Annotated in this window: 43 protein-coding genes (1 of these 43 only partly in view); 19 read left to right on the forward strand and 24 right to left on the reverse strand. The window is 52.4% G+C overall.

The genetic code is table 11. The annotated features are described in order from the left end of the window. The 7 genes from ACFOSD_RS15485 to ACFOSD_RS15515 form a co-directional block, all read right to left on the reverse strand. A protein-coding gene (locus ACFOSD_RS15485; protein ID WP_380698169.1) for a sensor histidine kinase crosses the window boundary here: on the reverse strand, window positions 1–376 show its start. 1,400 nt of this gene lie to the left of the window's left edge; the window shows 376 of its 1,776 coding nt (coding positions 1–376); it begins with the start codon at window positions 374–376; its stop codon lies off the left edge, out of view. After that, on the reverse strand, window positions 346–858 hold the full coding sequence (locus ACFOSD_RS15490; RefSeq protein ID WP_380698171.1) for a hypothetical protein: 513 nt from the start codon (window positions 856–858) through the stop codon (window positions 346–348). The genes ACFOSD_RS15485 and ACFOSD_RS15490 overlap by 31 nt, the downstream gene beginning before the upstream one ends. 26 nt (window positions 859–884) lie before the next feature. Beyond that, on the reverse strand, window positions 885–2,072 hold the full coding sequence (locus ACFOSD_RS15495) for an EAL and HDOD domain-containing protein (protein ID WP_380698173.1): 1,188 nt from the start codon (window positions 2,070–2,072) through the stop codon (window positions 885–887). Then, on the reverse strand, window positions 2,069–3,985 hold the full coding sequence (locus ACFOSD_RS15500; RefSeq protein WP_380698175.1) for a hybrid sensor histidine kinase/response regulator: 1,917 nt from the start codon (window positions 3,983–3,985) through the stop codon (window positions 2,069–2,071). Before ACFOSD_RS15500 ends, ACFOSD_RS15495 begins: the two co-directional genes overlap by 4 nt. Next, window positions 3,978–6,038: a putative bifunctional diguanylate cyclase/phosphodiesterase gene (locus ACFOSD_RS15505; RefSeq protein ID WP_380698177.1), complete on the reverse strand. Its 2,061-nt coding sequence runs from the start codon at window positions 6,036–6,038 to the stop codon at window positions 3,978–3,980. Before ACFOSD_RS15505 ends, ACFOSD_RS15500 begins: the two co-directional genes overlap by 8 nt. A 103-nt stretch (window positions 6,039–6,141) precedes the next feature. Further along, entirely contained in the window at window positions 6,142–7,695 is a 1,554-nt protein-coding gene (locus tag ACFOSD_RS15510) for a methyl-accepting chemotaxis protein (RefSeq protein ID WP_380698179.1), read from the reverse strand. Between the two features lie 38 nt (window positions 7,696–7,733). Continuing rightward, complete coding sequence (locus ACFOSD_RS15515) at window positions 7,734–9,755, reverse strand: putative bifunctional diguanylate cyclase/phosphodiesterase (RefSeq protein WP_380698181.1); 2,022 nt, start codon at window positions 9,753–9,755, stop codon at window positions 7,734–7,736. Window positions 9,756–9,968: 213 nt separating this feature from the next. On the opposite strand from ACFOSD_RS15515, the gene ACFOSD_RS15520 reads away from it, so the two are divergent. Then, the gene (locus ACFOSD_RS15520) at window positions 9,969–10,514 is read left to right on the forward strand and encodes a DUF2058 domain-containing protein (protein ID WP_380698183.1); all 546 of its coding nucleotides are present in this window, start codon (window positions 9,969–9,971) and stop codon (window positions 10,512–10,514) included. Window positions 10,515–10,535: 21 nt separating this feature from the next. After that, on the forward strand, window positions 10,536–10,823 hold the full coding sequence (locus ACFOSD_RS15525) for a YkgJ family cysteine cluster protein (RefSeq protein WP_380698248.1): 288 nt from the start codon (window positions 10,536–10,538) through the stop codon (window positions 10,821–10,823). Here ACFOSD_RS15525 and ACFOSD_RS15530 read toward each other — a convergent pair. Next, complete coding sequence (locus tag ACFOSD_RS15530; protein ID WP_380698185.1) at window positions 10,806–11,636, reverse strand: HDOD domain-containing protein; 831 nt, start codon at window positions 11,634–11,636, stop codon at window positions 10,806–10,808. The two genes, ACFOSD_RS15525 and ACFOSD_RS15530, sit on opposite strands and share 18 nt — an antisense overlap. A gap of 12 nt (window positions 11,637–11,648) precedes the next feature. Next, window positions 11,649–12,533 carry a CAF17-like 4Fe-4S cluster assembly/insertion protein YgfZ gene (ygfZ, locus tag ACFOSD_RS15535; RefSeq protein ID WP_380698187.1) on the reverse strand — a complete coding sequence of 295 codons (885 nt, stop codon included), beginning with the start codon at window positions 12,531–12,533 and terminating at the stop codon, window positions 11,649–11,651. A gap of 85 nt (window positions 12,534–12,618) precedes the next feature. On the opposite strand from ygfZ, the gene ACFOSD_RS15540 reads away from it, so the two are divergent. Together ACFOSD_RS15540 and ACFOSD_RS15545 are read left to right on the forward strand one after the other, a co-directional pair. Beyond that, a complete protein-coding gene (locus ACFOSD_RS15540; protein WP_380698188.1) occupies window positions 12,619–12,885 on the forward strand; it encodes an FAD assembly factor SdhE in 267 nt (88 codons plus the stop codon). Between the two features lie 30 nt (window positions 12,886–12,915). Beyond that, window positions 12,916–13,344, forward strand: a complete 429-nt coding sequence (locus tag ACFOSD_RS15545; protein ID WP_380698250.1) for a protein YgfX — start codon at window positions 12,916–12,918, stop codon at window positions 13,342–13,344. Here ACFOSD_RS15545 and nadB read toward each other — a convergent pair. Next, window positions 13,331–14,938, reverse strand: a complete 1,608-nt coding sequence (gene nadB, locus ACFOSD_RS15550; RefSeq protein ID WP_380698190.1) for an L-aspartate oxidase — start codon at window positions 14,936–14,938, stop codon at window positions 13,331–13,333. The genes ACFOSD_RS15545 and nadB overlap by 14 nt on opposite strands. A gap of 123 nt (window positions 14,939–15,061) precedes the next feature. Between nadB and ACFOSD_RS15555 the strand changes: the two genes are divergently transcribed. Further along, the gene (locus tag ACFOSD_RS15555) at window positions 15,062–15,502 is read left to right on the forward strand and encodes a SoxR reducing system RseC family protein (protein WP_380698192.1); all 441 of its coding nucleotides are present in this window, start codon (window positions 15,062–15,064) and stop codon (window positions 15,500–15,502) included. 17 nt (window positions 15,503–15,519) lie between these two features. Here the strand turns inward: ACFOSD_RS15555 and bamD are convergent, their stop codons facing one another. Then, window positions 15,520–16,335, reverse strand: a complete 816-nt coding sequence (bamD, locus tag ACFOSD_RS15560) for an outer membrane protein assembly factor BamD (protein WP_380698194.1) — start codon at window positions 16,333–16,335, stop codon at window positions 15,520–15,522. 68 nt (window positions 16,336–16,403) lie between these two features. On the opposite strand from bamD, the gene rluD reads away from it, so the two are divergent. Further along, window positions 16,404–17,366, forward strand: coding sequence for a 23S rRNA pseudouridine(1911/1915/1917) synthase RluD (gene rluD / locus ACFOSD_RS15565; RefSeq protein ID WP_380698196.1), 963 nt, complete (start codon window positions 16,404–16,406; stop codon window positions 17,364–17,366). Continuing rightward, on the forward strand, window positions 17,353–18,096 hold the full coding sequence (gene pgeF, locus ACFOSD_RS15570) for a peptidoglycan editing factor PgeF (protein WP_380698198.1): 744 nt from the start codon (window positions 17,353–17,355) through the stop codon (window positions 18,094–18,096). The genes rluD and pgeF overlap by 14 nt, the downstream gene beginning before the upstream one ends. A 114-nt stretch (window positions 18,097–18,210) precedes the next feature. Here pgeF and ACFOSD_RS15575 read toward each other — a convergent pair whose 3' ends face one another. Continuing rightward, entirely contained in the window at window positions 18,211–18,639 is a 429-nt protein-coding gene (locus ACFOSD_RS15575; RefSeq protein WP_380698200.1) for a DUF6326 family protein, read from the reverse strand. Window positions 18,640–18,665: 26 nt separating this feature from the next. Next, the gene (locus ACFOSD_RS15580) at window positions 18,666–19,283 is read right to left on the reverse strand and encodes an START domain-containing protein (RefSeq protein WP_380698202.1); all 618 of its coding nucleotides are present in this window, start codon (window positions 19,281–19,283) and stop codon (window positions 18,666–18,668) included. A gap of 234 nt (window positions 19,284–19,517) precedes the next feature. Here ACFOSD_RS15580 and ACFOSD_RS15585 point away from each other — a divergent pair, with 234 nt between their 5' ends. Next, the gene (locus ACFOSD_RS15585) at window positions 19,518–21,389 is read left to right on the forward strand and encodes a choice-of-anchor I family protein (protein WP_380698204.1); all 1,872 of its coding nucleotides are present in this window, start codon (window positions 19,518–19,520) and stop codon (window positions 21,387–21,389) included. Window positions 21,390–21,397: 8 nt separating this feature from the next. Here ACFOSD_RS15585 and ACFOSD_RS15590 read toward each other — a convergent pair whose 3' ends face one another. Together ACFOSD_RS15590 and ACFOSD_RS15595 are read right to left on the reverse strand one after the other, a co-directional pair. Then, on the reverse strand, window positions 21,398–22,609 hold the full coding sequence (locus ACFOSD_RS15590) for a CaiB/BaiF CoA transferase family protein (protein ID WP_380698206.1): 1,212 nt from the start codon (window positions 22,607–22,609) through the stop codon (window positions 21,398–21,400). Between the two features lie 391 nt (window positions 22,610–23,000). Continuing rightward, complete coding sequence (locus ACFOSD_RS15595) at window positions 23,001–24,179, reverse strand: acyl-CoA dehydrogenase (protein WP_380698208.1); 1,179 nt, start codon at window positions 24,177–24,179, stop codon at window positions 23,001–23,003. Window positions 24,180–24,423: 244 nt separating this feature from the next. On the opposite strand from ACFOSD_RS15595, the gene ACFOSD_RS15600 reads away from it, so the two are divergent. Beyond that, window positions 24,424–25,191 carry a FadR/GntR family transcriptional regulator gene (locus tag ACFOSD_RS15600; RefSeq protein WP_380698210.1) on the forward strand — a complete coding sequence of 256 codons (768 nt, stop codon included), beginning with the start codon at window positions 24,424–24,426 and terminating at the stop codon, window positions 25,189–25,191. 20 nt (window positions 25,192–25,211) lie between these two features. Here the strand turns inward: ACFOSD_RS15600 and modC are convergent, their stop codons facing one another. From modC to clpB, 4 genes are all read right to left on the reverse strand, one after another. Further along, on the reverse strand, window positions 25,212–26,312 hold the full coding sequence (gene modC, locus ACFOSD_RS15605) for a molybdenum ABC transporter ATP-binding protein (protein WP_380698212.1): 1,101 nt from the start codon (window positions 26,310–26,312) through the stop codon (window positions 25,212–25,214). After that, the gene (modB, locus tag ACFOSD_RS15610) at window positions 26,309–26,995 is read right to left on the reverse strand and encodes a molybdate ABC transporter permease subunit (RefSeq protein WP_380698214.1); all 687 of its coding nucleotides are present in this window, start codon (window positions 26,993–26,995) and stop codon (window positions 26,309–26,311) included. The genes modC and modB overlap by 4 nt, the downstream gene beginning before the upstream one ends. A gap of 34 nt (window positions 26,996–27,029) precedes the next feature. Further along, window positions 27,030–27,776 carry a molybdate ABC transporter substrate-binding protein gene (gene modA, locus ACFOSD_RS15615; RefSeq protein WP_380698216.1) on the reverse strand — a complete coding sequence of 249 codons (747 nt, stop codon included), beginning with the start codon at window positions 27,774–27,776 and terminating at the stop codon, window positions 27,030–27,032. Between the two features lie 102 nt (window positions 27,777–27,878). Continuing rightward, window positions 27,879–30,455 (reverse strand): ATP-dependent chaperone ClpB, encoded by a 2,577-nt coding sequence (clpB, locus tag ACFOSD_RS15620; protein ID WP_380698218.1) that lies wholly within the window; start codon window positions 30,453–30,455, stop codon window positions 27,879–27,881. A gap of 247 nt (window positions 30,456–30,702) precedes the next feature. Here clpB and ACFOSD_RS15625 point away from each other — a divergent pair, with 247 nt between their 5' ends. Continuing rightward, the gene (locus ACFOSD_RS15625; protein WP_380698220.1) at window positions 30,703–31,998 is read left to right on the forward strand and encodes an NAD(P)/FAD-dependent oxidoreductase; all 1,296 of its coding nucleotides are present in this window, start codon (window positions 30,703–30,705) and stop codon (window positions 31,996–31,998) included. Here the strand turns inward: ACFOSD_RS15625 and ACFOSD_RS15630 are convergent. Continuing rightward, entirely contained in the window at window positions 31,961–32,467 is a 507-nt protein-coding gene (locus ACFOSD_RS15630; RefSeq protein WP_380698222.1) for a TetR/AcrR family transcriptional regulator, read from the reverse strand. The two genes, ACFOSD_RS15625 and ACFOSD_RS15630, sit on opposite strands and share 38 nt — an antisense overlap. A gap of 596 nt (window positions 32,468–33,063) precedes the next feature. Between ACFOSD_RS15630 and ACFOSD_RS15635 the strand changes: the two genes are divergently transcribed. The 3 genes from ACFOSD_RS15635 to ACFOSD_RS15645 all read left to right on the forward strand — a co-directional run bounded on the left by ACFOSD_RS15635 (window position 33,064) and on the right by ACFOSD_RS15645 (window position 36,660). Then, window positions 33,064–34,779: an acetolactate synthase 3 large subunit gene (locus tag ACFOSD_RS15635; RefSeq protein WP_380698252.1), complete on the forward strand. Its 1,716-nt coding sequence runs from the start codon at window positions 33,064–33,066 to the stop codon at window positions 34,777–34,779. 5 nt (window positions 34,780–34,784) lie between these two features. Beyond that, entirely contained in the window at window positions 34,785–35,276 is a 492-nt protein-coding gene (gene ilvN / locus ACFOSD_RS15640; RefSeq protein ID WP_380698224.1) for an acetolactate synthase small subunit, read from the forward strand. A gap of 136 nt (window positions 35,277–35,412) precedes the next feature. Beyond that, the gene (locus ACFOSD_RS15645) at window positions 35,413–36,660 is read left to right on the forward strand and encodes an EAL and HDOD domain-containing protein (RefSeq protein ID WP_380698226.1); all 1,248 of its coding nucleotides are present in this window, start codon (window positions 35,413–35,415) and stop codon (window positions 36,658–36,660) included. 81 nt (window positions 36,661–36,741) lie between these two features. Here ACFOSD_RS15645 and ilvC read toward each other — a convergent pair whose 3' ends face one another. Further along, window positions 36,742–38,223, reverse strand: a complete 1,482-nt coding sequence (gene ilvC / locus ACFOSD_RS15650) for a ketol-acid reductoisomerase (protein ID WP_380698228.1) — start codon at window positions 38,221–38,223, stop codon at window positions 36,742–36,744. Window positions 38,224–38,481: 258 nt separating this feature from the next. Here ilvC and ACFOSD_RS15655 point away from each other — a divergent pair, with 258 nt between their 5' ends. After that, on the forward strand, window positions 38,482–39,531 hold the full coding sequence (locus ACFOSD_RS15655; RefSeq protein ID WP_380698230.1) for a sensor histidine kinase: 1,050 nt from the start codon (window positions 38,482–38,484) through the stop codon (window positions 39,529–39,531). Further along, window positions 39,521–40,309: a LytR/AlgR family response regulator transcription factor gene (locus ACFOSD_RS15660; protein ID WP_380698232.1), complete on the forward strand. Its 789-nt coding sequence runs from the start codon at window positions 39,521–39,523 to the stop codon at window positions 40,307–40,309. Before ACFOSD_RS15655 ends, ACFOSD_RS15660 begins: the two co-directional genes overlap by 11 nt. Window positions 40,310–40,318: 9 nt before the next feature. On the opposite strand, the gene ACFOSD_RS15665 is transcribed toward ACFOSD_RS15660, so the two are convergent. Beyond that, window positions 40,319–40,948: a YitT family protein gene (locus ACFOSD_RS15665; protein WP_380698234.1), complete on the reverse strand. Its 630-nt coding sequence runs from the start codon at window positions 40,946–40,948 to the stop codon at window positions 40,319–40,321. A gap of 33 nt (window positions 40,949–40,981) precedes the next feature. Further along, window positions 40,982–41,614, reverse strand: a complete 633-nt coding sequence (locus ACFOSD_RS15670) for a DsbA family protein (RefSeq protein WP_380698236.1) — start codon at window positions 41,612–41,614, stop codon at window positions 40,982–40,984. A 125-nt stretch (window positions 41,615–41,739) separates the two neighbouring features. On the opposite strand from ACFOSD_RS15670, the gene ilvY reads away from it, so the two are divergent. From ilvY to ACFOSD_RS15690, 4 genes are all read left to right on the forward strand, one after another. Next, window positions 41,740–42,624: an HTH-type transcriptional activator IlvY gene (gene ilvY, locus ACFOSD_RS15675; protein ID WP_380698238.1), complete on the forward strand. Its 885-nt coding sequence runs from the start codon at window positions 41,740–41,742 to the stop codon at window positions 42,622–42,624. Between the two features lie 17 nt (window positions 42,625–42,641). Then, window positions 42,642–43,451, forward strand: coding sequence for a CDP-diacylglycerol--serine O-phosphatidyltransferase (pssA, locus tag ACFOSD_RS15680; RefSeq protein ID WP_380698240.1), 810 nt, complete (start codon window positions 42,642–42,644; stop codon window positions 43,449–43,451). 99 nt (window positions 43,452–43,550) lie between these two features. Beyond that, entirely contained in the window at window positions 43,551–44,513 is a 963-nt protein-coding gene (msrP, locus tag ACFOSD_RS15685) for a protein-methionine-sulfoxide reductase catalytic subunit MsrP (RefSeq protein WP_380698242.1), read from the forward strand. Window positions 44,514–44,590: 77 nt separating this feature from the next. After that, window positions 44,591–45,130, forward strand: coding sequence for a protein-methionine-sulfoxide reductase heme-binding subunit MsrQ (locus tag ACFOSD_RS15690; protein ID WP_380698244.1), 540 nt, complete (start codon window positions 44,591–44,593; stop codon window positions 45,128–45,130). Here the strand turns inward: ACFOSD_RS15690 and ACFOSD_RS15695 are convergent. Next, on the reverse strand, window positions 45,123–45,338 hold a 216-nt coding region (locus ACFOSD_RS15695), incomplete at its 5' end, for a hypothetical protein (protein ID WP_380698246.1). The genes ACFOSD_RS15690 and ACFOSD_RS15695 overlap by 8 nt on opposite strands.

Genomic DNA, 45,338 nt, shown 5'->3' on the forward strand with positions numbered 1-45,338 from the left:
GCGTTTCATCAGCTTCAACCATGTCGCCAAGCTGACCGCTTTGTAAAATGGGAATTCGACTGTATAGAATGTCGAATCTGAACCATAGGTCAGATGCTTGTTGCTGGCTTGACCGACCATCATCAAACCGTTGTACAGTTTCTTGCCAGCGCATGCCCTCACGCTCTAGCTGAACGGCCGCCCAGAGTAAATTTTCACGCGCAGAATCACTGATTTGCTGCTGCTTTTCGGTCACGAGCCATAGCAGAATAGCGGCCGTGAGCATGAATGAAAGGCAAAGACCAATCATTAAGCTGAGTCGCCATTTGAATTTAGGAAAGCGTGATGACATTGGACTTCGAGTCATTAATGAACATGAATAGACTTGATCTGCCACACAGACCGATTGTGATAGCGCTCGACGTTCAATTCCGGGTTAGCGTCAAATGGGTATAGAACAAAGAGCGGTCCTTTATCACGCACGCGCATCGCTTGGCCGTTTTGGTCCATAGCAAGAATAACTGGGAGCTCATAAAAGTCACTGACCGGCATGGTAACGGCATAGTCGTTTAACGCGGTTATGGTCATCTCCGAGCCAAAAGCACCGACGAAATCCAGCAGCGCTCGGCCCAAGGGACCTTGATATTCGTCCTGTCCATCGCTCCAAGGCGTGCGTGTTACCGTTGCCTGCCACTCCAAAGCCTCCAGCAATGCTCGATCAAACACCGCTGAATCTTCTTTATTCGTGCGCGTTATCTCGCCGGTAATGGTGAGGATGATGCTACCTTCAGGCGAGGCAATGGCCATAGACTGAGCCAGCGCCAAAGGAGTTGCGCAGGTCAATATCATAACCAGCAAGCAGAGCAGTGATTTATGCATGATGTGATCTCCAAATAGATAATGGTTTACATGGATGCCAGTAGGGTTTGCGCCCATTGACGTGCCAAAAGGAATTGTTTGTTGAGATAAGCTACTTTTTTGGGGTCTATATTGATTAACTGGCCCTTTGCGTAGGCCTCGATCAACAGTAATAATCTTCCGTACCGGCCCGTATGTTCCAACAAGGCATTTTCCATCTCATTATCAATATGCAGTTGAGCGAGAATGTCGGCCATGGGCAGGCGTAAACTTTGATCCAGCGTCGAGAATAATCCCACGGTGAAGGCACGATCGGGATCCAGTGCACGGTCGGTGGCAGCCACTTGTCGGCAGAAGGCAGCCTTGGTTAATACATCGGGCAGGAGCAATGCCTTTTGGGGCTCGCCTTGGGCCAGTGAGAACGCACTGATCAGGATTCTGACGTGATTCAAGCCTAAGCGAACCAGGGCCTGCCTTAGACTTTCGACCACTTTCACTGTGCCGTGCGCAGCTTGGTTTGCTTGTTTTAAAAGCAACAACAAAATTCGAGGGTGCTGTGCGAGTAGGGCTTCCAGTACCGCTATTTCCGGTTCGGGTTTTTGTACTTCAGCCAATAGGCGAATCACTGAATGGTTGATCTGACGTTGCTCAGGCATTGCAATGTCTTGATTCAGCGCAGGTGCATAGAAATAGCCTTGAAATAGATCAAACCCCATGCTTTTTGCCGTTTGGAAGTCTGCCATCGTGCTGACATGGCTGGCAATCATTCGTACGTTCGGGTTTTGTCGTTGCCAGCGGGTCAAGTCATGGCTATTCAATGCCGCAGAATATTGAAGTTTTATAGCGTGAATTGAAGAGTGAGGGCTAGATTCCGGTATGGCATCCGTGACCAAGCATAGGTTCCATGGCAATTCATCGTGGCTGACGCGGTTTAGTAATGAAGCCAACGTTGAGTGATCGACATCAAACACTAAGCGCGGGTCACAGATAAGATTCAGCGAGTTGTTCAGAAGCCATTCTGCAGTAACTCGCACATGCAAGGTGCGTTGCCCAACAAGAGCATCTAAGCCGATTTCATATATCGCTACCATGATGGCGCGAGCCGTCGCTAGGGTCGGATTCTCCACGTCTGCTGTTGTTGCATGGGCAGCATGTCGGTATAGCAAGCTATCGGCATGATGACGAAAAACAGTATCGCAGATGGGTTGGATCGCTACCGTATATAACTGGGTCATGATGATGGTGTTACTCGGGCATACAATGCTTTTTGCGCTTCGGCAAGTGGTTCTGCTAACGCTTTGAACGCATGCATCATGTCGACTTGGTTTTGGTATTTTGCTGCATGTTCAAGTTGTTCGGAAACCTTGGCAGCCGCATCGGCACCAAACGTGCGGAGTAGCCCTTTCAAACTGTGTGCTTGCCTTTGCATCAAGGCGGCATCGTTTTCGACTAAAGCTTGTTCCATTTTTTCCAGCTTGCTGGGTAGCTCGGCGAGGAAGGGGTGCAGTATGGCTATAAGGAGTTCTTCATCGCCGCCGACTCGCGTGAGCGCAGCATGCCAGGACAGTGTGTCGTCTTGAGTTTGGGCGTTTTGTTCATGTACAGGCTCAAGTTTTGTGGAAGGTGATTCCGGCCAGGAGAGGAAGCGTGAAAGTACGGCCTGCAATTGATGGATAGCATAAGGTTTGGCGAGTACGTCATTAAAACCCGCGGTTAAATATTTTGAGATGTCTGACCCCACCAAGTTGGCGGTAATGGCTACTATGGGGAGGGCTTCGGCGCTGTATTGGCGGCGAATGTGCTCCGTGGTTTGAACACCGTCCATGCCCGGCATCATGATATCCATGAAAATGATGTCGAAGGTTTCGTGGGTCAAGCGATCTAATGCCTCCTGCCCTGACGATGTGATGACAACCAACGGTTGTCCGAGCAATTGCATTTGACCTAAAAAAAGTTCTTGATTCAGTGGTGTATCTTCCACCAACAATATCCGTGCATTCGTCGTTTCCGGGGCATGCTTCGGCGGTTTAGCCTTCATGAGCGGCAGAGACAGTAGGTCCGACAATGTGACAGGTGAGTGCACGATAGCATCGGCAACGCAGCTCGCCCGATGTTCTTCTGTTGGGTCGAGCAACAAACAAAAGGGTAGGGGTTTGATGCCCGAGTGTGCGACCTCGTTGAATAAGCGATCACCGCTCATACCGGGTAATTGTGCATCGGCAATCAATAATGTGATGGCTGGACCGTTGCTATTAATCGTTTGTTGGCGCAGATGAAACAAGGCCTCAGGGGCACTGGAACAGGCGACAACATTCGCCCCTAGCCATCTCAACAGACGGGCTAATGTTGTACTTTGGGTCGTATCGGCCAGCACAATCATGGCTGTTTGTGTCTGCATCACAAAATCCGCTGCCATACCCGTATCGGTTTTGTTTGGGATAAATGGTACGGTCAAGATGAAGGAAGATCCTTCACCGACAACACTTTCAACGGACAATGTACCGCCCAATGCCTCAGCAAACCCGGAGCACAACGACAAGCCTAAGCCAGTCCCACCCTGTTGTGTATGCTGCGCTTGTTGAAAAGGTTGGAAAATTCGCCCCTGATCTGCGGGGTCAATGCCTATTCCGGTATCTTTAACACGAAATATCAACATCGGTATTGACGCGTTTTCGGCTACGGAAATATGCAAGCTCACAGAACCCCGCGAGGTAAATTTCAGCGCGTTACTTAAGAGATTTCGGATGATGTGATTTAGAGCCTTCACATCTATGTTGATGCAGTCGGGTACGGTGTCATCCAAGGTATATTGCAAACGCAGACGTTTTTGTTGTGCATTCGCTCGAAAGACATCCAAGGTGTCCGATAGCCATTCGGGCACAGCGATATCCTGCGGTTGGGTACGGTATTCACCCGCCGCGAGCTTAGCAAAATCAAGGGTTTGATTGATCAGATACTGCAAATAGTGGCCGGATTGGCGAGCTTTATCTAAATGCCGTTCGTTCTCATTCTGTGAAAGATCGCCATTGATCAAGTCCAAATAACCCAGCAAGCCATTCAGAATGTTACGCATCTCATGGCTGACGTGTGCCAACATGCCCATGTTGTCAGCTGTTTCACGGCGGGCGTGTTCGCTCGTACTATTCATGGTTACAGGGTAATCCGTAAGATTGAATAAAAGGTCGCAGACGTTCTCTCGGAAGCGGTTTGCTGATGAGGTAACCTTGCAAATAGTCGACGCCAAGGGCATCGACATAGTCCCTCTGCCGCTGATCCTCAACACCCTCACAAATGGTACTTAACCCTAAACCCCTAGCCAGAGTGGTCAGGGTCCGTACGATGGTACGCATCTTGGCATTGGTGGTAATGTCGATGACAAAGGACCGGTCGATCTTGAGGCTAGTGACCGGAAACTTTAGTAAATACTCCATCGAAGAATAGCCGATACCAAAGTCATCAAGTGCAATGGAAAAACCCATATTCTTAAGTTCATTTAGAGCGCTTATCGACTGCTGAGGGTCTGCCATGGCAGTGCTTTCAGTAATTTCTAATTCGATCATTGCTGGCGTGGCGCCGGTTTCGTCAAGCGCCGACTGGACAATATGGACCAACGATGGATCGAGGAATTGTTGTGCCGCCAGATTAACACCCACGCGCCCTTGCCAGCCTGCATCGTACAAGCCCTTTGCCTGTTGAAACGCGGAAAATAAGACAAAACGGCCTAGGTGACGCATCAAGCCAAGGCGCTCGACAGAGGGTAAAAATTCTATTGGCGAACGAAAACGATCTTGTTCCGGGAAATACCAACGCAGCAGCGCTTCAGCGCCAAGTATGTGGTTGCTGGATAAATGCAATTGTGGTTGATAGAACAGTGAAAACTCACCGTTTGCGATGGCTTTTTTTATCGTGTTGTCATTATTTATGATCTTTTTGCCATCGTGGACTGCAAGGGTCGATCCCCAACATACCGGTAATTCAGGGTTTTCAAGGGATAGGTCTAATGCCAGTTGTGCCTGTTGTAGGATTTGTTCGGTGCCTAAAGAGCCATTGAGCGTGATAATGCCGGCTGCAATAGTGATTAATACAGGCTGCTTCTCAACGGTATATTCACATTCCAAAGACTGTTGAACATGTCTCAGTTGCTGCTCGGCTGTTGCTGGGTCGCGTGCACTGATCAGCAATCCAAAGCGACCGTCTTGCAGCGCATAGGATGAAATGTCCGTATGTTGTTTCAGGCGATCAGCCAGTAAGTGAAGCAAGCGCTCAAACGTTGACTGGGTGAGGGCACTGCTCAGGAGTGTGCTTTCCCGCAATTCGATGAACGCCAAATATCCGCAGGTACCATTCTCGGACAAAGTGCCGACAAAGCCCGGCAACGACTGTATGAGCAAGCGCCGGTTAGGCAGGCCCGTGAGGTCATCATGAAGGCGCAAGTACTCCAGCATATCTTCTGTGGTGCGTTGTTTGGTGATGTCCTGGAAGGCGCCGATCAATACATCCTGCTGTCCTGAGTGTGTGCCACCAACAGCCCGTATGATACGTGAACCCAGGTTAGGCACAGTGATTCTGAATTCTACGTGTAACTCGCGGGTTAAGCCTTGGTGGCCAAGCAATGTCGATTTTACCCGGGTACGATCATCCCGATGGACGAGCCCAATAACTGAATCAAGCCCTGTCGGCAGCTCAATTGACAGGGCGTCGTTCATGCCAAGCCATTGAAACGTTTGCTTTGTAAAGCTAAAAGTCCAGTACCCCATGCCAGCCAATTGACTGGCGTGCCGTTGCAAATCGTAAGCTTCTGCCAAGTGGCGCTCTTGCCGAGTGCTGCGTAAGGCAAAGCGAACACGTTGCCGTAACAAGGGTAAATTAATCGGTTTGCGCATGAAGTCCGTCGCGCCAACCTCGAACGAATGTTCAATAGACTGTATATCATCTGCCCCGGTTAACATGATCACGGGCACCCGATGAGTGTCCGGGTTTTGACGAATACGTTGGCAGACTTCAAAGCCTTCCATGTCCGGCATATGAACATCGAGAAGTACTAGGTCTACCTTATGTTCTGCTAGGTAGGTCAACCCGGAAATGCCCGAAGAGACATAGACGATGTTGCGGGCATTATCGTTTAGGCCCGCTTTAACCAATTCGCCAACATAGGCATCGTCATCGATGACAAGGATCGTTTCAGTTGTATCAGATGGCATCGAACTCTCATAGTCGAACACTGTTAATGCGGATGATAACCGAAATCTGTCGATACAGAATGACGTACATCAACATTAACCGGTTCCCGGCGATACAGTTGTATCACCGCTGAAAGCGAACCACCATGTCGTTTAAATTACGGGCCACTGTTTTAATTTCGCCGACGCTGTCCGACGCGGAGCGCGCCTTATCAATGCTGCCATTCGCCATGTCGGCGATACGTAACACCTGACGGTTGACGTCGTCTGCTACGCTGGCCTGCTCTTCCACGGCAGCGGCCATCTGGTTCGACATATCGCTGATGCTTTGCACGGCGTCGGATATGCCATTCAGCATGCGCTCTGTTTCTACGACCTGATCCAATCCTCTCTGCGCATCTTCTTTGCCATTGACGGCGGTATCAACGGCGACGTTCGCTTTTTGGGTCAACTCAGAGATGATGGTGTGGATTTCTTTGGTGGAGCCTTGCGTACGTTGCGCCAGCGTCCGCACTTCGTCCGCCACCACCGCAAACCCACGGCCTTGTTCACCAGCCCGGGCCGCTTCAATTGCCGCATTTAATGCCAATAAATTGGTTTGCTCAGCAATTTGTTCGATCACTTGAGCGGCGGAAGCAATGCGCTTGGTTTGTTCGGCCAGGTCCTGCACCGAGGTGCTGATGTCGGCAACCGAATCATGCAGGTGTTGAATGGCTTTACGCGTTTGCGTGGCGATGGTGCGTCCTTCGTTGGCGAGCTGGTTGGATTCACTGGCTTTATCTGCGGTAAGATGAACATTATCCGCTACTTCAGAAATTGTGGCGGTCATTTCATTCATCGCGGTGGCAACTTGCTCGGTTTCCTGTTGCTGGGCCAGAATTTCATGCACGGACGCTTTAGAGAGTTCGAGCCCATTTGCAGCTTTTGTATTGACGGTGTTCGCTGCGTCTTCGATACGGGTCAGGACAGTGATAAGGTGCGCTCGCTCACTGCGTAATGCCACTTCTAAAGCACCGCCGGAGTCTGTTGAGTCCGTGTAAGAACGCACGGCAAGAGGGTGATTAAAGGCTTGTTGGGTTAAATATTTAAGACTGCTCAAGACGCGACGTTGCGACCATGCGGTCCAGCCAAAATACGCTACAAAACCAGCCAGGATGATTTCAATCGCGAAATGAGTGGGTAGTTGCCAAAGGGCCAGTAGGGCCAATACGGCGGCCGTAGACGGAATAACGACGCTGCCTCGTTGCCAAGCGGGAGTCGGCTTAAAGCCTTGTTTGTTTATGGTCTGATACAGCTTCTCAGCGCGTGCGACATCCTCACGGCGCGGGCAGGTGCGCACGGATTCATAGCCGATGACTTTGCCACCTTCAGTGATGGGGGTAATGTAGGCATCTACCCAATAATAGTCACCGTTTTTACAACGATTCTTCACCAAGCCCATCCACGGCTTACTGTCTTTCAAATGCGCCCACATTACCTCGTAAGCCTGAGTGGGCATGTCGGGGTGACGTACGATGTTGTGCGGCTGACCAATCAGTTCTTCGCGCGAAAACCCACTGATGTCTACAAACGCTTGGTTGCAGTGCACGATTTTGCCTTTCAAGTCAGTCGACGACACTAGGCGAACATCAGCCTTAAAAGTACGTTCTTTGTCGGTGATCGGTAGGTTTTTGCGCATTCTAACTCTCCTGTTTATGCAATAAGGTTGGTTGAGAACTACATAATCACTGAAAACATTGGCTGTGGTTTACCATGGAAGTACCCTTGCCCGACACAACATCCCATGGCTTTTAATAGATCTTTCTGTATGGCGGTTTCAATGCCCTCGGCAATCACCTCGAAGTCCATCGCCTTGGCCATGGCGATGATGCCCTCTACCAAGTGCCGACCACGTTCTTCTTCAAGACGGTCGACGAAGATCTTGTCGATCTTGATCACATCAATCGGCAGATCCATCAGATAACCTAAAGAAGAATAGCCGGTGCCAAAGTCATCGATGTGAATTTTTATGCCCGAAGCACGCAGATTGGTGATGTTCTCCAGTGTGGTGGGAACTCGATCCACCAATACGCCCTCGGTGATCTCCAGAACAATGGCCGACGCTGGCAACTCGAATTCTTGTAAGGCTTCGTGAATAAATTCAAACAGATTAGGGTGGCCAAAATGTTGGGCCGTGATGTTAATGGCAACGGGTGGCAGCGGTGTTTTACTGCGTGCCAAGGCTGCGAACACTTTTTTGATGACGTAACGGTCAAAGTCGCGGCCTAGACCACAAGCTTCCGCGACGGGAATAAACTCGGCGGGTGATATGGCGAACTCACCTTCTTGCCAGCGGGCCAAGGCTTCATAACCCACCACTTGGTCGTTCCGTAGCGCTACCTTGGGTTGCAAATGGATGTCGATCTTGTCTTCTTGCAGCGCTAGACGCAGTCGCTCCTCTATATCAAGAAAACGGGTCATTTTCGCTTGTTGATTAGGGTTATAGAAGCGCACGGGTAAATCGCTGTTGTTACGGGTCATGATGGCGGACTCCGCCATGCGAATGAGTTCTTCTAACTCTTCGCTGTCGTCCGGGGCATGCGCAATGCCCACCCGCACGCGGATATCCAACGTAATGCTTTTCAGCTCGAAAGGCTGTTCAAGTTCACGAATCAGACCACTGGCAAGTGAAGCCGTGTCGGTCATGCTTTGTGCAGGGACAACCACCACAAAGTCGTCTCCGCTGAGGCGGGCCAGCAAGCAGTCTCCCGGCAAATGACGATGCAGTCGTTGCCCTATGGCGATCAATAATTGATCACCTGTTTCGTGGCCGTATTTTTGGTTAATTAGACCGAAGTGATTGCAGTCTATGTAGAGAACAGAAAACAGTGTCCGGTCGCGTTGCCACGTCGTGAAGGCAGACTGCATGGCATGACGATTGAACAAGCCGGTTAACTGGTCATGGTCTTGCAAATATTGGGCGCGTTTTAGCGCAGCTTCTCGCTCGGTGACATCCATGCCAAACCCTTGGATTTCTTCGCCAAACTCTTCGGTGTTGGGCATCACTTTGAAATGCCATTCGATACTGGCAATTTCGTTCGGCAACTGCATGTCCACCACCAGTACCAATTCGTTATTAGGGTCGCCTTTGGCGCGCAAATTCGACAAACAGTGTGCCACATAGGCTCGTTGGTCTTCGGTCACCAGCTCCGCAAATAATGAGCCAATTAAAATCGATTCATCTTGTTTGAGATGGCGAATGGCACTGTTATTCAGAAACGAGAGACGTGACTCCACATCTAACCGACAAATCATTTCTTTTTGATTTTGCACGATGTCTTTGAACCGTTTTTCGGCTCGGGCCAATTGCAAAAGCAGCTTGCGATGCGCCGTGAGGTCATGGCACACCCCAATGAACATATGGCCCTGTTCGGTTTCAGCCTCGCCGACGGATAAGTGCATCGGGAAGCTGGTGCCGTCCTTGCGCACACCCACCACATCCCGTCCAATACCGATGATGCGGGCCTTGCCCTCGTTAAGGTAGTTTTGAATGTATTGGTCATGCTCCGCAACCTGCTGTGCGGGCATCAATAAGGTAATATTTTTGCCAATGACTTCATGACGGGAATAACCAAACAAGAGTTCAGCAGCGTGATTGAAGGATTGCACGATACCGTGATGATTGATCGATATAATGCCGTCGACCGCGGCCTCAACCAACGCACCGTATAATTTGTTTAAATCCGTTTCTGAACTCATTCCTACACCTTTGTAATTGACACTCCTGCTCAGAGTAAAAAGTTGATGATCCGGTAAGTATAGGTCACTAAATTAGGAATGCATTAAAATACTGTTCAGAAGAGTTTTACCGGGCAAGTGAGGATATTTGATTGACCTTTGCGATTGCTTCTTCGTGGATTTGCACTACCATAGCCCGTCATGAATTTTCATCAGTTAGGATGTGGCGAGACAATGGCCAAGTCACTGGCGGACCAGTTGCTGAAAGCGGGTTTGGTGGACAAAAAGTCGGTTTCCAAAGCCAAACAGGAAAAGCGTAAACAGACCAAACAGGTGCTGAAAGGGCACGCCGAGGCCGATGTCGAAACGGCCGCGCGCTTGCGACAGCAGAAGCAAGAAAAGATCGAGCGCGACCGGCAGTTGAATGAAGCGCGGGTGGCAACGGAGCGTGCCAAAGCGATTAAGGCGCAAGTCCGGCAGATGTTGGAACAAAGCCAACAAACCGTGCAGGGCGACGTGCGCTTCAACTACACCGATGCTCGCACCCGAAAAATCAAGCAGATGTATGTGTCAGCGGAGGCGCAAGATCGTTTGGCGAGAGGTCAACTGGTGATCTGTGCGGACGACGAACGCTACGTTGTGGTACCAAGAAACGTGGCAGACAAGGTGGCGGAGCGGTTTCCCGAAGCCATTATTTTCTGCGCGGCAGAGAAGACCACACAGGTGGATGAAGACGACCCGTACAAAGATTTCCCCATTCCCGACGATTTGATGTGGTAGCCCAAGGAGCCACAATTGATGATGCAGTGCCGACCCACCTGCGGTGCCTGTTGTATCGCCCCCACCATTTCCTCACCAATACCTGGCATGCCTGAAGGCAAGCCGGCCGGTGTGCGTTGCGTGCAGCTATTGCCGGACTTGCGGTGTGCTTTGTTTGGCTCGCCGGAACGCCCGGCGGTTTGCTCGAAGTTTGCTGCCGATCCGTCGGTCTGTGGCACCTCTGCCTCCGACGCGCTCTTGATTCTCACAGAATGGGAGCAAGCGACGGCGCCTGATTCACCCGCTGGAACGCTAGAACGGGTTGCCTGACGTTTGCACGCGGCGATGGATTTCTTTGATTTCAGGATCGTTTCGATCAGCCGGTAGACCCAAACGCAGCATCACCGGTGACGTCGCCCAGTCAACCCGGCCAAAATAATTTTCACTTTTGGCGTTCAACAGCATATTGGCCGCCGTGACCAAGTCGGTGTGCGTCACACCATTACTCTGATTGTTCAATTTGCGATAGTTCGCTGGCACGAGGCAGAGTGTGTCGGGAAACTGCCACTGTTCCAGCATCATTTTACCCAAAGGGCCATGCAGATGGCCGGACAGTTTGTCGAGGGTGATGCCATCGATGTTCTTGTGGCTGTTTTCTTCAGCATATGTGAGTACGGGCAGGACGCCGATGCGATGCAATAGCGCGGCAAGCGTGGCTTCGTCCGGTGAAATGATGGTGCGTTCCGCCAGCACAGCCGCATAGCTGGCGACCTTTGCAGTCATTGACCAATTTCGTTGCATGCGTTCGGCCACCATGTCGGAGGTGGCTTGAAACATGTGCTTCATGGCTAGGCCAAACGCCAAGTTCGCGGTATAGCGAATGCCTAAACGGCTGACCGCCATTTGCAGGTCTTGTATGGGGAAGTTCACGCGAAATAACGGCGAGTTGGTCACTCGGATAATGCGGGAAGCAATGGCCGGGTCCTGACTGATCAGGCGCGTTAAGTCGGTGATGCTGGACTCAGGGTCTTCCGCCACCTCCCGAACCCGCATGGCCAATTCCGGCGGCGTAGGCAGAACCAGTTGCTCGCTGGCTACCAGCATCAGGATGTCGTCGCGTATCGTTTCTACGAGCGTTGCCATGCCGGGGTCCTGTCAGTCGGTGCCGAGTGCTGTGCACCCAACGATATCCTGTCCGTTCACGCGGAGTGAAGCGGTCTGATCACTAAGGGTTAAGATCGCCAACGCACACCAATGGGATGCCAGATCGGCACTGCGCACGACCTCGCCGACCGTGCTCTCCGGTTGCTCGATGGTGGTGACTGTACTGCCCACGTCGGGTGCTGTGCCGGAGCCGCTAAGCCGAAACAGTTGCCGTTTACTCTGGCCTTTGTAATGCAGGCGTGCAATGACTTCCTGGCCGGTAAAGCAGCCTTTTTTGTAGTTAACGCCACCCAGTACGTCCCAGGCAATCATTTGCGGTATCCAGGCTTCCGTGCTGTCGGGGGTGACCCACACCCAGCCTTGTTGAACTTCCCAGTAATTCCACGCCATTTCCGGTTGCGCCGCACCAAGAGTCTCCAATTCGGCCAGACGGGCTTCGTAGGATGTTTCTTCCAGGGCGTTCAGCCACTCCATGTGGTGCGTTCTGGACAGGGAGATGGTCACTCGATGTGCGTCGGGTTGCACCGAGCCAGCCTCACTCGATACGGACGATCCCGACAGACCCACACCATGCCATTGCGTGCTGATGTTATTCAGGGTGACTTTATAGAACACGGCGTACTTGCCCAAACGCTGGCGTGTGTCATCAATTTGTGCCACAGGCATGATCAGCCAAAACCGGTCATCACCCAAGCGTGCCAGGATGAAATTGGCATACAAGCGCCCCTTCGGGGTGCTCAGACCGCCCAGTACCCAACGACCGACCGATAAATTTTGGGCGTCGGCGGTGCATTGACCATGCAACAGCTTGCTGGCGTCTGGCCCTTGAATCTCCAGTACACCGCGCTGCAATAAGGGAAACCAACTCAGGGACATACATTCTCCAAGGAAAAGCGCTGGTGCAATCATATCAGCTTCTTTAGACTTCGCGTACCACGCAACCGCGAGAGGAATTGTTCCATTGAGCACATCTGAAGTGAGCCAAGAAAAATTGAACCGTCTGTTCTGGCACAGCCGCCGTGGCATGTTGGAGTTGGATTTATTGTTGGTGCCGTTCATAAAGGAGGTCTACCCAACGCTGGACGCGGACGATCAAGCGCGCTATGAGCAGTTCATTGCAGGCGAAGACCAAGATTTATTCAATGTATTGATGCAGAGTGTGCCACCTGCCGATGCCGATACAAAACGCATCGTTGAGTTGATTCTGGCCCACGCAGGTAAAGTGTAAGCCGCCACCGTGGGTTCGGTAGACGTTGCCGTGCGATATTATCCAAGTCGCTGGCGTTCAAGTTTACGCTGGGTGGTTGGCTTCGTGCTGTGTGGGGCAATGGTTTCGGCAAGCCGGCAAGGTCTATGGTCGTCCGGGGTGCTTTGGCCGGTACTTTTTTCGCTTTTGTGTGCCGTGTTTGCTTGGGCGTGGTGGCAGCAGACGTCCTGGCCGAAGCCATATCCTCTAAAGGTTCGTTTTCAGCGTCAACGCTGGTGGTTCATGCACCAAAATGCGTGGCGCCTGGCACCCGCTCGATCAGCGTTTCACCTGCTAGGCATGGTGGGTATTCCCCATCCTGAGCGACGAGGCCATGTCTGGATCTTCCGAGACGAATGTTCCGCTGACGAATGGCGTCGGCTGATGATCTGTGTCCGCTTTAGTCGGTCGGGGTCGACCGATGAGCTCAGCGACCCCTGATCGGCGTCAGAGGCGTCAGAATGGTATCACTGGCCTCGGTTAAGCTGTCAGGGTAGTCTAGCGTGTAATGTAACCCTCGGCTTTCCTTTCGCCGCATGGCACTTTCAATGATGGCTTCGGCAATGGCCACCAGATTCCTCAATTCCAATAAGTCGTTGCTGATGCGGTAATTACTGTAGAACTCTTGAATTTCTGCTTTCAGCAATTGCACCCGATGCTGGGCTCGAATCAACCGTTTGCTGGTGCGTACGATGCCGACATAGTCCCACATAAAGCGGCGCAACTCGTCCCAATTGTGGGCAATCACCACATCTTCATCCGAATCGGTTACGCGGCTTTCGTCCCAGTTGGGAATGACATGGATAGTGTTTGGCGTAGGCTTGGACTGAATATCCGTTGCGGCCGCACGGGCAAATACCAAGCATTCAAGCAGGGAGTTGCTGGCCAGACGGTTCGCGCCATGCAGGCCGGTATGGGCGCATTCGCCGATCGCGTACAGGCCTTCAATGTCCGTGCGCCCGTGCAGATCGGTGATGATGCCGCCGCAGGTGTAATGGGCAGCAGGGACCACAGGAATTGGGTCTCGCGTGATGTCGATGCCATAGTCCAAACAACGTTGTTGTATGGTGGGGAAGTGGTCAGCAATAAAGTCTGCAGGTAGATGACTGATGTCCAGGAACAGGCTGTCGGCTCCTAGGCGTTTCATCTCGTGGTCAATAGCGCGCGCCACCACATCGCGCGGCGCGAGTTCGGCGCGCTCGTCAAAATGGTGCATAAAGCGCGAACCATCGGGTAAACGCAGTTTACCGCCTTCGCCACGCAGGGCTTCCGAAATCAAAAAGGACTTGGCGTGCGGGTGATATAAACACGTCGGGTGAAACTGGTTAAATTCCATGTTCGCCAACCGGCATCCGGCCCGCCACGCCATGGCGATGCCATCACCGGTAGAACCATCGGGGTTGCTGGTGTACAGGTATACTTTGCTGGCTCCACCCGTGGCCAGCGCAACATGGCCCGCTTGGCAGGTTACGACATGATCAGCGGTTTGATCGTAAAGATAGGCCCCCACACAACGATTGTTTTCTTTCAAGCCGAGCTTTTCAGTGGTAATCAGGTCAACGGCGGTGTGATGTTCCAACAAGGTAACATGCGCGCAGCGTTGTACTTGTTGCGTTAAGGTGGCGGTAATGGCATAGCCGGTGGCATCTGCCGCATGCACAATGCGCCGACGGCGGTGGCCACCTTCTTTGGTAAGGTGCAAGCCGAGTTCCGTAGCAGCATCTGGGGTGAAGGGGACGCCTTGGTCTACCAGCCAACGAATGGCGTCGTTGCTATTCTCTACGGTGAAACGCACTGCGTCTGGATGGCACAGCCCGGCACCGGCGATGGCGGTATCCTGTATGTGGTCGTCAACGGAATCCCCGGTTTCCAGTACGGCAGCAACGCCACCCTGCGCCCATTCGGTGCTGCCGCCGCCTAAATTACCTTTACTCACCAGCGCAATACGCAGATGATCGGGCAAACTGAGCGCCAAGGTCAACCCAGCCGCGCCGGTCCCAATAATAAGTACATCAAATTCTAGGGTGGCCGCCATGCCGTATCCTATGTTGTGTTCGGGGCGGTAAGTATAGCCATAGAAAAAGCGGCTGTAATTGGCGAAAATAACCTAATTGGTCATAAAACATTGATCAAACAGACAGTAAGGCAGTTCGATTATATGATGGAAGAACAAGCAACCGTCGTCGCCGTTGAAGAGGGTCGTGTGTGGGTAGAAACCATCCGCAGTAGCGCCTGTCAGACATGCTCGGCTCGGGCGGGTTGCGGGCAATCGCTGATGGGTAAAGTCATCAGCAACGATACCCAAGCGCAGAAAAATTATTTGTCCATCCCAACAGAGCGCATCTTGCTGGCGGGGCAGGCGGTATTGATTGGTATTCCGGAACGAGCCTTCCTGGTCGGTTCTTTTTGGTTGTATCTTGTGCCGCTGCTTACTTTGTTGATCGGAGCGCTCGTGTTCGATGCCCTGTGGGGAAATGACAGCATGGCCTTTTTGGGGGCTATCGTCGGCTTAGCCGCTGGTGCTTTGGTGGTGCGGCTGCGCACGCAGAGCTGGCAATCCCAGCCCGAGTGGCAACCGAAAATACTGCGGGTTCTTTAATAATGTTGTCTTGTTGGCTAGCCAACAAGGCCAAGTGTCGCCCAGAAATACCATGGGCGGCGAAAGCGGAAGTCGGCGACTAATTCACCATCACGTACCAGCGTGGAGTCCGGGTAGTGCTCGCTAAGTAGAGCAACTAGGGTTGCTGCTTTCTCGGGTTCGTTGGCCATTTCGTAGCTGCGCGCCGCTAGGGCTAAACCCGCTTCCTGTGCCGGTTCGCCACCAAAATTTTGAAATAAACGGTCAAGTCGCGTCAGCGCAGACTCCGGGCGTTCTACTTGATAGTAGTACGTCGCCACGTTGAGATGATGTTCAGCCAACCGGCTGCGCGATATCTGCATCAGTCCCTTCGCTGCCGGGGCATGCTGACTGTCGGGATAAAGCGTGAGAAATTCGCGTAACTCGGAGAATGTGCGCTCGTAGCCGCTGACGTCACGGTCCACCGGATTACGGGTGCTTAATAGACCTGCCGTGCGTTCCGCCATGCCAAAGTTAATCAACCCGCGCAAATAGTAGACATAGTCCACCTCCGGGTGCGCCGGTTGTAAGCGGATGAACCGATTTGCCCGGCGCAGCGCCACATCGAATTGCCGGTCGCTGTAGGTTGCATAAATAAGGTCGAGTTGAACCTGTGTTGCATAGGCGCCGAACGGAAAACGACTCTCCATCGCCTCTAATTGTTCAATGGCCTGAAAGTAGCGTTCATCGTCAAGCATCACCTTGGCGCGTTCGTAACTGTCGGCTTCGGTGGTGATGCGAATAGGGTTATTGCTGCAACCCACAAGGGCGACGGACAGCAAGACAACCAGCGTGATCGAAAATCGTTGGAACATGTTTTTCCCTGAATACCCGAAATCAAATACAATGGGCGTCATTAAACCACAATACGGCTGCAACACCCATGCAAGAATTGATTGAAATGGACGCCCAAGTACCGATCACGATGGGCGGCCAACGCGTTGACCAGATAGCGGCCCAACTGTTTCCCGAGTACTCGCGGTCTCGCCTGCAAAACTGGTTGAAATCCGGCCAAATGCTGGTGGACGACAAGCCCGCCAAGCCCAAAGACAAACTCGTCGGTGGTGAATGGTTGCGCGTTGAAGCCGAGTTGGAAGTATTCAGCGAATGGCGCGCCGAGCCAGTGGATTTTCCCATTCATTACGAAGATGAATCCATCATCGTGATCAATAAACCGGCTGGGCTTACCGTTCACCCTGGTGCAGGCACACCGAATGGCACCTTGTTGAATGGTTTGTTGCATTACGATCCTAGTCTTGCCAGCGTACCGCGCGCTGGAATTGTGCACCGGCTCGATAAAGACACCACGGGTTTGATGGTGGTGGCGCGTACCATTGAAGCCCAAACCGCACTGGTACGCGACCTGCAAGATCGGGAAATATCACGCGAATATGAGGCAATCTGCAAAGGTGTGATGACCGGCGGCGGCACCGTGGATGAACCCATAGGTCGGCACGGCACGCAGCGCACAAAGATGGCGGTGCGGCCTATGGGCAAGCCTGCGACTACCCACTATCGCGTGTTGCAGAAGTTCGCCAACCACACCCATGTACGATTGAAGCTTGAGTCGGGCCGAACGCACCAGATTCGCGTGCACATGGATCATATTCACTACCCGTTGGTGGGGGACCCGGTGTATGGTGGCCAATTTTCCTTCCCTCGGGATATATCCGACCGGCTGAAAACTACCCTGCAATCGTTCAAACGTCAGGCTTTGCATGCCAAAGCGTTGGGCTTGTTTCATCCGGAAACCGGCGAGTGGATGGAGTGGGAGATTGATCTGCCTGCTGACATGCATAGCTTGCTGACGGTCATGGCTACGGAGTCTCCTAATGACGATTATTGAAGGTATTTTACGACCCGATTGGCATGACTTGCCGGACGGTGTGAATGCAGTTACCACAACGCGGCTGGGTGGCAGCAGTGAAGCTCCCTACAGTAGCTTTAATCTGGCTCATCATGTCGGCGATGATCTGCCCGCTGTACAGCGCAATAGAGCCCGCTTGGCGGATATATTGGCATTGCCGGCTGTGCCGCAATGGCTCAGTCAGGTGCATGGTATTCAGGTAATGCGGTTTTTGGAGCCGGAGGACGCCACCTTACAGGCCGATGCTGCTTATACGAACAAGCCGGGCGTGCCCTTAGCCATCATGACCGCCGATTGTTTGCCCGTGTTGATCGCCTCAAAAGATGGGGAAGAATTGGGTGCGGCACACGCGGGCTGGCGTGGTTTGTGTGACGGTGTCATTGAAGCGTTGGCCGGGCATTTTCGGGCTCGACCGGATGAATTGACGGCATGGCTTGGGCCGGCGATTGGCCCGCAAGCCTTTGAGGTCGGTGCGGAAGTCCGTGCCGCATTTATGGCGGCTGACCCCAAGGCAGAATTGTGCTTTGTAGAGCGCTCGAATGGTAAATACCTGGCCGACATCTATGCTTTGGCGAGACAGCGCCTGACCCGCCTCGGTATTCACTCGGTCAGCGGGGGCGAATATTGCACCGTGACGGATAAAGAGCGCTTCTTCTCTTACCGCCGCGACGGCAAGACGGGCCGGATGGCAACGCTGATTTGGCGTTGAGCGCAGAATAACAGCCTCGCACAGAGGGCTACGCTCCTGCGCCGAACGGTACCCTTAGGAGGCTGACCGAACCCTCCGCTTTTAAGGGGACGCCTGATGCGTCCTCGGCGCATTCTAGTGCTTGCCAACGCGCCAACGGACGGCATATACGACTATGCTTACGGTAAGTACCACTTCCACCGCACCAAAGAACAGGTAATACAACCAGTCCTCTCCGATCACATTACCGACATTTACCAGTGTGTACAGCGCGCCTAGGCCAATCTGGCTGCGGCGATTAGCGGTGTAGGACAGCACCAAGCTCAACACAATCATAAGCGATGGTAGAGTCATCAATACGGCGGCCAGCATGAGGCTGGTTTGCGAGGCCACTATGGGGCCCATGTACCCGTCGATCATCTCGTTCAGATGGCCGGGTACATAGAGCGACAATACATCGGCGTACAAATACAGCATCAGCAAAGTTGTCCACAGTGTAGCAAGCACGATCCTTGGGTTCACCGGACGATCTTGGTCGGAACGTGATGTGTTTGGACTGTTCATAGTATTTTTTCCTCGTTTCTTTGTGCTTATTGTTCGAGTAGACGACGCATGTTGACCAATGTATCGATCGGCATATCAACGATCGCGGAATTCACAACAGCAGCAGGAAAACCGCCCGGATCGAAACTGTTCTGATAGATGACAGTAACCTGCTCATTTCCATTGGGTATAAAACGCCATTGACCTTGATATCGCACCGCACGGGTACAGCAACCGTCGTATTGGCTGGAGTCTGGGATATCGGAGAAGACGATGACAACCTCTCCAGTGTCCGGATAGGTTGTCACGTGGTTGGTGAACAAATAGTCCCGATTCTTCAAGGGCCAGGGTGTTTTTAACTGCTGATACAGCGTGAATTCGTTGGCGGATGGTTGGTCAACCAGGAAGGACAGCGCGCAGGTAGGAACCCATTGGCTGCATGCTTCCGCGTCCATATACAATGACAGCAGTTCCTCCGTGGTGGTAGAAAGCGTGGTATATCCATAAAACTCCTTGATGGGCGACAGCTCGGTTTGGCGTAGATACACCGTGATATCGTCTTTTTCTTTTTCCAGTTCCCAACTGCTGTCACTGGGTGGTACCGCAAAAACAGGTTGGCTGAGGATAAGGGCTAGGCTGATGAGGCTGACTATCGTTTTTTGCATAATGGATACCTTATGAAAATACTTAACATGTGTAGACAGCATCGTATAAGGATCGGCGTATCGGGCTTAGATACCAAAGTACTGTTTTGCAGGGGTGTTTTCGATTGAGGCAAAACAAATATGCACAGTCTGAACGTCAGCGTTGTCACCTTACTGTCGTGAATGTGTCATAGCACGTTCATCAAAGGTGCCTAGGGTACTGGGTGGTTTTCAATCACTCCCTATAGGTGCTACATGAATAAGAATCGTATGAATTGGTCACGCAATGTCTTGGCGGTTGGTGTTGCCTCGGCGGTATTGTCGGGTTGTGCGGCATTAACGCCATCATCGTCCGATGATGCCTTGTCGCTATCGTTCGTTGGGCGCTACAGTACCGGCGTTTTTGGTGAAAGTGCGGCTGAAATTACCGCCTATGATGCCGCAACCCAACGTGCCTTTGTGGTCAATGCCCAAGCGGGCAATCTCACGGTTCTTGATCTGTCTAACCCGGCAAACCCGACCTTGATTGATACGTTAACGGTCAGTCAAGTTGCACCCAATGCCGTGGTAAACAGCGTTGCGGCGCAAGATGGCTGGGTTGCCGTCGCGGTAGAGTCGTCACCGAAAACGGCCGCAGGATATATGGCTTTATTTGATGCCGCCACCTTGACCTTGCAGGGATATGTGCGGGTAGGCGCGCAGCCTGACATGGTAACCTTTACGCCGGATGGTCAATACGTGTTGACCGCAAATGAAGGTGAGCCGAGCGATGATTATCAGGTAGACCCTGAAGGCTCGATCAGCATTGTGGACATCAGCAACCCGCAAAATATGACTGTGCGTACTGCAGGTTTTGTGGCTTTTAATGCGCGTCGCGATGAATTGCGTGCCGCGGGTGTGCGTATTTTCGGGCCACGTGCCACCGTCGCGCAGGACTTGGAACCGGAATACATCACGGTCAGCACCGACAGCCGCACGGCATGGGTCGCGCTGCAAGAAAATAACGCGCTGGCGAAAGTGGATATTGCGCGTGGCGTGGTCACGGATGTGTTGCCACTAGGCTTTAAAGATCATGGTCAAGCGGGTAACGGCTTGGACGTCAGTGATGACGACAATGGCATCAACATACAAGTATGGCCCGGTGTGATGGGCACTTACCACCCCGATGCCATCACCAGCTACCAACATAATGGTCGCCAGTATGTTGTGACGGCAAACGAAGGTGATGCTCGAGCGTGGGGCGAAGACAACGACGCCTATTGGGGGCCGGAAGAGGCAAGCGATTCGGCTTATGGCGGCAATTTAAGCCAGGGATTTGTGGAAGAAATCCGAGTGAAGCATTTGGTGCACAACAGTGGTTTTGCCCGTCGTTTAGGCGATGACATGCCGCCACACTTGATGTCGTTAGCCAATGGTGCCTTGTTGAACCCAGAAGTATTTGGTTATTGTGGTGCAACCGCAGGCGATGCTGGTGGATGTCGTGAAGATGATCAGTTAGGCCGCTTAAACGTGACCTGGACGCAAGGCTATCGTACCGATGAACGTGGCTTTCCTGTTCTGTTCAACGCCGACGGCGAGCAAGATCCGTTTGGCGATCGTTTGATGTATGACCAACTGTTTGCCTACGGTACGCGTTCCGTGGCCATCTGGTCAGCCGACGGTGAATTGGTGTGGGATTCTGGTGACATGATCGAGCAGTATCTGGCCAGTGACGAATGTCGTTTGGGCGAAGCGCGCAATCAACCCTGTGCGGAATTCTTCAACAGCAACCACGACGAAGGGGATGCTTTTGAAAGTCGTTCAGACAACAAAGGCCCGGAGCCAGAAGCTGTGGCTGTGGCGGAACTGAACGACCGCATGTATGCCTTCTTGGGTCTTGAGCGTATGGGCGGTGTTATGGTGTTTGATATAACGAACCCGCAAGCCCCAGCGATTGTCGATTATCTCAATACCCGTAACCTGTGGGCGGAAGATCCGGAAGCGAATTTGGCTACCGTAGGCGACTTGGGTATTGAAGACATCAAAGTGATTCCAGTCAATCAGTCACCAACCGGGGAAACGCTGCTACTCACCGGACATGAAGTCAGCGGTACGGTGTCGGTGTATCGCGTTAACCTGACGCAATAAGATTTATGTCAAATCACGCCATCGTCCCGTAATCGGACGATGGCGTTGTCGTCTAGCGCCAATACCTCACGCAGCACGTCCTCCGTGTGTTGCCCCAACACTGGCGGTGCGCTGTCGGCGTTCATCGCTACGCCGTCGAAGCGAATCGGGTTGCTGACCAGTTTTACCTCACCAGCGGAAGCATGTTGGCGGTTAATCGCCATGTCACGATATTGTACGTGAGGGTCGGCGAACACCCGGTCCAACGTATTGATCGGGCCACATGGCACACCTTCGACTTCGAGCTTGACCAGCCATTCGTCCGTGCTGAATTGGGTAAGTAGAGGCTCCAGTAGTGGAATTAGAATGTGACGATTGGCTACCCGCAAGGCGTTGGTGGAGAAGCGTTCATCCGTGGCAAGTTCCGGCGCTCCTGCTGCGGTGCAGAAGCGCTGGTATTGGGTGTCGTTGCCCACGGCGAGGATAAGGTGGCCGTCTCGGGTGGCGAAGGCTTGGTAGGGTACAATGTTCGGATGTGCATTGCCCAAGCGTTGAGGAACCTGTCCTGAGGTGAGGTAGTTCAATGCTTGATTGGCGAGTACGCCAACCTGCACATCCAGCAACCCTAGGTCAATGTGGGTGCCAGTCCCGGTGGTTTGCCGTTGCCAGAGTGCAGCAGTAATGGCATTACTGGCGTACATGCCGGTAAAAATATCTGTCAGCGCGACACCGACTTTAACGGGGCCGCCGCCGGGCATGTCGTCCGGTTGGCCGGTAAGGCTCATTAGGCCGCCCATGCCTTGAATCATGAAGTCGTAACCGGCACGCTGGGCATAGGGGCCGTCCTGGCCGAAGCCGGTAATCGAACAATACACCAGCCGTGGGTTGACGCTTTTCAAGCTGTCGTAGTCGAGGCCATATTTTTTCAAGCCACCGACTTTAAAATTCTCGATCAACACATCGCTTTTCAGCACCAGTTCACGAATCAGGCGTTGTCCGGCAGGCTGCGCCATATCGATGGTGACGGACTGTTTACCGCGGTTGGCCGACAAAAAATACGCGGCTTCACCGGAATCTCCCACCCAAGGTGGACCCCAGCGGCGAGTGTCGTCGCCCTTACCGGGCTGCTCTACCTTGATCACCTCGGCACCCATATCGGCGAGCAACTGACTGGCCCAAGGCCCAGCCAATATACGCGATAGATCCAGCACTCTAATTCCAGCGAGCGGTTTTGTCGTCATTTCGAGAATCTCCAGTCATTCATTCTTTAAGGGCAGGAGTCACCTATGTATGTAGGTTCCAGACACGCCGTGAATACGTCCGTGTAGGCTCGACAAGCGCATCCATGCGCTTGCACGGTCTGTCACCCACATACATAGGTGACTCTTGCCCGGTAGCCCGCCGTTGTGGACGAAATTGGTCGAAAATGACATTAAGACCAATGGCATCGCGTTAGAGTGTTTCTCTAGCTGTAGTGTGGGCTACCGGTCAGCCTCAAGGGTAGGGAGAGGTAGAGAGGACCGTTCAAGCGCATGGATGCGCTTGTCGAGCCCCCATGGATGGGTTCACGGCGTGTCCGGTTCTACCTCTCCCTACCCTTGAGGTAGATCTTGAGAAACTACCTTCAGCGGCTCAGAAGAACGCTTGAATGCCTGTCTGCGCCCGCCCGAGGATCAGCGCGTGAACGTCGTGCGTGCCCTCGTAAGTGTTGACCGTTTCGAGGTTCACCATGTGGCGCATCACGCCGAATTCTTCGGAAATGCCATTGCCACCGTGCATATCCCGCGCCACGCGTGCCACGTCTAACGCCTTGCCGCAGTTGTTGCGCTTGATCAGCGAAATCATCTCGGGTGCCCAGTTACCACTATCCATCAGCCGACCGACTTGCAATGCGGCTTGCAAGCCCAGCGTGATCTCGGTTTGCATGTTGGCCAGCTTCAACTGCACCAACTGTGTGGCCGCCAACGGACGACCAAACTGCTTCCGGTCTAACGTGTACTGCCGCGCCGCATGCCAACAGGCTTCTGCTGCGCCCATGACGCCCCAAGCGATGCCAAACCGGGCTTTGTTTAAACAGCCGAACGGTCCGCCCAAGCCTTGTGCATTTGGCAGTAGGTTTTCATCGGGTACAAAGGCGTTATCCAACACGATTTCTCCGGTGATCGATGCTCGCAGGGACAGCTTGCCGTGAATCTTGGGCGTGCTGAACCCTTCGGTGCCGCGCTCGACGATAAAGCCTTTGATCTTGTTCTCGTGGGCATCCGACTTTGCCCAAACAACCGCAATGTCTGCAATCGGGCTGTTGGTGATCCACATTTTCGCGCCGGTCAGCAAGTAGCCGCCGTCGACTTTCTTGGCGCGGGTCTCCATGGAGCCGGGGTCTGAACCATGGTTGGGTTCAGTCAAGCCGAAGCAGCCGACCATTTCGCCCGTGGCGAGTTTGGGCAGGTATTTCATTTTTTGTGCTTCGCTGCCATAGGCTTCGATGGGATACATCACCAAGGAAGACTGTACGCTCATGGCGGAGCGATAGCCGGAATCAACACGTTCTACCTCACGCGCGACCAAACCATAGGCGACATGGCCAACGCCTGCGCCACCATATTGTTCGGCGACGGTGGCTCCGAGCAAGCCGAGTTCGCCCATTTCGGTCATAATTTCGCGGTCGAAGCGTTCTTCGCGGGCGGCGCTCATGACACGCGGTTGCAGTTTGTCCTGACAGTAGGCGCGCGCGGCATCACGGATGAGGCGTTCGTCTTCGGTCAGTTGTTGGTCCAGTAGCAGTGCGTCGTCCCATTGAAATCCGGCCATCATCTTTCCTCAATTGAGTAAACGGTTGGGGTGGTTGCTGGGCAGGTTGGGAGGTGTCTGGAGGTCTTAACAAAGGGGCGTCGGCCGCAGGGAAGCGGCCGATGAGCTTACAGGGATGTATTTACAGCGTCCCCGTGTTGAGACCTCCAGACAGTGAGCAACCTAAGCACGGCAATCAAAGTGGTGGAGTAATTCGTACTATTTATTATAATAAATACCATAAATCAAGCGAGAAGATAAAATAATGAAGAAATCCTGGTCAGGGCTAGACACCACACGACGGGTAAAAAGAGCTGATCAAATTGTCGAATCGGTGAAGCGTTGGGTAGTGTTGCAAGACATGCAACCCGGTGATCGTTTGCCCAACGAAGCCACGCTAATGGACGAATTCGACTGCGCGCGCGGTACGGTGCGCGAAGCATTGAAGTCGCTGGAAGTGCAGGGGTTGATCACGATTAAAACGGGGCCAAACGGTGGGGCGGTGTTGGCGCAGGTGCCTTACCCCTTGGCGTCCCAGTTGTTGCGGAATTATCTCCACTTTCAACATCCAACCGGGCCGGATATTTACCAGTTGCGCCTGTTGGTGGAGCCGCAGATAGCAGAGATGGCTGTTGAGCATCTTACCGATGCCGATCTGCAAGAGCTCAATCGGCTTACCGAGTTGTGCGCTACGCCTCCCGCCAGCCTTGACGCGCGCTTAGAGCAGCGCATTGCGGAGCTGGAGTTTCACAATGTCTTGGCGGATCGTTGTGGAAATCCGTTGTTTGCCTTTTTAGGGCGCTTCCTGAATGACCTGATTAAAGACTTGGTGATCTATAAGAAAGTTCAGTTGCCGGAGCAACGCGAGTTTTCGGAAGCAAACCTGCATTTCCACAGAGCATTGAATACGGCATTTCAACAGCGTGATAAGACGTTGGTTAAAACGCTGATGACCGAGCATATGTTGAGTGCACAAGCGTTCAATGTAGAGTTAGAAGGTCAATTAGCCGGGGGCCTGTTGAGTGGTTCTTGACAGGTGGCCTATACATTCGTTCAGTTCAACAGAGCAACGGCTTTGACCAAAACCACGATGGATTGTCCGACATGCAAGTTCAGTTGCGCTTTGGCCCACGGGGAAATTTCGGCCAGAATAACTTGTCCGTCTTGGAGATGACACACCACGACCACGCGACCGCCCTCTGGCGAGTCAATGCGGTCAATCGTTGCGGGCAATTGATTTTGAATGCTCACGTCAGGGATAGGGTTAAGTGCCAGGCTCACATCGCGCGCCATGATGCGCAGTCTCGTCTTCTGCTGCTTTTGCAAAGCAGGCGACTGGGTAACACCGGTAGGCTGCAGCCAGAGTTGAATGTCTCGGTTGCCGAAAGATTGCAACCCGTGCGCGTTTACAGCGCCAAGTTCGCCATACAGCACGGAAGCGGCTCCCCGGTCGATGAACAATGGAGAGTCGGGGCGTAAAATCGCGTCGGCCAGTGATTCAATGCGTTCAATGTCACCTTGATGCATAAACACCACACGATCGGCCAATTGTTCGACTTCCTCGGCGGCATGGGTCACTAAAATGATGGGAATGTCGACGTCGTTCGCCAAGCGGCTCAGAAACGGCATGATTTCCCGTTTTGTTTGCGTGTCGAGCGCGGACAGGGGTTCATCCAACAATAATAATTGTGGGTTTCGCAGTAGGGCACGGCCCAGTGACACCCGCTGGGCTTGCCCGCCGGAAAGTGCGTGTACCGGGCGATCAACAAGTTCGGTGATGCCTAACAAGTTCACGGCGTCGTCAAAGGTTACGTGCCTTTCCGCCTCGGGCGTGCGACGGAAACCGAACAGAAGATTCTCTCGCACAGAAAGGTGCGGTAGCAGGCTAGGCTCTTGAAACACCATGCCGATGCGCCGCCGGTGCAGGGGTACAAACTGTCGGCTATCTTGCCATACGGTTATATCCCCCGACGTTTGTTCGATGGCAACCCTGCTATTGGCGGCCGGGTCCAGACCTGAAATGATGCGTAAGAGGGTTGTTTTGCCGCACCCGGAACGCCCGAATAAAGCGGTGACGCCCGAAAGGGGCAGCGTGCAGTCAACCGCTAACGTAAAGTTCGCGCGTGTGAGGTGTGTATGTACATGCAGTTTCACAGTTTGCTCACCTCGAAACGGCGGTTGACGCTGTATACCACAAACAAGGTCAAAAACGAGAAGGCAAGCATCAGCAAGGAGAGGCGGTGCGCCGCGGCATAGTTTAAGGATTCGACGTGGTCATATATCAGTACCGAAAGCACCTGGGTTTCGCCGGGAATACTGCCGCCCAACATCAAGATGACCCCAAACTCGCCTAACGTATGTGCAAACGACAGCGTGGCAGCGATGATGAAACCACCGCGTGTGAGCGGAAGAATGACGGTGATAAAGCGGTCAATAGGCCCGGCACCCAGCATTGCAGCCACTTCCGTCGGGCGTTGTCCGAGTTGTCGAAACGCTTCTTGCAACGGTTGAACGGCGAAGGGTAAGGAATAAATAACTGAGGCCACCAAAATGCCGGTAAACGAAAACGCCAAGTGTGTGAGGCCGATGGATTCTAAGGTGCTGCCGATAGCGCCGCGCGGGCCTAACACCAACAACAAGTAAAACCCTAATACGGTCGGTGGTAATACCAAAGGTAAAGCGACCAAGGCTTGCACGATGATGCGTACTTTGGTGCGTCGCTGCGCCAACCACCACGCCAATGGCGTGGCGATGACGAGCAGGATGAGGGTGCTGTAGAGGCAAAGTTTAAGCGTGACGCCGATGGCCTGCCATTCGGCCGCGCTTAGGCTCAGCATGACGTCGGATTCCATGGCTTCCACTGCGACAGGGTCATGAGTGTAACCCGTGCTGACGCAGAATCGCTGTAACTTCCGGCGTGCCAATGAAGTCAGCAAAGCGATGTGCTATCGGGTTACTGGCGGCGCGCCGGGTGATCACAAACGCCTGCGTCAGCGGCGCATGTAGGTCACGATCGATGAGCTGGAACGGCTGGTCATTCAGCGGCGGCACCACGGCCAGTGACAAGGCGATCAGCCCAATCTCGGCCGCACCGGCTTCCGCCATCCGAGCGGCTTGCGAGATATTTTCACCGAATACGATTTTTTCCTCCACCACGTCCCATAGACCCAGGTTTGTTAAGGCTTCTTGGGCGCGCTGTCCATAAGGGGCGGTGCGTGGTTGCGCCATGGCGATTCGGCGAATGTTGGGCGATGTCAGGTCGTGCAGGGTCAGGGTACTGGCATCAAGGTCCGCACTCCAGAGTACCAAGCGTCCTTCGGCATAAACCACGGGTTTGCCGGTGGTTAACCCTTCATCGTAGAGCCTTTGCGGTAAGGCGGTATCTGCCGAAAAAAACAGGTCAAAAGGTGCCCCATTTATGATTTGCGTGGTGAGACCACCGGAGGCGCCAAAAATGATTCGTATGGCGTCGTCTGGAAATTGTTGTTGATAGCTGGCAACGATGTCCTGCATCGCATGGCGTACCGAGGCAGCAGCGACCACGGTAAGGTTTTGCGCCCCTGCCAACGTACTGCCCAGCAGGGACAACAGCAATGCCAAAAATGAACGTGCGAACATGCAGGTTTTCCATTACAAAACGGTCGGTAAGCGCTGACAGCTTATCAGTATCCGCCAGCGCTTTGCCAATAAGAAAAAGGCCGCAAGTGCGGCCTATTAAGGTTAAGCGGTGGCGAAGGTGAGCTTGCCATCCAGTACGTCCACTTGAATGGTGTCACCCGGCGTAAACTCACCTTTCAATAGGGCGGTGGCCAGCGGGTTTTCCAGCTCACGTTGAATGCTGCGTTTCAGTGGGCGGGCACCATATACCGGGTCATACCCGGCTTCACAGAGCAAGGTCATGGCGACATCCGATAGGCTGATGCCCAACTGTTGTTCGCCCAAGCGCTTGCGCAGCAAGCCCAGTTGAATTTCGGCAATGCCCCTGATCTGGGCTTCTTCCAGCGGATGAAAGACCACGATTTCATCGACCCGGTTGATGAACTCGGGGCGGAAATGCGTGCCGACCACATCCATCACGGCGTCTTTCATGGCGTCGTAATTGGCTTCGCCGGATAAGGTTTGGATAACATCGCTACCCAAGTTGGATGTCATCACAATCACCGTGTTGCGGAAGTCAACGGTTCTGCCCTGACCGTCCGTTAGGCGACCATCGTCCAGCACCTGTAAAAGAATGTTGAATACATCCGGGTGTGCTTTTTCCACTTCGTCGAGCAAAATCACGCTGTATGGGCGACGGCGCACAGCTTCGGTCAGGTAGCCGCCTTCTTCATAGCCCACATACCCCGGCGGTGCGCCCACCAAGCGCGCTACCGAGTGTTTCTCCATAAATTCCGACATATCGATGCGCACCATGGCGTCTTGGGTGTCGAACAAGAACTCGGCCAAGGCTTTGCACAGTTCGGTTTTACCCACCCCGGTTGGCCCCAAGAACAAGAAAGAACCGTTCGGGCGGTTGGGGTCCGACAAACCAGAGCGTGAACGACGCACCGCATTCGCCACAGAAACGACAGCTTCATGCTGACCGATGACCTTGGCGTGCAACGCTTCTTCCATACGCACCAGTTTGTCGCGTTCGCCTTCGAGCATTTTTTCCACGGGGATACCCGTCCAGCGCGCAATGACCTGAGCAATGGATTCTTCGGTCACCTTGTTGTGCAGCAACTGCATGTCCATCATTTCGGCTTGGCTGGCCATGTCGAGCTGTCGCTCCAAGTCAGGAATGCGACCGTATTGCAGTTCCGACATTAAGGCGAGTTCGCCTTTGCGTCGGGCTGCGTCGATCTGTTTGCGCGCCTCTTCCAATTGCTCTTTAATTTTTTGCGAGCCTTGCAATGAAGCCTTTTCAGTATTCCAAATTTCGTCTAGATCGGCGTATTCCCGCTCGACCTGCACGATGGTTTTTTGTAATTGTTCCAGCCGCTTTTTGGCAGCGGAATCCTGTTCTTTCTTCAGGGCTTCGGCCTCGATTTTGAGTTGAATCAACCGCCGCTCCAGCCGGTCCATGGATTCCGGTTTGGAGTCGATTTCCATCCGAATCCGGCTCGCGGCTTCGTCGATTAAATCAATGGCTTTGTCCGGGAGTTGGCGGTCGGTGATGTAACGTTGCGACAGTGTGACCGCCGAAATAAGCGCCGAATCGGTTATGTCGACGCCGTGGTGCAATTCGTAGGCTTCTTTCAAACCGCGCATGATGGCAATGGCCGCTTCTTCATTGGGTTCTTCCACCATAACTTTCTGAAAACGCCGTTCCAGTGCGCCGTCTTTTTCGATGTACTGCCGGTATTCGTTGAGCGTGGTGGCGCCGACGCAATGCAACTCGCCGCGGGCTAAGGCGGGCTTGAGCATGTTTCCGGCATCCAAGGCTCCTTCACCTTTTCCTGCTCCGACCATGGTGTGAAGCTCGTCGATAAAGAGAATGATCTGGCCTTCCTGTTTTGACAGCTCATTCAGTACGGCTTTCAACCGTTCTTCAAACTCGCCTCGGTATTTTGCTCCGGCCAGCAGCGAGCCGAGATCCAGCGACAGTACCTGCTTGTTCTTTAAGCTTTCGGGAACTTCACCGTTCACAATACGTTGCGCTAACCCTTCTACGATGGCCGTTTTACCGACACCGGGTTCACCAATGAGAACCGGGTTGTTTTTACGCCGCCGTTGTAGGACCTGAATAGTGCGGCGAATTTCGTCATCCCGACCAATGACGGGATCAAGCTTGCCATGCATAGCGCGTTCGGTCAGGTTGACGGTGTATTTGTCGAGTGCCTGGCGTGCATCTTCTGCTTCCTGTGAGTCGACTTTTTCACCGTTACGTACCGATGCGATGGCCGACTCTAAAGCGGCGGACGTTACGCCCGTATCCGCTAAGAGCTTGGCGATTGGGCCTTTGTCTTGTGCCATGGCCAACAAAACAATTTCGGATGAAATAAACTGATCCTTGCCTTTTTGCGCCAGCTTATCGGCCAGGTTCATGACCCGCCCGAGGTCATTCGACATGTGCACGTCACCATCGTGATTTTGGATGGAGGGCAATTGGGCAAGATGTTTCTCGGTGGCAGAACGCACCGCGTTGGCTTGGGCACCGGCCTGACGCAAGAGCGGCACGATACTGGAACCTTGTTGATCGAGCAGGGCCAATAATAAATGCGCCGGTTCGATAAAATTATGGTCGCGGCCAACGGCAAGCGATTGCGCGTCAGCTAACGCCAGCTGTAATTTGCTGGTTAGGCGGTCAATACGCATGGTGTGCTCCTCCTGTAGGAACAAATTCTGGAATTGAATCAGTTATGGGGCGTGCTGGTCGGCTTTTCAATGTTCACAGAGTAATCTGTTGCCCCAGATCAGTGTTTAAAGTGGATATTGTCGGGTTGCATGTCGGACTGCAGCGGCGCATCATCAAGCCATCGGTAAGTGCCTGAATTTTTCTTTCTTTTGTATCGTTTTATCAGGTGTGCCGGACAGGATTATTCATGTTAAGGAGTATGCTGTCATGCATATTGTCGTTGTTGGTGGTGGTGCCGGTGGCTTGGAGCTCGCAACGCGCCTGGGGCGCAAGCTAGGTAAGCGAAACAAGACCAAAATTACCTTGGTGGATCGCAATCAAACGCACATTTGGAAGCCGTTGTTGCACGAAGTCGCCACGGGGTCTTTGGATGCTGGCGTGGATGAAGTCAGTTATCGGGCGCATGCGCACAATCATCACTTTTCATTCGTGTTGGGTACGCTGAGTGGTCTTGATCGCACGACCAAAACCATTACCTTGGCACCGTTGATGTCGGGCGAGGGACAAGAAGTGTTGCCTGAGCGCACATTGTCCTATGATCATTTGGTGCTGGCCATTGGTTCGGTATCCAATGATTTCGGAGTGCCGGGTATTGCCGAGCATTGTATTTTCCTTGATACACCTACTCAGGCCGAGCGTTTTCGCCAGCGTTTGGTGCACGGCTTTTTGCGCCTGAATCAGCAGCTGGAAACGCAACCCGATGCAAAATTGAACATTGCCATTGTGGGCGGTGGGGCAACCGGCGTGGAACTCGCGGCTGAACTCTACAATGCAGCGGAACTCTTTAAAGTCTACGGGTTGAATAATGTCTCTTTGAGTCACTTGTCCGTGACACTGTTGGAAGCAGGTGAGCGCATCTTGCCCGCATTGCCCGCTCGCATTGCCGGTTCTGCGCACATGGAGTTGCGCGCTTTGGGCGTGGATGTGCGTACTCAGGCTAAAGTTGTGAAGGCCAGTGCCGAAGGCTTGCACACGGCAGAAGGAGAGTTGATTCGCAGTTCATTGATGGTGTGGGCGGCCGGCATCAAAGCACCTAACTTTATGCAGGGCTTGGGTGGCTTGGCGACCAATCGTAATAACCAAGTACTGGTGAATCTGCATTTGAACCCAGAAGACGATCCGAACATCCATGTGTTGGGCGATTGTGCTGCGTGTCAATTGCCCGATGGTAAATGGGTGCCACCCCGTGCCCAGTCGGCGCATCAGATGGCGTCTTTGGTGTACAAAAATTTATTGGCGTTGCTTAAAAATAAGCCCTTACAGACCTTTAAGTACAAGGATCATGGATCGCTGATTTCGTTAAGCCATTACAGCACGGTCGGAAGTCTGATGGGGAATTTAACTCGTGGCAGCATGATGATCGAAGGCCGTATGGCGCGCTTGGTGTACATTTCGTTATATCGCATGCACCAGTTGGCTTTGCACGGTTGGTTGCGAATGCTGTTGATTACCATCGTTGAGCGGGTTAATCACATTCTGAAACCGCGCTTGAAACTGCATTAACCGGCATTGAAAGCAGGAGTCGGCGCCAGCGTATGGCGTCGACTTTGTCTTGTGCCTCCGTCAGTGAATAGGCGAAGTGCGTACTTAACGCTCGCAGTGCTACCTTTTGCCACCTTGCATCAAATTCGCGCCAAAAACGATCGGCCGCCGCCGCAAAACGCCATCCCTCAGCAATAATCAAACGATACATGGCCATATGTTGGTCGCACCACCAATACTGGTCCAAATACGCCCACAGTGTGTCTTCCGAGGCGCAGGAGATATCTGTGCTGGGTTTATGCTCTTCGAGCCACGTTTCAATGACGGCGGCTACCAGTACGGCTTTGTCGGGGAAGTGGTTATACACCGTGGGTTTGGATACGGCACAGGTACTGACCACCAAATCGATGGACGTACCTTTGAAACCCTGAGTCAAAAATAGCTGGGTTGCTTCGGCGACAATATGATCGCGTTTTGACGCACGGGCCATCGAGACTGCTCGCTGCTTAAAATTTTACTAAGAGTAAACTTTCGTTAGGGGGGCGTAAAGCAGATACGATCGGATTCAATCGGACAAAACACCGTGCCGGTGGTTGACTTTTAAGCGTATTAGAAGACAATAGCCACAAGTCAACGTTACGTATTGTGACGTGGCGACTCAACGAGTATCGATTGCTTCGATTCTGATTTTTTAATGCAATCTACCAGTGAATTTGTAGTGCAAGGTGGCAGTTAGACAGCTCACAAGGCTGTTTATCGCGGATCATCACACGTCAAATGGCCGGTTAACCGCAGGTATAAGAGTCGAGGGGCGACCACTTGGTCCTGCCAGCATGCATTGTTACCACGATCATGCACACACAGGTTTGTCTCAACGTAGCCGCAGCTTTGCATCCTGCTCAGTGCCGCGCGTTGTTTTCTCCTCTGTAAGGGCCATGAATGCGTCAATGCAGAGCGAGTCTTCTACTCCCTTTGTGGTCACATTCTGGTGTTCATGCTTTGGCATGCTATCGCAGTGCTCGTTAGTCATTTTAACTTTGCCAGAGCGAGTGCCAGCCCATGACCGACACCCACGATCAGCCGCCGATGTTATCCGGTGGACAAATGCTTATGCGCGCCTTGAAAGACGAAGGCGTGAAACATATTTATGGCTACCCCGGTGGTGCCGTGCTGCATATTTATGATGCCTTACACCGGCAGGACGATGTGCAACATATTCTCGTGCGTCATGAACAAGCCGCGACCCACATGGCCGATGCCTATGCGCGTGCATCTGGCAAGGCCGGTGTTGTACTGGTGACCAGTGGCCCCGGCGCTACCAACGCCGTTACCGGTATTGCGACGGCCTACATGGATTCAATTCCTATGGTCATCATTACCGGTCAGGTCATGAGCCATTTAATTGGTGAAGATGCGTTTCAAGAAACGGACATGATGGGAATTTCGCGCCCAGTGGTGAAGCATAATATGTCGGTCCGTCGCCCTGAAGACATTCCCATGCTGGTTAAGAAGGCGTTCTACATCGCCGAAAGCGGTCGCCCTGGTCCGGTGGTGCTCGATATTCCGAAAGACATGACCATGCCGAATGAGCGCTTTCCGTACGTCTATCCGACGGAAATTAAAATGCGCTCTTATAATCCCGTCACCCGTGGTCACAGTGGGCAGATCAAAAAAGCCGTCAATTTGCTGATGCAGGCCAAGCGTCCGATGATTTATTCCGGTGGCGGAGTCATTTTGGGTAAAGCGTCCGATCTACTGGTGACGTTAGCGAAGAATCTTGGCTATCCGGTGACGAATACCCTGATGGGCCTGGGTGCTTATCCGGCAACCGATAAACAATTCGTCGGTATGCTCGGCATGCACGGCACCTACGAAGCCAATACGGCGATGCACAATGCCGACGTCATATTGGCCGTGGGCGCGCGCTTTGATGATCGGGTGACCAATAACACCAAAAAGTTTTGCCCCGGGGCGAAAATCATTCATATCGACATCGATCCAACATCGATTTCCAAAACCGTATCGGCCGATGTGCCCATTGTTGGCCCCGTGCGTGCTGTTTTGGAAGAAATGTTGAGCGCCATTGAAGACAGCAAACTGGCGGTTGACCAGGAAGCCTTGGCCCATTGGTGGAAGCAAATTAATGAGTGGCGCACGCGTCATGGTGGACGTTTTAACACCGACGACAGCGCCTTGCTTAAACCGCAACAGGTGATTGAAACACTGTGGCGGGTAACCAATGGCGACGCCTATGTAACCAGTGATGTTGGTCAGCACCAAATGTTTGCTGCACAGTATTACAAGTTCGACAAACCCAACCGTTGGATCAATTCAGGCGGTTTGGGCACCATGGGTTTTGGCCTGCCAGCCGCCATGGGCGTGGCCTTAAATTATCCTGAAAACGATGTGGTTTGTGTAACCGGTGAAGGCTCGATTCAGATGAATATTCAGGAGCTCTCTACCTGCAAGCAATATAACTTGCCGGTGAAGATCTTGAACTTGAATAACGGCTATCTGGGTATGGTTAAACAGTGGCAAGACATGAACTATGAGTCACGTTATTCCAACTCCTACATGGATTCGTTGCCGGATTTTGTGAAGTTAGCAGAAGCCTATGGCCATGTTGGCATGCGCATTGAGAAGCCGTCTGATTTAGAGCCTGCATTGCGTGAAGCGTTCGCCATGAAAGACCGGCTGGTGTTCTTGGATGTATTAGTGGAGCCAAAGGAGCACGTATACCCGATGCAAGTACCAACGGGTGCTATGTGCGATATGTTTTTGAGCAAGACGGAGAGGACCTAATAGCCATGCGACGCATAATTTCTGTATTGATGGAAAACGAATCCGGCGCATTGGCTCGGGTAGTCGGGTTGTTTGCCCAACGCGGGTATAACATTGACTCGCTAACGGTAGCGCCCACGGAAGATCCGACATTGTCACGGATGACGCTGGTCACCAAAGGGTCTGATGAAGTGATAGAACAGATCACCAAACAATTGCATAAGTTGATTGAAGTGGTGAAGTTGATTGATCTGACCGAAGGCACGCATGTTGAGCGTGAATTGATGTTGGTCAAGGTTCGCGCTTCCGGCGTGCAGCGCGAAGAAGTGAAGCGGACAGCGGATATTTTTCGCGGTCAGATCATCGATGTGACGCCCAATACTTATACGATTCAAGCCACAGGCACCAGTGAAAAGTTGGATGCCTTCCTCAACTCGCTGGCGCAAGCCACTTTGCTGGAGGTGGTGCGTACCGGAGTGTCGGGTATTTCTCGCGGTGAGAAAACCTTGAGTGTTTAACCTGACATCTGTGCTGGTGTTGTTGTATTAGAAAAAGGTATCATAGTCGGAGTTTACACGGCCAGCTTGTGCAACCTATGGCAAGCTGGTCTACACTCCTAGCACGGATTGCGTTTATACCGTCAGTGAGGAAGACATGACCGAAACCGCAGATCGTCCGCTGTTTGCACGCCAGCCCATATTTGATTCAGACCTTCGTATCGTAGGGTATGAACTCCTGTACCGTGGAATGGTAGGTAATCACGCGGTTTTCGAAAATGGCTCTGAAGCCTCCGCCCAAGTGCTGATCAATGCGCTCACCGAAGTTGATTTAATGGAAGTGGTGGATGGCAAGCGCGCCTTTGTTAACTTCACCCTTGATATGCTGTCGGCGGTGCCTGAGTTTGCTAAAAAGCACTTGGTCATTGAACTGCTGGAAGATGTTCCGGTAACGCCCCATCTCATCCGCAAATTGGGTGAGTTGAAAGCGCGTGGCTTTACACTGGCCTTGGACGATTACGGTACGCGCCGCTATCCACGCGAACTCCTCAATCTCATTGATGTGGTGAAGATAGACTTGTTGCATGTCAGCCCATCGCGTCTGCCGATGGTGGTTGAGTCTTTGGAGTCGTTTAATATTCAGCTGTTGGCGGAAAAAGTCGAAACGTTAGAAGACTATGATCGTTGCCGTGTGCTGGGTTTTGAAATGTACCAAGGGTATTTTTTCAGTTATCCGCAAATTATTTCGGGTCGATCGCGCGGCTCAGACCGTCACACCATTCTGGAATTGATCTCCACGTTGTACCGCGAAGATGTGCAGGTGCGCGATGTGGTCGGTGTGATCAACCGCGACCCCGCAATAGCGGTCAAGCTCTTACGTCTCGTCAACTCTGCGTTGTATCGTCGGCAGCGCAATATCCAATCCATTCAACAAGCCATCACCATGTTGGGGCTCAACCGCCTGCGCAGTTGGATTACGCTGTTGTTGTTGGACAAAAATTCAGACCGTGGCAGTGCCTTAACAGAGTTGTCTCTCTTTCACGCGTTTTTTTGCCAGGCAGTTGCTCGGGAAACCAATCCACCGATGGCCGATGCAGCGTTTACGGTGGGTTTATTGAGTTGTTTGGACGCATTTTTTGATGAGCCGATGGCTGCATTGCTAAAAAACCTGCCGCTGGATACGTTACTTCAGCAAGCGCTATTGGCCAATAAAGGTCGGTTAGGCGCGTGGCTACGTTTGGGGCGTTTTATGCAGCGCTACAGTGCACAGCAAGTATCTGAAAATGCGTTGGAAAAGCTGGGTCTTACACGCGAAAAATTATCCGAATTGCAGCAACTGGCGTTGCAAGAAGTATCGGCTGCCAAAAGCGTATTACAAGGCCATTCTGAAGCATTAATTGCTTAGACTTGCCCATCCTTGGGCATAATAAAGCCCGCGAAATAGCGGGCTTTGGTTTCTCAGCTCTTACTGATTGCGGGCTTTTTATTAAGCCTCTACGATTTTCTTCATGTCCTTCATGTAACCACGCAGCTCATCACCGATCCACTCAATCGGGTGCTCGCGAATTTCGCGGTTCACTTCAATCAAGCGCAGGTTATCAACTGCATTGCCCGCGCCCGTGCCTTTACCGATCACGTCTGTTTTTACTTTAGGCATGACGTGTTCCGCCAACAAAGGCACAGCCGCGTTCGCAAACAGATAGTTACCATATTCGGCAGTATCAGAAATAACGACGTTCATCTCATATAGACGCTTGCGGGCAATGGTGTTAGCGATCAATGGCAGCTCGTGCAATGACTCGTAATACGCCGACTCTTCGATGATGCCAGACGCCACCATGGTTTCGAACGCCAATTCAACGCCTGCTTTAACCATGGCTACCATCAGAATGCCATTGTCGAAAAACTCTTGTTCAGCGATTTTGCCACTGTAAGTAGGCGACTTTTCAAAGGCCGTTTCGCCCGTTTCTTCACGCCAGCGGAACAGGTCTTTGTCGTCTGCTGCCCAATCGGCCATCATGGTGCGCGAAAATTCGCCGCTGATGATGTCGTCCTGGTGCTTTTGGAACAAAGGTGCCATTAAGCCTTTCAGCTCTTCTGCCAAATCAAAGGCTTTGACCTTGTCGGGATTCGACAAGCGATCCATCATGTTGGTGATGCCCCCTAACTTCAAGGCTTCGGTGATCACTTCCCACCCATACTGTACTAAATGGCTGGCGTAACCGGCGTCAACACCTTCGGCGACCATTTTGTCGTAGCACAGAATAGAACCCGCTTGCAGCATGCCACACAGGATGGTCTGTTCGCCCATCAAGTCAGACTTCACTTCGGCAACAAAAGAGCTTTCCAATACACCGGCACGATGGCCACCTGTCGCCGCGGCCCACGCTTTAGCGATTTCCAGACCTTCACCTTGCGGATCGTTTTCCGGGTGCACGGCGATCAAGGTTGGTACGCCGAAACCACGCTTGTATTCTTCGCGGACTTCAGTGCCTGGGCACTTAGGCGCAACCATCACAACGGTGATGTCGTCACGGATACGCTGACCCACTTCAACGATGTTGAAGCCGTGCGAGTAACCCAAAGCAGCGCCTTTTTTCATCATCGGCATAACGGTTTCTACTACGTCTGAGTGCTGTTTGTCGGGCGTCAGATTAACCACTAGATCCGCTTGAGGAATCAGTTCCTCATAAGAGCCTACCGTGAAGCCATTTTCGCTGGCATTTTTCCATGATTGGCGTTTCTCAGCGATGGCCGCAGCCCGCAGAGCATAAGAGACATCCAGGCCAGAATCGCGCATGTTGAGGCCCTGGTTTAAGCCTTGAGCACCACAGCCAACGATAACGACTTTCTTGCCTTTCAAGTAATCGCATTCATTGGCGAATTCATTGCGATCCATAAAACGGCAGCGCCCGAGTTGGTCGAGCTGCTGGCGCAAGTTCAAAGTATTAAAATAGTTGTTTGACACGGTAAACCTCTTTTGGTGTGGGCGGGTGGACTGCTATGCCAACCCACCATGATTCGACGCTGCGCAGTGTACCGCGAAACCTTTGTTGCGCAAAATGACTTGTTAGCAATGTTGTATTGCAATTTATGCAATGCTGGTTTTTTGTCGTTCATCGGATTAGGCCGCCGTTTATCTGGATAGGCTGCCGTTGGTCGCTTGCACTTGTCCCTTAGCATGCAGGCTGGTTAAGATGATTCAAAATAGACCGAGGCAGTTGTTGTGTTAACAGTCCCATCATTTATCGACAAAGGTTGGAAGAACATTGTCAAAGCAATTGGGCAATGTTTGTTGCTTTGCTTGGTTATTGCCTTAGTCATTACACCCTTTAACGGCACTCCGTTCTTATTGAATGTTTGGATTTCTGCGGGGTTCGGGCTGTCCATTATTTTCTTTATCAATTTTATCTATCGTGTCAACCCACGAGGTCGGGATCTGCTGAATAACAGCATTGCCATGGCGCTTGGGTTTGCCCTAGGAATGTTGAATTTACTGCTGGTGATGGCGCTTTATTACCCGCAGGCGTTCGAGTCGTTTGATATGGCTCTGTGGTTAACCAATACACTCTTTTCATTTATTGTGAGTATTGCTGCTTTCTACTTTTTTTATTCGATGTATCGCATGCAATCCTTGCGGCTAGCCGTATCAGAACAGCAAGCACGGGCCGCTGAGCGAGAGCGGCAAATGGTACAAAGCCAGCTTCAACTGCTTCAAAGTCAAATCGAGCCGCATTTCTTATTCAATACCCTGGCGAACATTCAGGCACTGATTGACGCTGAGCCTGAGCAAGCTAAACACATGGTGGCGGCATTGACCCACATGCTGCGTGCTAATTTACAGCGCACTCGCTCTACGGAGACGACCTTGCGGGAAGAGTTTGAGTTGGTACAACATTATTTGGACATTCAGGCAATACGCATGGGCGCGCGATTGACCTTCGCGCTGACACTGCCAGATGCGTTGAAAGCCGTGAAAGTTCCCCCCTTGTTGTTGCAGCCCTTAGTGGAGAATGCGCTGTTGCATGGCATAGAGCCAAACGTTGAGCCGGGGCATATTGCCGTACAAGCCATTCAAGAAGGTGAGGGGGTGATCTTACGTGTTGTGGATAACGGCGTAGGGTTGACCGCGACAGACTCAACCGGCATTGGCTTGACCAATATACGTGAACGATTAGCGTCGCTGTACGGTGCGCAGGCAACATTGACGGTACGGCCTGTTGTACAAGGACAAGGCGTGTTGGCCGAGATTAGGATCCCCCACCATGGCGCATGACGTTTTAACATGGCAAGCGACGGCTTTGATTGCCGATGATGAACCGGTACTGCGGTTCCATCTACAAAAACTGTTGGCCGAGTTGGCGCCCCGGCTGGAGGTCATCGCCACGGCCGCTAACGGCGACGAGGCGCTTACTTTAGTGCGAGAAACGCGTCCGGATGTGGTGTTTTTGGATATCAAGATGCCGGGTATGACAGGGCTTGAAGTAGCTCTGGCGATGCAACAAGAGGGTTTGACAGAGGACGTCGCCATTGTTTTTTTGACGGCCTATGATCAATACGCGGTAACGGCGTTTGAGCGTGAGGCAGTGGACTACCTGCTCAAGCCGGTTGAGGCGTCGCGGCTGACGAACACTCTCGTTCGACTGAGTAAACGTGCCGCAGCGGAGCCGGACGGCGGGTTGAATCTACAGACTTTAAAATCGTTGTTGAATGACGATGCAGCGACATCCCGTTTACGCTGGATTAATGCTCAACGCGGTGAAGACATTCACGTGCTTGCGGTAGACGATGTGTTGATGTTTAGAGCGGAAGACAAATACACCACCGTATTTACACCACAGGGTGAATTCTTAATCCGTCGGTCATTGAAACAATTGGAAGATGAATTAGATCAGGCGCAGTTCTGGCGGATACATCGCAGCACGCTAGTGCAGGTATCCGCCATTGAAAAAGTACATCGGAGTATCACCGGACAATACCGTCTGCACGTCAAGGGAGTTCAGACACCGGTTGCCATTAGTCGGCGTTTTGCAGAACGGTTTAAGCAAATGTAGCTGACAGTGTCAGCTCACGCCCACATAGCGCCCGGGTTTGTGGTTGATGGTCAAGATCAGGTTCATACTGCCCGCGCCCAGCACTGAGAGCAACACTTGTGGCCAGGGTAGGACAGCAAAAGCCATCACCAGAATGACGGCATCAACGCCCATTTGGAAGGTTCCCGCACGCACCCCAAAGCGGTCTTGCACGTACAGTGCTAGAATGTTGATGCCACCAAGGCTAGCGCGGTGACGAAACAGCATCAATATACCGACACCAAACAAACAACCACCCAGTATTGCCGCATAGGCTGCATTTAACTGCTCAAAAACGACCCATTGCGGCATCATCTCTGCGAACGCTGACAGTAAAGCAACGGCAACAAACGTCTTGAGAGTGAATTTCCAGCCCATTTTAGCGATGGCCAGAACATAGAACGGTAAATTCAGCAGGAAGAAAATGGGACCAAAACTCCAACTGCTGGTGTATTGCAATAGGAAAGCCAAGCCCGCTGTGCTGCCGGTTAACAGCATGGCGTGGCTATAAAGTGTGACTCCCAGAGAAACAAACAACGTGCCGAGAATCAAGGCGATACCGTCTTCTACTAAGGTGTGCTGTTGGCCTTCAAATCCCGGGGTGTCGTATTCTTGCGTCATGGCATTTCCTAGCTGATCGTTTTGGGGGGCGCATTATACGGAAAGATGCGTTGCAATGGAGCGCAGCATGTTGTCGGTGCTTCGATAGTCCAAGGGGATAGGGTGTATCGCGTCATCAAGAACTAATGCGAAGGACGGGAAACTATTCAATCCTAAACTGCGGGCCAGAGTAATATCTTGCAGCAATTGAGACTGTGTTTCCTCGCTGTTCAGTGCTTCGGCAAACGTTTCCAAGTTCATGCCAATAGCCACCGCACAACCTAAGAGTACATCGGTGTCGGATGGATTCTGTGCCTCACGATAATAGGCACGTTGAATCGCCGAAATCATTGCTGCTTCCTTGTTGTCATGGCGCGCCAGTATAGCGGCTCGACAGGCCGGGTAGGTGGAACGGCGCGGCGTGTTGTTTTGCCAAAATTCGTAATTAAAGGTGGCGTCCAATTCGTCGGCAATTCTGTGCCAGATTGCCTCCAATTTCATCCGCATTTCTGCGGGCATGGGTTGGTCGGAATCGGGCGCCAGACCTCCGGCCAGATAAACGATCTGCAATTGGTCTTGGCTGTAGCGCTCGATGAGGGCTTCTTGCAGTGCTTGCCATGTGGGGCTGAAGCCGTAGCACCAGCTGCACATCGGATCATGGGCGTAATACAGGGTGGCTTTTGCCATATCATGAACCTCTTGTTGATGCCTTCCATTGTGACGCGAGAGGTGTGCCGAGGCAAATGAGACATGACAAAGCGTTGCATTAACTGCAATGATAGGACAAGTTTGTTGGGCATTCGGAAAAACCGATGGATATCAAATCTCTGCGCTTGTTTTTATCGTTAGCCAATACGTTGCACTTCGGTAAAACCAGTGCGCAAATGCACGTCAGTCCGTCCACGCTCAGCCGCACCATCAGTCGGTTGGAAGAACAATTAGGCACGGTACTGTTTGAGCGCGACAACCGGACGGTCGTGTTGACGCCTGCAGGGAAACAAGCGCGCCGTCATATTGAAGTGATGTTATCCGCGTGGCAGCAATTGCAGAGTGAGTTGCAGCAGTCGGCACACAGTCTGCGGGGTCAAATTCGGTTGTATTGCTCTGTAACGGCAAGCTACAGCCTGTTGCTTGAGTTGTTGCAGCACTTTCGACCTTTGTATCCTCGTATTGACGTGGTAGTAGAGACGGGTGACGCCGCTTATGCCATTGAAAAAGTCCAACAGGATGATGCAGATATCGCTATTGCCCCCCGCCCTGATACTTTGCCCAGTAATATTGAATTCCTAGAATTCTCCCGGTCGCCTTTGATGTTTATTGGCCCTGTTATTTCCTGTCCGGTTTCCGAACAACTAGGGGCCTCTCCGATCTCTTGGGAAACGGTTCCGTTCATTGTTGCGGAGCATGGCTTAGCGCGTCAGCGCTTGTATGAATGGTTTCGGCAGCGTACCCTTCAGCCTACCGTTTATGCCCAAGTCGGCGGACATGAGGCCATTGTCTCAATGGTTGCATTGGGTTTTGGTGTTGGTGTTGTACCGGAGTTGGTGTTGACCAACAGTCCAATGCGGGAGCAAGTACAGGTGTTGCCCGTAACGCCTGCCTTGGCGCCGTTTGAGATTGGCCTATGTGCATTGCGTCGGCGGTTACAAGACCCCGTAGTGGATGCTTTTTGGCGCATGCGTCATTCACCAAGTTGATGAGAATTGAGTAAGAAATGAGTGAGCAACCGGCCAAAAAAGGCGCTTCGCAAGATACTGAAAATGAACAAAACTCGCTCAGTGCCGCAGACGCTTACCATGCGCGGCGTGGGGTTTATCTGATCCCGAACTTGCTGACCACCACTGCGCTTTTTGCTGGTTTCTATGCCATTGTCGCCGCGATCAAAGGTGACTTTAACAATGCGGCAGTGGCCATTTTTGTGGCGATGATTTTTGATGGTTTGGACGGGCGTGTGGCTCGGTTAACGCATACGCAAAGTGAGTTCGGCGCGCAATACGATTCCATGTCTGACCTGGTAGCCTTCGGCGTCGCACCGGCGTTGGTGGCTTTGTTGTGGTCGCTCGATAGCCTCGGTAATTTAGGCTGGGCAGGGGCTTTTGTTTATGTTGCGGGTGCTGCCTTGCGGTTGGCTCGGTTCAACACCCAGATCAGTACGACCGATAAGCGGTTCTTTGTTGGTTTGGCCAGTCCAGCGGCAGCCGCTATCGTGGCAGGCTCTGTATGGGCCTTCACGGAACTGGGCATAGAAGGTACGGATTTGGCCGTCGTTATGGTTATCTTGGTCCCCGCTGTGGGTTGTTTGATGGTCAGCAATGTGCGTTATTGGAGCTTTAAGGAAGTAGGGGTAAAGGGACGTATTCCTTTCACGGCACTGTTGTTGATCATTATGGCCTTTGTTGTTGTCGCACTCGACCCTCCCATCGTGTTGTTGCTCGTGGCCTTTGCCTATGCCGGATCCGGGCCTGTCATGGAAGTATGGCGCAAATTCAAGCGCCGTTCGGCAACTCCGGATGGAGATCTGTAAATCTGGTGCCAAGTCCATGTCCGTCGGGAACCTGGGTAGAGTGAACTCAGTCTACACAGTTGACGTATGACTATAACCGTTCTCAAGCAGAGGTTTCCCATGTCTAAGAGCAAGCGCCTGACCGAAAACGATGTAACGCCCCGCGATATCTATGTGAATAGGCGTCGTTTCTTAGGAGGGAGTGTGGCACTTGTGGGGGCCGCTACCATCGGCGGCGAGGCGTTTGCAACGCCGGCTGACTGGATGTTGCAGAAGGTTAAGCAAGACTGGCCCCAGACAGTGTCTACAGACGAAAGACTGACGCCTGAATACGATGCTACACACTACAATAATTATTATGAATTCGGTGTGGGTAAGGACGACCCAGTGCGGAATTCTCAGGATTTCCGTCCAGACCCTTGGTCGGTGACGGTGTCTGGGGCATGCAATAATCCCGGTACCTATGCGTTGGAAGATCTTCTTCAAACGCAGAATCTTGAGGAGCGTATCTATCGTCTGCGCTGTGTTGAAGCATGGTCTATGGTCATACCTTGGTTGGGCTTTTCTCTAGCCGATATGTTGCAGCGCTTTGAGCCAACCAGTGACGCCAAATATGTCGCCTTTGAAACCTTAATGGATCCTGACCAGTATCCGAATCAACGGTCATTCCGCCCTGCCATACCGTATCCCTACCTTGAAGGATTGCGTATGGACGAAGCGATGCATCCGCTCACGCTGATGGCTGTCGGTATGTATGGTGAAGTGCTACCGAATCAAAACGGTGCGCCATTACGCTTAGTGGTGCCCTGGAAGTATGGATTTAAAAGCATAAAAGCCATCGTGCGTATCCACTTTACGGCCGATGAGCCGCCAACAACCTGGAATATTGCGGCGCCTCGTGAATATGGGTTCTACGCAAATGTTAATCCTAACGTTAATCACCCTCGTTGGAGTCAGGCCACTGAGCGACGTTTACCATCCTCATTTCTGAGTCCCAATGTTATTGATACCCAGATGTTTAATGGCTATGCCGAAGAGGTGGCTCAGCTTTATACGGGAATGGATTTGCGGCGTTATTATTAATGTGGTCAACATTTAAGGTCACGGTCCGGCCAGCAGTGCACTTGCTCTGTGGGCTTCCGTTGTTGTATTGGTGCTGGATGGTTTGGCGCACCATAAATGGAGAGCGTACTCTTTTAAGTACTGATCCGGGGCAGATGCTGGCCGATCAAACAGGCTATTGGGCATTTAACCTGCTGATTATCAGCTTATTGTTTACGCCATTGAGTAAGTGGTTTAGGCTGCGTTGGGTGGGTTATCGCCGCGCCGTAGGCTTATGGGCCTTTGCCTATGCGGTGATTCATGTGCTGGTGTTCTATTGGCTCATTTTAGGCGCCAATCTTTCCTCGTTTGGTCGAGAACTTGTGCAACGGCCTTATATTGTATTGGGTGCAAGTGCACTCTTCTTGTTGCTCCTGCTGGCGGTTACCTCGAATCAGTTCTCAATGCGTCGATTAAAAAAACGCTGGAAGGATTTGCATCAATGGGTATACCTCGCAGCGATGCTGGTTGCGATTCATGCGCTGTGGCAAATCAAAGGTGATTGGGGTTGGCCGATGGTTCAAGCCATAACGGTTATGCTGCTTCTGGGTGTTCGCCTGTGGTGGGTCCTCCAGCGACGTTTGAGTGCAGCTAAGTAATTTTCAAATTACCCGTTGACACCCTCAAGAATGTCTCTATAATTCGCGCTCCCTGACACGGCCACTCGCCATTAAGGGCGTTGTATTGAAGGTTTAAAGTGAGTTGGCAAGGGTTCGCTAAGTCATTGAAAAACAAAGAAAAAACTTCAAAATAACGATTGACACGGAAGGCTGGCGCTGTATAATGCGCGCCACTGAAACGAAGCAG

Origin of the sequence: Salinispirillum marinum, assembly GCF_042650105.1 — a bacterium.
In the GTDB taxonomy this organism is placed as follows: Bacteria; Pseudomonadota; Gammaproteobacteria; order Pseudomonadales; family Natronospirillaceae; genus Salinispirillum; species Salinispirillum marinum.

Bases quoted from the DNA above. Each gene is read 5' to 3' on its own strand.
- ACFOSD_RS15490 (WP_380698171.1), bottom strand. From the start codon at position 858: ATGCATAAATCACTGCTCTGCTTGCTGGTTATGATATTGACCTGCGCA.
- ACFOSD_RS15495 (WP_380698173.1), bottom strand. From the start codon at position 2,072: ATGACCCAGTTATATACGGTAGCGATCCAACCCATCTGCGATACTGTT.
- ACFOSD_RS15500 (WP_380698175.1), bottom strand. From the start codon at position 3,985: ATGAATAGTACGAGCGAACACGCCCGCCGTGAAACAGCTGACAACATG.
- ACFOSD_RS15505 (WP_380698177.1), bottom strand. From the start codon at position 6,038: ATGCCATCTGATACAACTGAAACGATCCTTGTCATCGATGACGATGCC.
- ACFOSD_RS15510 (WP_380698179.1), bottom strand. From the start codon at position 7,695: ATGCGCAAAAACCTACCGATCACCGACAAAGAACGTACTTTTAAGGCT.
- ACFOSD_RS15515 (WP_380698181.1), bottom strand. From the start codon at position 9,755: ATGAGTTCAGAAACGGATTTAAACAAATTATACGGTGCGTTGGTTGAG.
- ACFOSD_RS15520 (WP_380698183.1), top strand. From the start codon at position 9,969: ATGGCCAAGTCACTGGCGGACCAGTTGCTGAAAGCGGGTTTGGTGGAC.
- ACFOSD_RS15525 (WP_380698248.1), top strand. From the start codon at position 10,536: ATGCAGTGCCGACCCACCTGCGGTGCCTGTTGTATCGCCCCCACCATT.
- ACFOSD_RS15530 (WP_380698185.1), bottom strand. From the start codon at position 11,636: ATGGCAACGCTCGTAGAAACGATACGCGACGACATCCTGATGCTGGTA.
- ygfZ (WP_380698187.1), bottom strand. From the start codon at position 12,533: ATGTCCCTGAGTTGGTTTCCCTTATTGCAGCGCGGTGTACTGGAGATT.
- nadB (WP_380698190.1), bottom strand. From the start codon at position 14,938: ATGGCGGCCACCCTAGAATTTGATGTACTTATTATTGGGACCGGCGCG.
- ACFOSD_RS15555 (WP_380698192.1), top strand. From the start codon at position 15,062: ATGATGGAAGAACAAGCAACCGTCGTCGCCGTTGAAGAGGGTCGTGTG.
- bamD (WP_380698194.1), bottom strand. From the start codon at position 16,335: ATGTTCCAACGATTTTCGATCACGCTGGTTGTCTTGCTGTCCGTCGCC.
- rluD (WP_380698196.1), top strand. From the start codon at position 16,404: ATGCAAGAATTGATTGAAATGGACGCCCAAGTACCGATCACGATGGGC.
- pgeF (WP_380698198.1), top strand. From the start codon at position 17,353: ATGACGATTATTGAAGGTATTTTACGACCCGATTGGCATGACTTGCCG.
- ACFOSD_RS15575 (WP_380698200.1), bottom strand. From the start codon at position 18,639: ATGAACAGTCCAAACACATCACGTTCCGACCAAGATCGTCCGGTGAAC.
- ACFOSD_RS15580 (WP_380698202.1), bottom strand. From the start codon at position 19,283: ATGCAAAAAACGATAGTCAGCCTCATCAGCCTAGCCCTTATCCTCAGC.
- ACFOSD_RS15585 (WP_380698204.1), top strand. From the start codon at position 19,518: ATGAATAAGAATCGTATGAATTGGTCACGCAATGTCTTGGCGGTTGGT.
- ACFOSD_RS15590 (WP_380698206.1), bottom strand. From the start codon at position 22,609: ATGACGACAAAACCGCTCGCTGGAATTAGAGTGCTGGATCTATCGCGT.
- ACFOSD_RS15595 (WP_380698208.1), bottom strand. From the start codon at position 24,179: ATGGCCGGATTTCAATGGGACGACGCACTGCTACTGGACCAACAACTG.
- ACFOSD_RS15600 (WP_380698210.1), top strand. From the start codon at position 24,424: ATGAAGAAATCCTGGTCAGGGCTAGACACCACACGACGGGTAAAAAGA.
- modB (WP_380698214.1), bottom strand. From the start codon at position 26,995: ATGCTGAGCCTAAGCGCGGCCGAATGGCAGGCCATCGGCGTCACGCTT.
- modA (WP_380698216.1), bottom strand. From the start codon at position 27,776: ATGTTCGCACGTTCATTTTTGGCATTGCTGTTGTCCCTGCTGGGCAGT.
- clpB (WP_380698218.1), bottom strand. From the start codon at position 30,455: ATGCGTATTGACCGCCTAACCAGCAAATTACAGCTGGCGTTAGCTGAC.
- ACFOSD_RS15625 (WP_380698220.1), top strand. From the start codon at position 30,703: ATGCATATTGTCGTTGTTGGTGGTGGTGCCGGTGGCTTGGAGCTCGCA.
- ACFOSD_RS15630 (WP_380698222.1), bottom strand. From the start codon at position 32,467: ATGGCCCGTGCGTCAAAACGCGATCATATTGTCGCCGAAGCAACCCAG.
- ACFOSD_RS15635 (WP_380698252.1), top strand. From the start codon at position 33,064: ATGTTATCCGGTGGACAAATGCTTATGCGCGCCTTGAAAGACGAAGGC.
- ilvN (WP_380698224.1), top strand. From the start codon at position 34,785: ATGCGACGCATAATTTCTGTATTGATGGAAAACGAATCCGGCGCATTG.
- ACFOSD_RS15645 (WP_380698226.1), top strand. From the start codon at position 35,413: ATGACCGAAACCGCAGATCGTCCGCTGTTTGCACGCCAGCCCATATTT.
- ACFOSD_RS15660 (WP_380698232.1), top strand. From the start codon at position 39,521: ATGGCGCATGACGTTTTAACATGGCAAGCGACGGCTTTGATTGCCGAT.
- ACFOSD_RS15665 (WP_380698234.1), bottom strand. From the start codon at position 40,948: ATGACGCAAGAATACGACACCCCGGGATTTGAAGGCCAACAGCACACC.
- ACFOSD_RS15670 (WP_380698236.1), bottom strand. From the start codon at position 41,614: ATGGCAAAAGCCACCCTGTATTACGCCCATGATCCGATGTGCAGCTGG.
- ilvY (WP_380698238.1), top strand. From the start codon at position 41,740: ATGGATATCAAATCTCTGCGCTTGTTTTTATCGTTAGCCAATACGTTG.
- pssA (WP_380698240.1), top strand. From the start codon at position 42,642: ATGAGTGAGCAACCGGCCAAAAAAGGCGCTTCGCAAGATACTGAAAAT.
- msrP (WP_380698242.1), top strand. From the start codon at position 43,551: ATGTCTAAGAGCAAGCGCCTGACCGAAAACGATGTAACGCCCCGCGAT.
- ACFOSD_RS15690 (WP_380698244.1), top strand. From the start codon at position 44,591: ATGGTTTGGCGCACCATAAATGGAGAGCGTACTCTTTTAAGTACTGAT.